The organism is Brevundimonas pishanensis (assembly GCF_022750635.1).
GTDB lineage: Bacteria > Pseudomonadota > Alphaproteobacteria > Caulobacterales > Caulobacteraceae > Brevundimonas > Brevundimonas pishanensis.
Genome location: NZ_JAJKBG010000001.1, coordinates 57,420 through 113,659 on the forward strand (window position 1 = coordinate 57,420; position 56,240 = coordinate 113,659).

A 56,240-nucleotide genomic window follows, 5' to 3' on the forward strand; every position below is an offset into this window, starting at 1 on the left:
CACCCTGCGCGACCACGGCGCGACGCTATCGGCGTGGGTGGACCAGTATTACTGGCTGGTGCTTATCGGGCTGATGGCGCTGTTTGCCGTCCTGACCGCCAGTGTCGTGCCGGGCGTGGTCTTTATCACCGTCACCGCAGGCTATCTGTTCGGCCCATGGGTAGGCGGCATAGCCACCGCCTTTGCCGCCACAGTCGGGGCGCTGGCCGTCTATTATGTAGGCCGCACCGCGCTGGGGGATTCGCTCAAGCGCAAGGCTGCCTCGGATACGGGCCTCCTCAAGCGCATCTGTGATGGCGTGGACCGCAACACCTTCAGCTATGTGCTCACGGCGCGCCTGATCGTGTCAGTGCCGTTTCATATGATCAACGTGGCGGCCGGGATCATGTCGGCCCCCTTGCGTCCCTATATGTTGGCGACCTTCATCGGGCTGTTGCCGGCGCATATTATCTATTGCTGGATCGGCAGCGGGCTTCACGCCGTACTGGTGAAAGACCCCGATCCTGATATCCAATCGTTATTCCAACAGTTTATGTGGCCGCTGATCGGTGTAGGCTTCCTGTCTATGATACTGCCAATGGGTCTAAAGCTGATCAAATCGCGTTATGGACGCTCGCACGCGGGCGACCAATGACTGAACCCGCGCCTGAAACCGGAACCCCAGTGCCCCAAAGCCTTGCCTCTCACCGATCAAAGTTGAGCGACGCCCTCAAGGCGCGCTTGAATTCGGGCGAGCGCATCCGGCCGCACGGGCCAGACGGTTTGACGGCGCGCCTTATGCTGCTGACGGTGGCGTTCACGCTACTGGTTGCAGGCATGATTTTGATCCCCAGTGCCTCCTCCTTCCAGGAAAGGTGGCTCAGTGACCGTCTGCAGGCCGCAGAGCTGGCATCTGTGGGGGTCGAGGCCCTGCCCTACTCCGCGGTCGAAGACAGCACTGCAGAGCAGCTCCTGACCATCGGCGGGGTACAGTCGGTGGTCGTCGGCGAACAGGGCGTGCGCCGTCTCTTGCTCCAGGCCCCCAATCTGCCGCGCGCGCCGGAGCTGATCGACCTCAGAAACCGCAGCATCGGCTCCAAACTGCTGGACCCTTGGCGCACCTTGTTTGCACACCCGGACCGTTCGCTGCGGGTGCAGGCGACACCGCGCTATCGCTCGGGCGAGTTGATCGAAATCCTCGCCCCCGCCCAGCCGCTGAAGTTGGAGCTTAGGGCCTTTATCCTGTCGAACCTGATTGTGTCTGTGGTGATCGCACTGGTGGCGGGCGGACTGCTCTGGCTGGGCCTGTCCTTCCTCGTCCTGCAACCTCTGCAGCGCGTGACGCGGTCCATCGAACGCTTTGCTGCGGATCCGGAGAGCGTGGCCGAGGTCCCGTCCGATCGTCACGACGAGATCGGCCGCGTCGAGCGCGAACTGGCACGTATGCAGGAGGAAGTGCGCCACTCCCTGCGTGCGCGCGCCCGTCTGGTGGCGCTGGGTGCGGCGGTCGCAAAGATCAATCACGATCTGCGCAATATGCTGACATCCGCCCAGATCGCCTCCGAGCGCCTGTCGTCGTCGTCGGACCCTTTGGTGGCCAAGGCCTTGCCCCGCCTAGAGCGAGCGCTGGGGCGTGCCGCAGGGCTGGCCCGCAACGTTCTGGAGTACGGCAAGTCCGAAGAGCCCGAGCCCGAGCGCCGCCGCCTGCTGCTGGCACGTGTTGTCGCAGCCGCTGCAGAGGATGCAGGCTTGTCCGATCAGGGCGTGCGCTTGGTAACCGACCTGCCGTCCCGATTTGTCGTGACCGCCGATCCCGATCAGCTTCACCGCATCTTCGTCAACCTGATGCGCAACGCGCGTCAGGCCATCGAGAGTCTGAATGACGACAGACATGGCCAGATTGCCGTAAAGGCCCGCGAGGAAGACGGCTTTGCCGTCATTCAGGTGCGCGACAATGGCCCGGGTATCCCAGAACGCCTTGCAGGGCGGCTTTTCGAGGCCTTTGTCAGCGGTTCGAAATCCGACGGCACCGGTCTTGGTCTGACGATTTCGCAGGAACTGGCCGCCAACCATGGCGGTCAGGTGCAACTTGTCGAAACCGGCCCCGAGGGCGCGACGTTTGAACTGCGCTTGCCCCAATTAGCTCCGAAGGCCAATCCAGAGCTCCTAGATTTAACCGCCGCCGCAGAAGCGGCCGAAACGACCGAAGGTGAAAAGCCATGATGATGAAATCACTCACTGCCGTAGCGGCTGCCGCAATGGTCGCGCTGTCTGCGCCTATTGCCGTTGCGCAGGATGCCACGGCATCCGACCCTGTTGCCGAGGCCCTGCGCGCACGTGGCGAAGCCTATCGCCGCGGTGCCGATGAAAAGCAGGACCCGCAAGAACTGCGCACGACCTCGGCGCTGAACGCCGAGATCATGGAGCAGAACGATCTGGCCGAACTGCAGGACCGTGCCAACCAACGCGCGTTCGCCAAGGCTCAGGCAGACTATCAAGAAGAACTGGACCTGATGGAGATGGAGACGCGCCGTATCGAGGCCGAGACCGCTGCGAAACAGGCTGCCTATCAGGCCGAACTGGCGGCCTATGAGCGCGCTCAGGCCGACTGGCGGGCGTGTGTCGCCGGCGACAAGACGCGCTGTGCCCAGCAGCCTCAATAAGCCTCACAGAGGCAGACAAGACAAAGGGCGCGCGGCCACCGGCCCCGCGCCCTTTTCATTTTCGTCCGGTTCGGGAGGTTAGCCCTCGACCGGGGCCTGCTCCTGACGCTTCTTGAGCAGGGCATCGAAGCTGTCCCACACGCCGTCGGCACCGTGCCACGAGCCTTGGGTTGCGGCTTTCGAATATTCCGTTGCGCGGGCTTCGAAGAAGTTGGCGTGCTCGACACCCGACAGCAGGGACTGCAGCCACGGCAGCGGGTTTTCCTTCACGCCGTAAACTTCCGGCAGTTGCAGCTGGCGCAGACGCCAGTCGGCGATGAAGCGGATGTATTGCTTGATGTCGTCCGGCGTCATGCCGTTGACCGGACCCATTTCAAAGGCCAGGTCGATGAACTTGTCTTCCATATCGATAACGGTCTTGCAGTTATCGACGATGTCGTCCGCCACGGCTTTGGTGACCGCACCGGTTTCCTTGTTGAAGGCGTGGTACAGCTTGATGATGCCTTCGCAGTGCAGGCTCTCGTCGCGCACCGACCACGAGACGATCTGGCCCATGCCCTTCATCTTGTTCTGGCGCGGGAAGTTCATCAGCATGGCGAAGGAAGCGAACAGCTGAAGGCCTTCCGAGAAGCCACCGAACATCGCCAGCGTGCGGCAAATGTCGGCATCGGTCTCTACGCCGAACTTGCCCATGTAATCGTGCTTGTCCTTCATGGCCTCGTATTCCATGAAGGCACCGAACTCGCTCTCGGGCATACCGATGGTTTCGAGCAGAAGCGCATAGGCCGCGATATGGATGGTCTCCATGTTCGCAAAGGCCGCCAGCATCATCTTCACTTCAGTCGGTTTGAACACGCGACCATAGCGTTCCATGTAGTTGTCCTGAACCTCGATGTCCGCCTGGGTGAAGAAGCGGAAGATCTGGGTCAGAAGATTGCGCTCGTTGTCATCCAGCTTGGCCGCCCAATCCTTGACGTCCTCGCCGAGCGGCACTTCCTCCGGCATCCAGTGGACCTGCTGCTGCTTCTTCCACATGTCGAACGCCCACGGATAGCGGAACGGCTTATAGGCGGTCGACGGGGTCAGCAGACCGGGCGTGCCGGGCTGGATGATCGAGGATTGGGCGTTCATCACACGGGGTCCTGACGAGGTAGAAACTGGATGGAGATTCGTAGGCCCAACCATGCGCCACCACCGCGGCGCGGGCAAGCCGCCATCGGGCCTATATTGCGATGAAAATTCTTATAGCCACTAGATGTGGGGTCATTAGACCACGCAACTGTGGGGTGTGCTGGGGACAAAAAAGCCCGCCGCTGCACTAGGCAGGGCGGGCTTTCGTAATTCGCGGCCTGCGTCCTTACAGGATCATGCCCAGTCGGCGGGCATCGGCTTCCAGGCTTTCGCGGAACTGCGGGGCAGCCAGCTGGATCAGGGCGCGGGCGCGCTCCTCGACCGACAGGCCGCGCAGATTGACCGCGCCGTGCTCGGTCACGATCCACTGCACGTCGTTGCGCGGCGTGGTCACCGGACCATCCAGCTGCGCCACAATGCGCGAGACCGTGCCCTTGGCTGCGGTCGAGTGGCAGGCGATGATCGACTTGCCGCCCTTGGATGCCGCGGCACCGCGCACAAAGTCCAGCTGCCCGCCCGAGGCCGTGAACTGGCGCCCGTTCAGGTACTCCGAGCAGCAGGCACCGAACAGGTCGACCTGCAGGGTCGCATTGACCGAGACCACCTTGTCGTTTTGCGAGATGACGCGCGGGTCATTCACATAATCGACGCCATAGGCTTCGAAGTCCGGATTATTATCGATGAAGTCGTATTCGGCCTTTGTGCCCATGGCGAAGGCAAAGATCGCCTTGCCCTTATGGATGTTCTTGCGGCTGTTGTTGATCACACCGGCCTGCATCAAGGCGATCAGGCCGGGCGTCATCAGTTCGGTATGAACGCCCAGATCCTTGCGATCGAACAAGGCGGCACAAACCGCATCCGGCAGGGCCCCGATGCCCATCTGAAGCGTCGAGCCATCCTCGATCATATCGGCGATGATTGCGCCGATGGCCTCGTCCGCAGGTGCCATCGCAGCCTTGCCCGACTCGATCAGCGGGACATTGTTTTCCACGATGGCCGTCACTTCGGAGATGTGGACGCGGGTATCGCCGCCCACACGCGGGAACTGGTCGTTGACCTCCAGTATCAGGCGCGCGCCGGAACGCGCGACCGGCGTGGCATAATCAGCGTTCACACCGAACGAGAAATAGCCCTCGTCATCCATCGGCGAGACGGTGGTCACCAGAGTATCCACCTTGACCTGATTGACCATCACATCGGGGGCCTGCTGGAAACTGGACGGGATGAACCACACGCCGTTACGGCCGGCATCGCGGCTCTGCTGCTCCAGTTTGCGCTCGATACCGCCGTGGAAGAGGCTGTACGGCCGTAGGCGGTCCGTCAGTTCGTAGCGCAGGACGGTCTCACCGGCCTGCTTCATCGACAGCAGATAGTAGATGTTGACGTCGGACACCTGCCCGGCCTCGGCGCGGTCCGCGAGTGCCTTAAGAAGCGCCGGCGGTTGGGATATACCGAGACCCATGGCCATTCTTGTACCGTTACCGATGAGCGCGGCGGCTTGGTCGGCGGTGGTCAGGCGCTTGGCATATTCAGCCGCAAAGTCAGTCATGGTCTGCCTCGGTAATCCACTGGCCGCCTAAACGGCCCAAGGTCGGTGATGACCAAATTCGTAGCCGCTGGCACCGGCAGACGCCTTTTAGACCTTGGTCTATGGGGCATCCTGAAGGCGGGACATATGTACGCGCTGGCGGCGCTCGACCGCATAGGCGAACAGCCACAAAAGCACTGCCCAGAAGGCACCGATGCCCCACCCCGCCAAAACATCCGTGGCCCAATGGGCTGCCAGATAGATGCGGGTGATGCCGATCAAAAGCACAACCACCACGGCCCAGCCCACGGCATAGGCTTTAACGCGCGCTCGCGGGAACGCTCGCGTCAGCATAACGCCGATGGTCAGGTAGAAAACCGTAGCCAACAGGGCATGACCGGACGGGAAGCTGGCATTGAGGGTTTCAACTACCTGATATTCCGCCGGCGGCCTCGCCCGATCAAACACAGCCTTCAGGCCCTCGGACCACGCAACTCCGCCCGCAAGCCCGAAGACCAACAATAGCGCCGACAGCTTCTTGCCGTGGACGAGCAGGAAGAAGCCAAAGATCAGGGCGAACACCATCAGCACGGAAATGCCGCCGAGCGACGTGACGTCTATGGCGGCCTCTCGGAGCCACCACGGCCCGCGCACCCGTTGAGGATCGTCTGCATAAGGGTGCAGCCACGTCAGGACCGACCAGTCGAAGCCTTGCTTGTCGCCACTGGCTACGCCGTCGGCGATGCTTGCGAAAAGTGCCAGCCCGCCAGCCCCTAACAACAGAGGAGCGACAATGCCGATTTCATTACGGGCCACACGGAGGACACGGGCGGTGAAGGCAACGGGGTGTGCGGTCATAGGGCGACAACGGCTCCATTACGCTTTGTGTTCCGTCCCGTATCGGGACGATTCCCAAGATAATTGCGACAAAACCGTGGCATAGGTTTCGCGAGGTTTGAAGCCTTTTCCTTCCCCGTTCAACCGCAGCCTATGGCAAGCGAAAAATTAGCAAAAAACTGAATTAAAGAATTTGAAGTCGGGCCAGTCTTAACCCAAGATTTAGATGTAGCTGGTGTTGTCCACACAACATCTGGCGTTATCCACAAGTTGACGGGTTGTAGCGATGGCAGGCGGCGAAGCTCTACAGACAACGGATTTTTCGGCAGTTTCTTCGGGACTGAAGGCTTTCAAGCCTCGCCTCGAAGTGGTCCCCGGTGGCCTTAAACTGGACCGCAGCCGTGACGATCTGTTGACGGATTTCGGTAAAAAGACGCTCGAAGACCGATATCTTCTTCCGGGCGAGTCCTATCAGGACATGTTCGCCCGCGTGGCCACGGCCTTCGCAGACGATGCCGAACACGCCCAGCGCGTTTACGACTATATGTCGAAGTTATGGTTCATGCCTGCAACGCCGGTTCTGTCGAACGGCGGTGCCGATCGTGGTCTGCCGATCTCCTGCTTCCTGAACGCGGTCAACGACAGCCTCGACGGTATCCAGAACGTCTGGAACGAGAACGTCCAGCTGGCCTCGAACGGTGGCGGCATCGGCACCTATTGGGGCGGCGTCCGCTCCATCGGTGAACAGGTTAAGGGCGCTGGCCAAACCTCGGGCATCATCCCCTTCATCCGTGTGATGGACTCGCTGACGCTGGCCATTTCCCAAGGCTCGCTGCGTCGCGGTTCGGCGGCTGTCTATCTCGACATCCACCATCCCGAAATCGAAGAATTCCTCGAAATCCGTAAGCCGTCGGGCGACTTCAATCGCAAGTCCCTGAACCTGCACCATGGCATTTCGATCACCGACGAGTTCATGGAAGCGGTCCGTGACGGCAAGCCGTTCGATCTGCGCTCGCCCAAGAACAACGAAGTTCGCAAGACCGTCGACGCCCGCTCGCTGTGGACCAAGATCCTCGAAATCCGCATGCAGACGGGCGAGCCCTATCTGATCTTCTCGGATACGGTGAACCGCCAGTTGGCACAGCACCAGCGCGAGCTGGGTCTGTCGGTCAAACAATCCAATCTGTGCGCCGAGATCATGCTGGCCACCGGTAAGGACCACCTCGGCAACGAGCGCACCGCTGTGTGCTGCCTGTCGTCGGTCAACGCCGAGACCTTCCTTGAGTGGCGCGAAGAACCCCAGTTCATCGAGGACGTGATGCGCTTCCTCGACAACGTGCTGCAGGACTTCATCGACCGCGCCCCGTCGGCGATGTCGCAAGCCGTCTATTCGGCCATGCGCGAGCGTTCGGTGGGGCTGGGCCTGATGGGCTTCCACTCCTTCCTGCAATCGCAAGGCGTGGCGTTTGAATCCGCCATGGCCAAGTCGTGGAACATGCGCCTGTTCAAACACCTGCGCCGCGAGGCCGATAAGGCTTCCAAGCTGCTGGCCGAGGAAAAGGGCCCCTGCCCCGACGCGGCCGACCGTGGTGTGATGGAGCGTTTCTCGCACAAGATGGCGATTGCCCCGACTGCATCGATCTCGATCATCTGCGGCGGTACGTCGGCAGGTATCGAGCCGATCCCGGCCAACATCTATACCCACAAGACCCTGTCCGGCTCGTTCGCGGTCAAGAACCCCTACCTTGAGCGTCTGCTCGAAGAGAAGGGTCAGAATACCGACGCGATCTGGAACTCGATCCTCGAACACGAGGGCTCGATCCAGCACCTCGACTTCCTCTCGGAAGACGAAAAGGGTGTCTACAAGACCGCCTTTGAACTGGATCAACGCTGGCTGATCGAACTGGCCGCCGACCGCGCGCCGGAAATCTGCCAGGCCCAGTCGCTGAACCTGTTCGTTCCGGGTGACGTGAACAAGTGGGACCTGCACATGTTGCACTGGTCGGCGTGGGAACGTGGCGTGAAGTCGCTCTACTATCTGCGCTCCAAGTCGGTTCAGCGCGCCGCTTTCGCCGGTGCCGACACCAAGGAAGAAGCCGAGTTCGATCCGAACCAACCGGACCTCTTCTCGGCCGCTCCCACCGACTACGACGAGTGCCTGGCCTGCCAATAAGGTTTGGGTCCACATTGTGTACAACTGGCGCCGCTCGGGAACTTGCTCTCGGGCGGCGTCGTTCGTTTGTCAGGAGGCTGCTATCGGGATACTGATGGTATGCGTAAGGACTGGGAGGCGAACATGCGTCGGCTGGTGCTGGGCAAAATCCGTACCGGACAGGTTCCGCAAGCGATTGCTGGGTGCCTCTGCATCGCATCCGTCTCGCTGGGCGGGACAGAAGCGATGGCCCAATCTCTCGCGTCTTCCCAAGACTGGTCTGTGACGCTGGATCGTCGCTCTCTTGGCGACCTTCCCTCCTCGCAAGCCTGGCGTGAAGAGCGTGTGGCGCTTAGCACCGCTTCGGGTGACCGCTGGACGGTTCGCCATGCCAACTCCGTCGATACGCCGCTTGCTTTCAGCCGACCGGACACGCGCGACCGCGAAGTCGCCGTGGAATGGCGTCACGACTGGACGGCGCTGCACGAAACGTCGCCTTCAGGTCTGGAACTGTCGGTCTCGCCCCATGCCGGATTTGACTGGAACCCCCGGGGTTCATCGCCTGTCGCAGGGGCGACGGTGCGCGTGGGTCGCGGCCTTGACCGATTGGCTCCCGACGGTGACGAAGCTTTTGGTCAAAAGGCGCGCTGGTATGTTTTCGCCTCGGGCTCCAAGCGCGCTGTCGGCTATAATTTCACCAGGCAGCGTGATGGCGGGTTTGCCAATGAAGGGCTGAGCCACGATCTGGGATCCAGCGCCATGGGCGATGCCGCTATTGGTGTCGCCTGGCGCAAGGGCCCGATCCAAAGCTCGGTGGGCCTGTCCTATCGCGAAGTCGAGATTGACGGCCTGCGCGGCTATGGCGGGCTCAAGACAGACGTTGGCGAAGGCGTCCTCGCCTTCCAGCTTTCGATCCGGCCGCAATAAAAAGGGCCGGATAATCGATCCGGCCCTCCTCCAATCTTACTGCGTGAGTGCAACGCCCTCACGGCGGGGATCGGCCCCACCGTCCCAGCGTCCGTCGCGCCAGATCGCCCCGTGGAGGCCCGAGGTCTCGGTCGCATTGGGGCGCAACTCCATGCCCGCAGCCTTCAGCGCATCACGGATTTCCGGCGAAATCTGATCGGTATCAGCCCCCACCATCGCGCCGCGCACCACCAGGTTAGGCAAGGCAACGGCGTCCTGCATGGTCATGTCCCACTCGACCACACCGACCAGCGCCTTTGCCACATAGGCTAGAATCGAAGAACCACCGGGCGATCCGATAGCGCCGACAAGATTACCCTCGCGATCCAGAATGATCGTCGGGATCATGGACGAGCGCGGACGCTTGCCCGCTGCGACAGCGTTCGGTGCAGGATGCCCGTCCTCCAGCGGAGTGAACGAGAAATCGGTAAGCTGGTTGTTGAGGAAGAAGCCGCCCGCCATGCGCCCCGAGCCGAAGTATGATTCCACCGTGGTGGTCATACTGACGGCATTACCCTCGGCGTCGACCACCACGAAGTGGGTCGTGCCCGCAGGCTCTAGTGTCGCATCCGACAGTTGCGGGGCGGAACCGGTCGGGCGACCTGCCGCAACCGGACCGTTCACCTGCGGAGCCAACGCTGCGCGTTCGGCAATATAGTCATCGGCGAGCAGCCCTGCCACAGGCACGCCCACAAAGTCGGCATCGCCCACGTAGCGGTCGCGGTCGGCGTACATGAGCCGCTGCAGACGACCTAGCGCGACCCAGGCCTCGGGGCTGTCCTTGCCCTTGGCCAGATCGGGAGTCTTTTCGGCCATACCGAGGAACTGCAGCATGGCCACGCCGCTGGACGGCGGAGCGGGCACACAGACCACATAGATGCGATAGGGACGGCAAAGCGGATCGCGGCGCAGCGGACGATAGTTCGCGAAGTCCTGCATCGACAGCCCACCCGGGCGCGGTTGGGCGTGCGTGGCGGCGATCATCTGCTGGGGCAACTCGCCCTCATAGAAGACACTCGGCCCCTCAATGGCCAGACGGCGCAGGGTCTGGGCATATTCCGGATTTCGAAGGGTATCACCTGCCTGATAGCGGGTGCCGTCGGCCTTGGTGAAAAAGCGGGTGGCCCATTCGCTGACGGCCTGATTGCGGCCCGCATTGATAAAGCTTGCCAGACGCGGTGAAACGGTGAACCCGCCGTCCGCCAGTTGTTCAGCCTCGGCGAACAACTGGTTCCAGCCTAGTTTGCCGTGCTCTTTCTGGGCCATGCCCAGCATAGCCACCACACCCGGTACGCCCGTCGAGCGGCCCGACAACACAGCATCGGTGAAATCCAGCGGTTTGCCGTCTTCATAAAACAGTTCGGGCGTCGCGGCGGCAGGGGCCATCTCGCGACCGTCATAGGAATGGAGCTCCGCGGTCTTGGCGTCGTAGACCATCATAAAGGCCCCGCCGCCCAGGCCCGACGACTGGGGCTCGACGAGGCTCAGGGTCGCCTGAATGGCAACGGCCGCATCCACCGCCGAACCACCGGCGCGCAGAACCTTCATCCCCGCCTCGGCGGCCAGCGGGTTTGCCGCCGCGACAAACGGGCCGCGCGCGGGTTGCGCTGCAGGTGCTTCAACAGGGCGGACGGCTTGATCGGCCGCTAGCGCGAAAGATGGGGTCGAAATCGCCGCCAGCGCCAAAATCGTCGCGGAAAGAGCAGTCTTGCGCGTGCTCCCGCGTGTCCGGTCAAAAAATGCCGTCATAATCCATACTCCTACCGCGCGATGACAGACTTATGCCTAAGGCTTGATGCGAGTTCCGCCAACCCAAGATTTTCTTTCGCTTTTTTCGATTTTCCTATTGCCATTCAAAATCTCAAAAGCTAGATAGCCCTCCTCGCCGCGGGGCACTGACCCACGGCGGAGACGAAAGTCTAAAACGCACCCGTAGCTCAGCTGGATAGAGCATCAGACTACGAATCTGAGGGTCAGGAGTTCGAATCTCTTCGGGTGCGCCATCTTTCTCTTCGCAAGAAGAGCGGCAGCGGTAAAACGCTCCCAAACAAAAACCCCGCTCCTGATATCGTCAGGGCGGGGTTTTTGTTTGTTCGGCTATCCCGTCACCCAAGTCTGGGCGAAGTCGGTCGCGTCGTCCATCTGCCGCGTCAATACGCCGAGCCACCCGCCACTCCAAGTGCCATAGGCCGCAGTGCCGTCGGGGCGTTCCAGTTTTTCCGGCAAGGTCCGCATGAGATAGACCGTATTCTCACCGAGCCCATACGCACGTCCCATATCGCGGAACTCGTCCCCGTCCATTTTGAAGACGGCCTTGCCGTCTCGCGCCAAGGTCACTTCGGTGATGTTGTGCTCGGATAGAGCGTCCGCGGATTGGAACATGACCCTAAACAAATCCACGGGCGCGGCATTACCGACGTCGCGCAGGTCGAGCGTGACCCTGGAAGGATGCAGCAGTCCGGTGCGGTAGGCATATAGGGTGGCGACCTCGTTGCGATGATCATCGTCCAGTTTGCGGTCCACCGGCAAGAAAACCGTGAGATTATAGATCACCACCGCCGCCACAGCCGCGATCGCAATCCCCAGCGCGACCAGCCAGGGTTTTGCGCGTGATGACTTATCGTGTGAGCCTACCATTTACTCCTCCTAGTTGGCCCAGACGACATATTGGTCGCTAGGTTCCAGCCTTTGGCGTGAGGACTTATCCAGCGGCACAGGTGCATCGACCATGGACGGCCACAGAGCGGCGGCCTGTTGCTGGTCGTGGATTTGCAGGAGGGTCGTCAGATAGTCGACGACGTCGCGCCGTGTACTGGCCAGATTGCGGGTCTCGCCCGGATCGTCTTCCAGATTATGCAGCCAAATCCGCCTCGGCGACTGCTGGGTCTGAAGCTTCCATTTGCCGGATCGAACAGCACGGTATCCGCCGTTTCGCCAGTACAGCGCCTCGTGAGCCGACTTGGCGCTTTGCCCCTTGAGGAAGGGCGTCAGGTCCACACCGTCAATGATCCGGTCTGTCGGAGTGCTGGCACCCGCCACTGCCGCCACTGTTGCGAAGAGATCAAGATGCGAGACCGGCTGCGCGACCTGCCCTCGCCCATAGCCGGACGGCCAGCGCACGAACATGGGAACGCGGATACCCCCGTCAAAGAAGGTCATCTTCCATCCGCGATAAGGTGCGTTCAGCCCCTCGATCCCGACGTGCGCTGTGCCGCCATTGTCGCTGGTGAAAACCACCAGCGTATTGTCATCCAGCCCCTGATCCTTGAGCGCCTGCATAATACGCCCGACCCCGCGATCCAGAGCCACAATCATCGCGGCGTAGACCCTCTCGTTATGGTCCTTGATGTGGTCCAGAGCCTGATAGTCGGCAGCCAGCGCCTGCAGCGGCGTGTGCGGGGCGTTGTAGGCCACATATAAAAACAGCGGGCGGTTGCGGTTGGCGTCGATCACCTTGACGGCCTGATCCGTCAGATAGTCGGTCATATAGCCGTGCGGACGAAACGGCGCGGAGCCGTTGTACTGAACACTGAACGGCATGTTGGCCCATAGGAATTTGTCCGTGGGATCATAGTTCAGGCGCGCGTTCACCACGCCGTCCGTGTCCGGCAGGGCATATTTCTGGGCCGCCGCCATGAAACCGAGGCTTTCGTTAAAGCCCTGATCCTCTGGACGCATCCCCTTGGCCGCCCCCAAAGCCCACTTGCCGAGGTGAACTGTGTGATAGCCGCGTCCCGCCAGAACTTCGGCCATGGTGACCTCGTCAGCGGGCATTCCCATGTCTTTCAGACGCGGCGCACCACGCGCCCGATCCGAATGATAGGTCCACTTCGAGGATTGATCGCGCTGGCCGCGTACCACCATGCGGGACATCAGGGCCGGCACGGGCGTCGATTCAAATCCAAACCTTTGCGGGTATCGTCCCGTCATCAATCCTGCGCGTGACGGACCGCTGCTGGCGTGGGTGGCATAGGCGGATTGCAGGATCACACCCTCATGGGCGATGACGTCGATATTGGGCGTTTTGACGGTACCGCTTCCCCGACCGCCGCCGTTCAGACTTATATCGTTGAACCCCAGATCATCGGCGACAATCAGCACGATATTGGGCGGCCGCTCAGCAGGGGCGGCCAAAGCAACCTGCGGACCGCGTTCCCATTCCACCGAACGCGGTGGCCCAACCTTGGGTGCACGCCAACCCGCCCAGTGCAGCAGGACCGTATCGCGCGCCAGCCAGCCACCAAGCAACAACGCCGCGAGGATACCGAGGGCAGCCCATCCGATAATGCTCAGTCTCACCCGTTCCCCGCCGATCAAGTGAAATACCTGCGTTCTGTTTAATAAGGAACTGTAGCGCCAGAATCCGCAAGCTAAGAGCGTGCGTTTGGTGTGTACTGCCCTCGAAAAAACGGGGCCAAACCGGGGAGACGGATGTCCAACGACGCCTATGACTATGTAATCGTTGGGGCCGGGTCGGCAGGATGTGTGCTGGCCGAGCGTTTAAGCCGCGATCCGTCGATCAGCGTGGTCTTGTTGGAAGCCGGCGGCGACGACCGGAGCTTTCTGGTGCAGGCCCCGCTGTTGATGGGTCAGGCCATGGCCTCCAAGACCCTCGACTGGCATCATTACACGGCCCCGCAGAAGGAACTGAACGACCGCCGCCTGTTTTGGCCCCGCGGGAAAGTTCTGGGGGGCTCCAGCTCCATTAACGCCATGCATTATGTCAGGGGCGCGGCGCAGAACTATGATGAATGGCGCGACGCCTATGGGGCCGAAGGCTGGGGCTGGGATCAGGTGCTGCCCGCATTCAAGCAGGTGCAGGGACGTGTCGGCCCGATCAGCGACCTGCACGGCTGCGACGGGCCCCTGTCGGTTCAGGATATCAAGCCTCTTAACCCCTTGACCGAAGCCTTCTTCGAGGCCTGTGCCGACATGGATGTCCCTCGTATTGAGGACATGAATGGTCCGGAACAATATGGATGCAGTCCCTATCAGGTAACGCAAAAAGGGACCCGCCGGTGCAGCGCCGCCGTGGCCTATCTGCACCCTGCATTGGCGCGGCCCAATCTTCGCGTGATTACCCATGCCCTTGCCAGCAAGGTTCTGCTGGAGGGCAACCGCGCAACCGGCGTCGAATACCGCCAAGGCAAAGAGGCACAGTGCGTCTTTGCAAGGCGCGAAGTCATCCTCAGCGGCGGCGCGATCAATACTCCCCAGCTGTTGCAACTGTCGGGCATCGGCGACGCCAACTGGCTTCGGGAAGCAGGCGTTGCTCCGGCAATCGACCTGCCAGGTGTGGGACGCAACCTGCAAGACCATCTGGACATATTGGGTAAGATCGAGACGCGTAGCACGACCTCGCTGGGCATCTCGCCGGCCACGGCGTTCTCGTGGGCACGCAGCGTGCTCGACTTTATTGCCGACAAACCGGGCTTGCTGAGCACCAATCCGGTTCAGGGTGGCGCATTCCTGAAATCGTCACGCGCTGGCGACCTGCCTGATCTGCAATTCGCCTTTATCCCCGCCAAGGTCGCCCCGCATGGAGCACGCTTGCCGTTCGGTCACGGGGCCTCGCTGCACGTGTGCCACCTTTACCCCAAGAGCCGCGGCGAGATACGCATCACCTCTGCCGATCCAGCCCAACATCCCCATATCGACCCTAACTATCTGTCCGATCCTGAAGACATGGAGGTCATGATCGACGGGATGCAGGCGGCGCGTGACGTCCTGATGCACACGGCCTTTGATTTCGACCGAAAGCACGAAATCTGGCCAGATCCAGCCTACCGGACCCGCAGCCAACTGGCCGACGACCTGCGCGCACGCGCCGAGACGCTATATCATCCTGTGGGAACATGCCGCATGGGGACAGGCGAGCTGTCGGTCGTCGACCCGCAGCTAAAGGTTTACGGTGTCCCTAATCTTCGGGTGGTCGATGCGTCCGTGATGCCGCGCCTGATCGGCGGCAACACCAACGCCCCGACGATGATGATCGCCACACGGGCCGCTGATATGATTTTGGACAGCAGGGACTGATAGCCATGACCGACCTGAACGCCCTTCTGGAAAGCCAGCGCAGCGCCTTCTTGCAACAGCCCAACCGTTCCGTGGCGGATCGTCGAGACGATCTTAAAAAGATCGAACGGCTCATGCTTGACCAGCAGGCGTGGGTGGACGCCATAAGCGCCGACTTCGGCCAGCGTTCCCCCATCGAGACGCGCCTTCTAGAGCTGTCTCTCGTACTACGCGGCACCCGTGACATGCGCCGCAAGGTGGCGCGCTGGATGAAGCCCGAGTGCGTGCCTACGCCCCTGCTGGCCCAGCCCGGACGCTCTTATGTAAGGCGTGATCCCAAGGGCGTCGTCGGGATTGTTTCGCCCTGGAACTACCCTGTGCAACTGGCGCTGCTGCCGCTGGCAACGGCGTTGGCAGCGGGCAATCGCGCCATCATCAAACCCTCGGAACTGACGCCCAATACTAACGATCTGATGACCCGCCTTTTGGCCCAGGTCTTTCCTGCCGATCAGGTTAGCGTCGTCCAGGGGGGCCCCGATTTGGCAGAAGCTTTCTGCGCCCTGCCCTTCGATCATCTGTTCTACACCGGCTCCACCCGCGTGGGACGAAGCGTGGCCGCCGCTGCGGGCCAGAACCTTGTGCCCGTCACCCTGGAGCTAGGCGGCAAGTCTCCGGCCATCGTCAGCGCCACCTATCCGGTTGCCGACGCAGCGCACTCTATTGCCTGGGGCCGCTTCCTGAACGCAGGACAGACCTGCGTGGCCGTAGATACCGCTATCGCCATCGGAAGCCCTGAGCGAGCCCGTGCCCTGGGGCAGGCGGTCGCCCAAAAGGTCCAGACCTTCTACCCCGACTTTGCGAACAATCCGGACTATTCGACGGTGATTGCCGGACAGCACTATGCCCGTCTTGAATCCATGGTCGATGAAGCCCGCGCCGCTGGTGTCGAGGTCCTTCAGCCTGAGCACAACTCCGATGACGTGCGCCAGTCGCGCAAATTCCCTCCGACGATCGTCATCAATCCTCCGGAACATCTACGCCTGATGCGCGAGGAGATCTTCGGGCCGGTTCTGCCGGTCATCGCCAAGCCGGACATCCAGTCCAGCGTGGATTATGTGAACGCTCATGACCGCCCGCTGGCTCTTTATGTGTTCTCGGATCATTCATCCGAGATCGAGCACGTGCTGGATCACACCCACTCGGGCGGGGTCACCATCAATGGTGCGATGCTGCATCTGGCCAACGACCATCTGCCCTTTGGCGGCAACGGGCCGAGCGGTCAGGGGGCCTATCACGGCAAATACGGTTTTGACGAACTGACCCACCCGCGCGCCGTTTTCCGGTCGGGTCGGTGGCATTCCACACGGCTGGTGGCCCCGCCTTATGGCAAGCGGGCCGAACAGATTACGGGAATGGCTTTCAAGCTCTAAGGCTCGAGCGCTGGCCCTCAGGTCTTGGAGGATTGCGTGAGCGCTACCGCCAGCACGCCTCGCATCATGGTGCGCACCACTTCGCGCGCCACCTCGACCGGCACGCTTTGCTCACGGCGCAAACCTTGCCACGTCGCCCAGCTGGTGGCGGAGACCATGGCCGAGACGAACAGACCTGATCTGTCGTCGGGCATGTCCTTGAAATACTCGGCGAACAGGTTCTCGACGATCATGCGGTGCACCGCATCGTCCCCCTGCATCAGTTCGTACAGAACCGGATAATCGCGGGCCAGATGCATGGCCGCGCTGCGCACCGGCATGACATATTCGTAGAGGTCGGTAGCACGCTCGGAAAAAGCCACGACGCGCTCTTCCATGCTCCACTGTGAGGGATCACGGCGGGGGAAGCGGCGGAACGCCTCTTCGCGCTGGATCTGGTAGGCCGCCGTCAGCAGCTCGCTCACATCCGAATAGTGACGGAAAACTGAGCGGCGCGACACGCCTGCACGATCGGCGACGGCATCCGTCGTCGGCATAGCCCCGGTTTCACGCACCAGTTCCAGCATCGCCATCGCAATCACGGCGCGGCTGCGCTCGCTGCGAAGATGGCGGCCGTCCGGCATTTGCTTGGCCTGCGTTTCGTGCTGCATTTTCAAACCAGTACTAAGTTACCGAAGCCAAAGTCGTCCCACTGAGCATCCTCGCGCGAACGCACAGGCTGCCGATAAAAACCCCTCGCAGATGATGGACAGGACCATCTTCGGACGAGGGGATCGATACGCGCCGGGAAATGACAGGCTCACTGCTGATTTACTGCGCAATTGAGTCAGCCATTTCCAGCGATATTGCTACCTCTACGGGTTATTACGTAAACCTATAAGGGCATATCAAGAGTCACATTGGGCCAGCCGCCGGATATTTACGATTAAAAAAGCGTCAAATTCCCGAGTTTGCGCCCGATTGTCGCAAGTATTTGAGCTTTACGTTACGTAAGAGGAAGGCGTTGTTTTTATATTCAGAAATCTTAGTCACTAATAACATCTTCGAAAACTAATCGGAGTTCATGACAGTAATGAAACCTATAGCTGTTATGGCCGCGCTTATAGTTGCAACTTGTCCCGCGACCTCAGCCGTTTCACAGTCGAGCCTCGGCTGGGGCTCGGGCGAGCAACTGCTTGATGAATACGTCGCCTATATCGGGCGCAACGATGTGCGATCGTCCGAAGGCGTCCGCCTGACCGAGGCCTGGCAAGTGATCCGCCAGGACCGCGCCAACTACCACCGCTTCAACATTCGTGATCGCGGAGATCAGGGCGACGGCTTCTTCGCCAACGCCAACAATCGCGCCGCTATGGAGCGCATGGTCCGCGACGGACGCATGTCCCACAGCGCCGCCCGCGCCGTCGTTCAGGGCGATGTCTGGATCAAAGTGCGCATCTACGGTCGAAACGGTCGCGGTCAAAGCGTCGAAGTCACCGTCAACTGACGGCGGCTTGGGCGTACCGACACCACGACAAACTCATTTGCGAAGAAATGGCGCACCCGACAGGATTCGAACCTGTGGCCTTTGCCTTCGGAGGGCAACGCTCTATCCAGCTGAGCTACGGGTGCGGCTTCGGCGCGAGGCCGGAATGGCGGGTGTTACAGCAAGGCGGGGGCGGCCTCAACCCTGAACGTGAAGCCTGCCATTCGCCCTGTGCATCAACCGCTTACTGGGCGGTCATACCGCCGTCGATTTTGAATTCAGAACCGGTGACAAAACGGCTCTCGTCCGAGGCGAGATAGAGCACGCAATAGGCCACATCGTCAGGATCGCCGATCCGCTTGAGCGGGATACCGCGCGCCAGCCTGTCGTGCGCCACCTCGGCCGAGCCGCCTGCCATTGCGATGAACGGATCAAGGATGGGCGTATTGATGAACACCGGGTGCACCGAGTTAGCGCGCACGGTTCCACCGGCCTTGGCGCATTCCAGCGCGACCGTCTTGGTATAGAGCCAGACGGCAGCCTTGGTCGCGTTGTAAGCGCCCATGCCCGGCGCTGCGGCCAACCCTGCGATGGACGAGATATTGATGATGCTCGCCGACGGCGCAGCCTTCAGGTGAGGCAAGGCATGCTTACAGCCCAGCATGACGGACTCGATATTGACGGCCTGGACCTTGCGCCAGTTTTCAAGCGTGTCCTGTTCGGCGAAAACAAGCTGACCGCCAATTCCGGCGTTGTTCACCAGCACCGACAGCCCGCCCATATCGGCAGCAGCAGCGGCAACAACAGTTTGCCAGTCCGCCTCGCTGGTCACGTCGTGCTTGTAGGCAAAAGCACTGCCGGGGAAGCGGGCATTCAACTCATCGGCCAGTGCGCGGACACCCTCGAGGTCCAGGTCGCTGAGGGCCACCTTTGCTCCTTCCTCCACCAACCGGCGAGCCATGGCTTGACCCAGCCCGCCTGCGGCTCCGGTGATGAGGGCTGCCTTGCCCTCGACGCGGCCCCGACGGCTCATTTCGCCAGCCCCTTGGCCGCAGCGTCGATAAAGTTCGCCAGTTCGATATCACGCTGGGTGACCCCGCCCGCATCATGCGTGGTCAGCACAATATCCACGCGATTCCAGACGTTGGACCATTCCGGATGGTGCTGGACAGCTTCGGCCTGAATAGCGACGCGGGTCATGAACCCAAATGCAGCGTTGAAATCAGCAAACTCCAATACACGGCGAATAGACGGACGGGCGTCATCGGCCTTGTGCCAGTGTGGCAGTCCTGCCAGCGCCGCCTCGACTTCGATTTGCTGCGGAATATTCGCCATGGAACCGTCTCTCCCCTCGAGGTTTTGCCTAGGCGTAACCCGCCCTACCCACAGCCGACAAGCCACTCCCGTATGCAAACACGCGCATAGGCGGATGACGCGACGCAATACAGGCGCTAAACCCTAGACCATGACCTCCTCAGACGCGGCATCGCCCCGGTTAGAAGCTACCCCCTCGGGTAAGACATCCTCCTTTGGTTTCCGCGACGTTGACGCGCGCGAAAAGGTAAAGATGGTGCGCGGCGTGTTCGACTCCGTCGCGTCCAACTATGACTTGATGAACGACCTGATGAGTGCTGGCGTGCACCGCATCTGGAAAGATGCCGCGGCGTCCAAGCTCAATGCCCGTCCGGGTGAAGTCATTCTCGACGTGGCCGGTGGCACCGGCGACATGGCCCGCCGCTATTCAAAAATGGCCCGCGCGGCACAGGAGCGTCGCGGCGGTGACGACGCCAAGGTCATCGTGCTGGACTACAACGCCGAGATGATCCTCGCGGGCGTGCACAAGGGCGGCGAGCCGGAAATGGTCTGGAGCGTCGGTGACGCCATGAGCCTGCCGCTGCCGGACGCCTCGGTAGATGCCTATTCGATCAGCTTTGGCATTCGTAACGTAGCCGACATTCCTGTCGCCCTGAAGGAAGCCCGCCGTGTGCTGAAGCCCGGTGGCCGCTTCATGTGCCTGGAGTTCTCGCGCCCGACCACGGCAGTGATGCGCAAGGCCTATGATGCATGGTCGTTCAACGCCATTCCGCGGATCGGCGAACTGGTCGCCAAGGACCGCGACAGCTATCAGTATCTGGTGGAATCGATCCGTCGCTTCCCTGACCAGAACACCTTCAAGGCCATGATCGAGGACGCCGGTTTCAGCCGCGTGACCGTCACCAATCTGACCGGTGGCGTGGCCGCTATTCACCACGGGTGGGCGATCTGAGCCGGTTGCGTTTCAAGACCCCGCCGCCCTCTCCTGAACTGGTGCGGATCAAATCTCCGGTGCGTTCGGCGTTTCGCCTGATCCACTGGGGTTGGGTTCTGGCACGTCACGATGCCCTGATCCCGCGCGAGGCGACCCCGCTCCTGCCCGCATGGAGCCGGCCGTTTGCAGGTCTGGTTCAGGCGTTCGCAAGCCGCAAGCTGCGCGCCGGCCGCCCCGGCCAGCGCGTCGGTGCCGCGTGCGAGCAGCTAGGTCCGGTCGCGATCAAACTGGGGCAGGTACTGGCGACGCGCGCCGATATTTTCGGCCTGCAGTTCGCGCAAGACCTCGGCCACCTGAAGGACAAACTGCCGCCCTTCCCCGTCGAGCAGGCCCGCCGCGAGATCGAGCGATCCATCGGCCGTCCGGTCGACAGCCTTTATACTGAACTTGGGCCTGCAGTCGGGGCCGCTTCGCTGGCTCAGGCGCATCCGGCCTATCTGGCCGATGGCCGCAAGGTCGCCGTCAAGGTTCTGCGCCCGGGCATTGAGCGCAAGGTGGCACAAGGGCTGGATGCCATGCGTCTGGGCGCAGGCGTGGTCAACCGTCTGGTAGAGCCCGCCCGCCGTCTGGAACCGCGCGCCTTTGTCGAGATCATCGCCCGTTCGCTGCAACTCGAATTGGATATGCGTCTCGAGGCCGCTGCGGCGTCCGAGCTGGCCGAGGTGATGGCCAAGGACGGCTATATGGCCGCGCCGGGTGTCATATGGGATGGCGTGGGCAAGCGCGTGCTGACGCTGGAATGGGCCGAAGGTCTGCCCATGACCGACCCGTCCATGGCGACCCTGCCCGAAGCCGACCGCAACATTCTGGCGGACAAGGTGGTGCGGGCGTTTCTGGTTCAGGCTTTGGACCACGGCGTGTTCCATGCCGACCTGCACGAGGGCAATCTGTTCGCCGACCGCTCGGACAAGGTCACGGCCATTGATTTCGGCATTGTGGGCCGCCTTGGTCCTGCAGAGCGTCGCTACCTCGCGGAAATCCTCTGGGGCTTTATCAGCCGCGACTACGACCGCATCTCACGTATCCACTTTGCTGCAGGCTATGTACCGCCGCACCATTCTGTGGAAACGTTCGCGCAGGCCCTGCGTGCCGTCGGCGAGCCGGTGATCGGCCGTGCCGCCTCGCAGGTGTCGATGGGACGCTTGCTGGGTCAGCTGTTCGAGATCACCGCCCTGTTCGACATGCACTTGCGCCCCGAACTGGTGCTGCTGCAAAAGACCATGGTGTCGGTCGAGGGCGTCGCGCGCCGTCTGAACCCCGATCACGACCTGTGGGAAGCCGCCAAACCCGTGGTCGAACGCTGGATCCGTCGTGAACTGGGTGTGCAGGCACAAGCCAAGGAAATCGTGGAAGAAGCCCGCGACACGCTGAAAGCTTTGTCTGATTTTGCGCAGAACCCTCCGCAGTCCCAGACGTTGATTGTCGAGCGTTCGCAGACGCCTGCTTGGGTTATTGTGGCGGCAACCGTTTCGGTGTGCGCCTCCGCGACCGCCTTGATCTTGACGCTTTGGCCCAATCTTCTGGGCTGATCACTGGGCCCCTTAGGGGGCTGTGAAGGAGCCTCCCATGAAGACCATCGCCATTTCTCTGGGCCTGACGGCCACCCTTCTCGCCTCGTCGGCACTGGCACAAAATGCTCAGCCGACAGCACCTGTGGCGACCGATCGCCCGGCGGCAGCCGCGACCTTGCCCAACGCCTTCTCGGGTCAGGAAACGGGTCAGGCCGCGCCTGCAGCCCAAGCCGCGCCGGCTACGGCTCCGACAGGCGCGCCCGCAGCGGCACCCGATATCGCCCGAGCCGAGAACGCCCTTCGCCAGATCATCGCCGGTCTGAAGTCGGGCAGCGTCGACTACTCGATGTTCAGTGACAACGTGGCTGAAAAAGTGCGCCCGCAGGCCAGCCAAATCGGTAGCCTGCTGACCCAGTTCGGCGATCTGAAATCCATCACCCATAAGGGGCAGCCTGATGGTGTCGATCTGTTCCGGGTGGAGTTCGCCAATCAGGCCACCGAATGGGTGATCGGCTTTGATAACGACGATCAGGTCGCGGCCCTGCTGTTCCGCCCCGCGCAGGATTAACCCTAGTCGAAACTGACCTTGCCCCGCCCGCTCTTGATCACAGAGCGGGTGGACTTAGCCTTTAGGCGGCGTTCCTTTGAACTGCGGGTCGGCTTGGTTGGCACGCGATAGGCCTGACGCACCGCCGCCTCCGCCACCATCTGCTCCAGACGTTCGATGGCGTCCTCGCGATTGCGCTCTTGCGTGCGAAAGCGGGTGGCGGTGATCACGATCACTCCATCCAGCGTCAGGCGACTACCCGCCTTCTTCATCAATCGCTCACGGGTATAGTCGTTCAGGCTCGGCGAGTTTTTGGCGTCGAACCGCATCTGTACCGCCGTCGAGACCTTGTTGACGTTTTGTCCCCCCGGACCACCGGCGCGATAAAAGCGGAACTCCAGTTCCTCATCGGGAATGCGTCGTTTTATCTCGGCCATCAGGCCTTCCTCGCCGCGCGGTTGGCCGCTGCGTCCAGCGTCTGGAGGAATTTCGAGCGATCGGCATTGGAGAACGGAGGCGGTCCGGACGTCTCCACGCCCATGGAGCGCAGGTGCTCGCCGACCATCCGGCCCGCAAGCGCCGAGCCGATTGTGTTCTCGTCCAGCACCGTACCATTTGGCCGGATGCATTCGGCACGCGACTTCAGACACCGGTCAGCCAGGGGATAGTCGTTGGTGATGACCACATCGCCGGCCCCTGCCCGCTCCGCGATCCAGTCATCCGCCACATCCGGGCCTGCATCCACCACGATCTGGGTGATCAGCGCCTCTTGCGGGATGCGGATCCAGCTATTGGACACTACAAATACCGGCCAGTTCAGTCGCCGCGCCACGCGGTAGACCTCTTCCTTTACGGGACAGGCGTCGGCATCGATGTAGAAGGTCTTGGCCATGCCCTCTTCTAGCGCAGACCGGCACAAACGAAAGGTCATCCGGCCAAAGACCGGATGCCCCTGCGCATTAGACCCCGTGACGGCTCTTAGTAACTATAGGCGTGCGGACGGCTGCCTGCCGCATTGGGCAGATAGCGGTCTCGCAGCATCAGGTTGCGCGCCTCCATCGGCTGCTCCACGCCGTCGATGACCACGGCTTGAGGCTGCGACAGCGGCTCCAGCGGATCACCAGACCAAACCACCACGTCACCGGCGGCACCGGACTTCAACTCGCCGAACTGGCCTTCGAAGCCAAAGATCCGCGCAGGGTTCACCGTGATGGCCGCGATGGCGGCATCAAACGGCAGGCCATGCGAGACGGCGTTGCCGGCGTTGTAGCGGATGTCACGGGCGCGGTGGGTGGATCCCTCGTTGCCCTTGAGCGCGATGACAACACCTGCTGCGTGCAAGGCGGCGGCGTTCTGCATACGCGCCCCGCGCATTTCGAAATTGCCCGGAAGATTGGTGGTCGGGTGGACCAATACCGGCACATTCGCTGCGGCGATCTCGTTGGCCACCAACCAGCCCTCGGCGGCTCCGTCGAGGATGATCTTGAGGCCTTCCTCGCGGGCCAGTCGCAAGACTTGCTGGATGTCCGAGGCGCGGTCCGCTGTGACGATCAAGGGCATGCGGCCTTCGACGACAGGGATCAGGGCTTCAAGGTCGGCTCGCGACAGCGACAGGTCGCGCAAGGATGAGCGCTCATAGGCCGACTTGTTGCGGGCATAAAGGCGCACTTCGTTCAGGGTTTCCTTGAACAGCACGAACTGGGCACCGCGCGCACCGCCGGCGATACGGGCACCGGCTTCCCCGAACGGGGCGGTCATGGCCACCTTGGACTTGACCAGAATATTGGACCCGTCCTTGAGGTTGATGACAGCCGCCTGACCGGCAAACAGACCCGGAGACTGGAAGCCGCCGTGACCCGCACCGGCGGTCATGTCGTCGATGCGGGAATCGTCGTGGCTATGACCACCGCCCGAGCCGCCATGCTGCGGAGTAACAACGGCGCGGGTTACCCCGCCCAGACGCGCGGTCGGAATGGTGAAGGACCACGGATCAATGCCGTACGACACGTCGAAGGCCGCTGTCAGGGTGTTGGCGTTGTTGCGCAGGTCGTTCGAGCCCGACACGGAGCCGACCTCGCTGGCACCGATGCCGGAATCGACAGCGACGATGCCCGGCGTCACCACCTTGCCGGTCGCATCGATGGTGCGCATGCCCGCAGGAGCCGTACCGGCACCCACCGACACCACGCGCCCGCCACGGATGACCACCGTACCGTTTTCAATAACCGACGTGCCGGTCAGAACCTTGCCGCCCGTAATGGCGATATCCTGAGCCACAGCCGGTGCGGCAGACAGAAGAGCGGCCGCCGCTGCGGCGATAAGAATGTTCATACGCATGAATCAGCGGGCTCCCTGAGCAGTGCCAGCAGCCGGACGGTTAAAGCCCGGTTGGCCCAGTTCGAAATCGGATACCGGCTGATAGGCCGGATTTGTACGGTCAAAGGTCAGTGCACCGTCGATGAAGACCTGATCGGCGCGGGCATAGATCGACAGCGGATTGGCACTCCAGATCACCACATCCGCGCGCTTTCCGACTTCGAGCGAGCCGGTCTGGTTATCGATGCCGATAGCCTTGGCTGCGTTCAGCGTGATCCAGCCGATGGCGCGTTCCTCGGGAATATTCAGACCCGCACGGCGACCTGCCGAAAGCGATGCGGCGGCCTCTTGATTGAGGCGCTGGATCAGTTCCTGGTCGTCCGAGTGGATAACGGCACACGAGTTCGGCGCGGCATCAACGATGGCCGCATTCTCTTCGATGCCGTCCAGGGCTTCCATCTTGAAGCCCCACCAGCCGGTCCACATCGCGGCGCAGATGCCGTTCTGAGCCAACTGCGGAGCCAGCTTATAGGCCTCGATAGCGTGGTGGAAGACGCGAATCTTGAAGCCGAACTCCTTGGCCAAATCCATCATCAACGCCATTTCATCGGCGCGGTAACAGTGGTTCTGAACGAGGATCGAGCCGTCCAGAACACCAGTGATGGTTTCCAGCTGGAGATTGCGGGTCGGCGGGGTGCCCTGACCGGTTTCGCGGTACTTCTCCCACTTCTCGCGATAGTCCTGCGCGGCGATGAAGGCTGCGCGATAGCCGGCCATATTGCCCATGCCCGTGGCGGGCGACTGGTTACGGCTGCCATAGACGCGCGACGGGTTCTCGCCACAGGCCATCTTCAGACCATAAGGCGCGTCCGGCAACTTCATGGCCTGCATGGTGGTAGCCGGCACATTGCGCAGCGTCACGCCACGACCACCGAACAGGTTGGCCGAGCCCGGAAGAACTTGGAGGGTCGTCACGCCGCCAGCGCGGGCGGCATTGAAGCCCGGATCCTGAGGCCAGACCGAGTGCTCGGCCCACACCTGAGCCGTGTTCGGATTGGTGGCTTCGTTGCCGTCGCTCATGCCCGTCACGCCCGGCGACGGATAGACGCCGAGGTGGCTGTGAATGTCGATGATGCCCGGCGAGACAAAACGGCCGCGCGCGTCTACGACCTGATGGCCCTGCGGAACCGGAGTGGAAGCATCGCCGACAGCGGCAATCCGACCGTCGGTCACAACCACGACGCCGTTCTCAATCTTGCGGCCCGCGCCGTCAAAGACCGTGGCTCCGACGATAGCCATGTTCTGCTGCTGCAGGGGTCGGTAGGTCGAAGGATAGGGATTAAGGTCCGAAGCGCTGGCCAGTCCTGCGGCCATAGGCTTTGCCGGACGGGCCGTGTCGGCGCTGGCCGATGTTCCCGACGACGAAGCCTGCCCCGTCGAGGCACAGGCTGTCAGCATCAGCGCGCCCATGGCGCATGAAAGGATAGCGAGGCTGGGGCCCCGCAAACGATTTACACACATGGGCGAACCCCCTCGCACCCGCAGTCTGCGGGCAGACAACGGCGGTCATAGAGGATCGTTACGGCGAGGCTGTAAAGGCCGAATTCAGCCCTTAAGCAATCTTTCGCGCACTTCTTCGTCGTTGAGGTCTTTAACCTCAATCATCTTCAATCTGGACTGGCCACCCCGTGCCAGATTCACGTTACGGCGCGGCACACCCAGCATCTTGGCCAACAGGCGTACCAGCGCCTCGTTCGCCTCGCCTTCAACGGGTTGAGCCCTCACCCGCACCTTCAGCACCGGACGCCCTTCCGGATCGACGTCCCAACCTTCGATCTGGTCCTTAGCGGAGCGGGGGGTGAGTTTGACGGGGATACGGGCGGTCATGGTGCCTGTTTGCCTTGTCCCCGACGCGGTGCCAAGGTCCGCCCCAGTTCGGCGTACTGGAGCATCCCCCCCCCGTGCCTACACCGCCTTTTTCGTCCGTTGTCCTGATTGTCCTGAACCTCGCTCTTCTGGCTCTATTGCTGTGGTGGATCGTCAGAAGGCTCCGAGCAAAGTGGCGCAGACCGGCCATTCCGCCACCCGCCACCCCGCACGGATCGACTGACGTAACGGTGCTGGCAACGTTTACCGGCATCAAAGGGATATCCCCGTGGCTGGCGGTCGCTTCGAACAGTCTCAATCCGGTTTTGGTGATCGGGCCGGATTATCTGGAATACCGCGTTTTGAAACGTCGTCGGGTGCCGTTGGCGCAAATCCAGTCGGTCCGAACATTGGCCGCCTTCAGGACGGTCAATCTGCACTTCACCTTCAAGAGCGGGCCATTCACCTTCACGGCCAACGTCGGCAATCAGGATAGCGCACGCGACATCCTGAGCCGCCTCGATCCGGCATTGGTTGAGCAACAATAAAAAACGCCCCGACCGTTTCCGGCCGGGGCGCTTTTGAAACATGGAGGGGTTCGGGCTTAGCCCAGAGCCGCCATCAGTTCCGGAACGACCGTCTTGTAGTCGCCTACGATGCCGTAGTCGGCCACCTGGAAGATCGGCGCGTCGGCATCCTTGTTGATGGCGACGATGATCTTGGAGTCCTTCATACCGGCGAGGTGCTGGATAGCGCCCGAGATGCCCACAGCGATGTACAGCTGCGGAGCCACGACCTTGCCGGTCTGACCGACTTGGTAGTCGTTCGGAGCATAGCCGGCGTCGACCGCAGCGCGCGAGGCACCGACAGCAGCGCCCAGCTTGTCGGCCAGCGGCTCGATGACAGCAGCGAACTCTTCGGCCGAACCCAGAGCGCGACCGCCCGAGACGACGATCTTGGCAGCGCCCAGTTCCGGACGGTCCGACTTGACCATTTCTTCGGAGACGAAGGTGGTCTTCGGAGCTTCGGCAGCGGCGACGGTTTCAACCGAAGCCGAGCCACCTTCGCCAGCAGCGGCGAATGCGGTCGGACGAACGGTGATGACCTTCTTGGCGTCAGCGGTCTGGATGGTCTCCAGAGCGTTACCGGCGTAGATCGGGCGAACAAAGGTGTCAGCCGAAACGACTTCCACGATGTCCGAGATCGGAGCCACGTCCAACTTGGCCGCGATACGCGGAGCGTAGTTCTTGCCGTCGGTGTTGGCCGGAACGAGGATGGCGTCGTAGCCAGCAGCCAGCGGCACAACGGTCGCTTCTACAGCTTCGGCCAGACCTTGAGCCACGCCAGCGCCTTCGGCCAGCAGGACCTTACGCACGCCGTCAATCTTGGCAGCAGCGTCGGCAATCGCCGATGCGCCTTGACCCAGAACCAGTACGTCCACGTCGCCCGAGATAGCCTTGGCAGCGGTTACGGTCTTGTGGGTGGTGTCACGAACGATCGAACCGTCGTGGTCAGCAATAACGAGAACAGCCATTACAGAGCACCTGCGTCTTTGAGCTTGGCCACCAGTTCGGCAGCGTCAGCGACCTTGATACCAGCCGAACGCTTGGCCGGTTCGGTGACCTTGAGGACCTTCAGACGATCGGCCACGTCCACGCCGTAGTCGGCGACGGACTTGGTGACGATCTCTTTCTTCTTGGCCTTCATGATGTTCGGCAGCGAAGCGTAGCGCGGGGTGTTCAGGCGCAGGTCAACGGTGACCACAGCCGGAAGCTCGGCAGCTACGGTTTGCAGACCGCCATCGACTTCACGGGTCACGGTAGCCTTGCCACCGTCGATGACCAGCTTGCCGGCGAACGTGGCTTGCGGCCAGTCCAGCAGAGCGGCCAGCATCTGGCCAACAGCGTTGTTGTCGCCGTCGATCGATTGCTTGCCCATCAGGATCAGGTCCGGCTGCTCTTCGGCAACCACAGCCTTCAGCAGCTTGGCAACGGCCAGCGGCTCGAGGTCGGCGTCCGACTGAACCAGAATGCCGCGGTCCGCACCCATGGCCAGAGCCGTACGGATGGTTTCCTGAGCCTGGGTCACGCCGATGGAGACGACCACGATCTCGGTGGCAGTGCCAGCAGCGTGGTGTTCCTTGCCTTCCTTCAGACGAACTGCCTCTTCGACGGCGATTTCGTCGAAGGGATTCATGCTCATCTTAACATTGGCCAGATCAACGCCGGTCTGGTCCGCCTTGACGCGGGCCTTCACGTTGGAGTCGATCACCCGTTTCACCGGGACGAGTATCTTCATGAGACTATCCACTTGATCGTCGAAAGTTTGGGGAGGGATTGGACTGTACGCCCGCGCCTGTCAACGTAACCTAGGGTGAAGTTCGGCCATTCCAATAGCTGATTTTTGATCTATAGGTCCCGATATGAAGCGCTTTTTGACCTTTCGCCGGTTGTCGATCATTTTTGCAGGCGTGTTCACCCTCGCTCTGCTCGGCGTCTTTGTGCTGCAACGTGTCTGGGTCGATCCGGGTGACCGGTGCGCAGACAAGGGTTGGTGGTACGATCTGGAAACGCGCACCTGCGCCCAGCCGATCTATATCCCGGACATCACCGGACGCGCCGAAGGCGTAACCCGTGCCGAAGCCTCGGCGGCCATGAACAAGGATCTGGTCGACAAGGAAGCCCAACTGGCCGCCTATAATCGCGCCAAGAAGGCCGCGACCGACGCCGAGCGCGCCCGCGTCGAAGCGCTGACCAAAGACTGATCTGTACGGAAACGAAAAAAGGGCTGCGACACATCGCGCGTCGCAGCCCTTTTTTGTGTTCGTCGCCGATCAGCGGGTCGCGCCGGGCACCCATTTGATGTCGTCGGCCCCGTTGGAATTGGCCCGACGGGCCGCCACGAACAGGTGATCCGAAAGGCGGTTCAAGTATTTCATCGCTTCGGTGTTGATCTGTTCACCCGCCTCGATCATCGCCACTGTGTCACGCTCAGCGCGGCGGCAGACGGTGCGCGCGACATGCAGATAGGTCGAAAGCGGCGAACCACCGGGCAAGATAAAACTGTCCAGAGGTTTGAGGCTTTCGTTCATCCAGTCGATTTCCTGCTCAAGTCGCTCGACCTGCGAGGCGATGATGCGCAGGGCCTCCCATTTGGGCGCAGGCTCCAGCGGGGTGGCCAGGTCGGCTCCCAGATCAAACAGTTCGTTCTGGATGCGCCCCAACATGGCATCGATACGGTCGTTCTGCCCGCTGTGCAGACGGGCCACGCCAATGACAGCGTTGAGTTCGTCAACAGTGCCATAGGCCGAGACACGGGGGCCGGTCTTTGAGACCTCCTCGCCGGTGGCCAGTCGGGTCGTACCCTTGTCGCCGGTGCGGGTGTAGATCTTGTTGAGCGTGACCATCGGCCCCTCCTCGCTCGCGTTGACTGTATTCAGCCCGAATGGGCCGATTTGATCGCCATACCGATGATCAGCAGGATGATTGCCGCGGCTTGAAGCACCACACGCAGGCGCATCAGCTTGTTGGAGCGGTTCCGCGAGGCATCGGTGTTGCGATACAGGCCGAAAATGCCAAAGCCCAGCGTGATGGCCACGCCGCCGATGGCAACAAGGATCAGGATATCGATCAAGGTCATAGCTACCCTTGTATGGCTTTGCCTTGCGCCGCACCAGAGGGCGCGTTGACACCGACGTCGTCCCGATTGCTGTGGCAGGTTGTCGCATCGCCCCTGACGTTATTGCAAATCGTTTGCAAAACTAGTTGAGAGGCATTCTCAAAAGTTGATTGGGACATCCATGACCGTCCAGAAGTTCTCGCGCCGTACCCGCCTACTCGCTGCCAGTGCCCTCGCGGCAAGCGCGATGGGTATCAGCCCAACGGCTGTGGCGGAGTCGCTGGACCAGCAGGAGCCAACCCGCGTCAGCGACATCGTCGTGACCGCCGCAGGCTATGAGCAGAAGATCGTGGATGCCCCTGCCAGCATCAGCGTCATTAGCGCCGAGGAACTGTCCCAGCGCCCTTACATCACTCTTTTGGACGCCGTACGCGATCTTGAGGGTGTCGATATCGGCGAGACACGCGACAAGACCGGTCAGGGCACTATTTCCATGCGCGGCATGGGCTCGGACTATACTCTGGTCCTCATCAATGGCCGTCGCCAGAACAACCACGGCGACATCTATCCCAATAATTTCGGCGGCAACCAGTTCAACCACATCCCGCCGCTTGCCGCAGTCGAACGCGTCGAAGTCATCCGCGGTCCGGCCTCGACCCTGTATGGCGCGGACGCCATGGGCGGCGTGATCAACATCATCACCAAGCGATCGCCCGACCGCTGGTCCGGCTCCCTGACGGTCGGCCAGACCTTCCAGATGGACGACCAGTACGGCGACGACGCGACCTATGACCTGTATGCCAACGGCCCTCTGGTCAAAGGCCTGCTGAACCTCAGTGTGCGCGGCAGCTACTACGAACGCGATGCCTCAAACCCGATCTACGGGACGGTTCAGGACCCCAACGGCAACACTATCGACCGCGCCCTTGGCTTTGGCGGCGGGGGCAAGACTGTCGACAATGAAAACATCGCCGGCGGCCTGACCCTGACCTTTACCCCGACGGCCAGCCAAACCATCACCCTCGACTACGACGCTTCCAAACAGTCCTACGACAACGCCATCCGCCTGAACGACGAGGGTGTCGAGGAATATCCGGTCGGCACCGTCGATAACTATGGCGCTATGCTGCGTATAGGCAGTAACGGCCGCGTTGAACCGCGCGCCGGCTATGCCCCGTCGCAGGAGTTCACCCGTAACGCCATTGCCCTCACCCACGAAGGCCAGTGGTCGTTCGGCTCGACACGCGTGTCGCTGTCGCATGTCTCGACCCATAACGAGGGCCGCACCCTGCCCTTCTCGGTGGCCGAGCGTCAGCAAGTTCAAGGTCTGTGGAACGCCGCCTGCGTAAACATGGGCGGCACTCTTGCGGCCACCGGCTACTGCGCTCCCGGCCGCGCTATGGGCTACAACAACGCCAACGCGTGGAACAACCTGTCCGAAGCCACCAAGCTGGCGGTCATGCAGGCCAACCTCAGCCCGGCGCAACTCCAGCAGCTCAAGTCCTTCCTGCCCCGCCCGCAACGCACGCTGGAAAGCGAGCAACTGACGCTGGATGCGCAGATGAACCTGATCCGCAATTGGCACGGCGAGCACCGCGTCGTCGTGGGCGCACAGGTCATTCGCGGCGAGTTGAAGGACGGCGTCTTCGGTCTGGAATCCGGTCAGGGCGGCAAGGCCCAGGACCACAACATGTATTCGCTGTTTGCCGAAGATACCTGGCAAGCGACCGAAGCCTTTGCCCTGACCGGTGGGATCCGCTTTGACGACCACGAAGTCTTTGGCAACCACTTCAGCCCGCGTCTGTACGGCGTCTATACGCTGAATGACGCCTGGACCATCAAGGGCGGTGTCTCGACCGGCTTCAAGACACCCAAGACGACCCAGCTCTATGACGGCGTCGTCGGTTTCGGGGGTCAGGGCACCTCGCCCCAGTTCGGTAATCCGGACCTGCAGCCCGAGACCAGCGCCAGCACCGAACTGGCCGTTTATTGGCAGCATCCTGGCGGTCACAACTTCAATGCCACCGTCTTCAACAACACCTTCGAAGACAAGATCGCCAGCCAGCCGTGCGGTGCCGGTCTGGCATTGGCCTGCGCGGCCACCGGCGACTATGGCGATATCGGTTATGCGCCTTCGAGCACCCGCATCACCAATATCGACGAGGTCGTCATCCGCGGTGCCGAACTGGCCGGCCGCTGGCAGATCGTGGACAAGGTGTCGCTGCGCGCCAACTACACCTATACCGATAGCGAGCAGAAGAGCGGTGCGGCCAAGGGTCAGCCGCTGGGCGAAAGCGCCAATCACATGGCCAACGCCTCGATCAACTGGCAACCGACCGACCGCATCTCGCTGATGCTGGCAGGCGAAGCACGCGCCGATCGCTATGCCGGCCAGCACGTGGTGACCAACCAGGCGCTTTATTACAAAGACTACGCCGTTCTGAACCTCAGCGGCTCGTACGAGGTGAACGACTGGCTGACCGTGAATGCGCGCATCAATAACCTGCTGGACCGCGATTTCACCGGCTATGACGCCGAGTTCCGCGATCTGGACAACAATGGTGATTTCGACGGCACCAATGAGACCCTGTTCTTTGATCACTACAACAACAAGGACAAGGGTCGCAGCCTCTGGATCAGCCTGAACGCCCGCTTCTGATCCGGAAGCGATGCTTACAAAGGGTCATCGGCGACGATGGCCCTTTTTGCTGTCCAAGCTAAGCCGTTGGTCATAAATCACGGTCATAAGAAGGCGCATGTCCGATCGCGCCATTCGAAATCTCGAACACCTTCGCCGCTCCGCGTCGACCGCACGCGTTCTGAACCTGCTGAAGGTTTCGGATGATCACGGCCACACCGACGAGTGGTCGGAAAAACCGATGTTCCAGACGCCGTCGTTGAACACATCGCTGATCATCAAACACCGTCTGCGCCGCAACGAGACCGACTCCTTCCCCGGGCGCCGGCAGGTGGCGACCAAGCTGGTCCTGCCTATCGATACAGCCGATCTGAAGACCGGTGGACGCTTCGTCTTCGTCAACCAGATCGGCTTTGAAAGGGTCATGCTGGAAGCATTCGGCCTACCCGCTGAACACCATGACATCCGCACCCTGCGTTTGATGGATCAACTTCCGTCGCTGGACCCCTTCCTGCTGCGCGAGCAGCTTCGCCGCGGCGGTGTGGATGCAGCCCCCTGCTATTTCGCCATTTCCGAGGCCGATCTGGCCAAGATGTCGGCCTTTGTGGAGCGCGAGATCGAACCGCTGGTAACGCTCAGCATCGGCAAGGGCGTGGACGCGACCCAGTCCTCGGCGCGTATGGCCAGCAAAATCCTGTCCAACACGCCGGGCGACCGTTTGGAAGCCTTACGCATGACACTGCGGCTGGAACCGGAACAGTATCAAGAGGGCGTCTTCTGCTGGAAGGGCTTCCTCTATTACAAGTGGTCCCTCAACAGCATGATGCAGGACATCGTCAAGGTCGCCGACGAAGTGGCCTCGGTGTCACCTTGGGGCCCTGTCGATGCGTCGTCGCGTGAATATATCAAGCGCGGTCGCGGCGTTCTGCGCAGCAACATCATGCAGACCTGCGAAAAGGTCAGCCAGACGCTGAAATACTACGATCAGGCCTATGCGGGCCTGACCCAGCGCGGCGATCCGCTGGCCTTCCGCGACTTCCTGCTGGAAGCCCCAACCCTGTTCACACGTCTGGGCGACCAGTTGGGTGCCATCCAGCACATCGTCAGCTTCTGGCGCTTCCGCTTCAACGCCAACAGCCCGCCCGTTCAGGTCGACGAACTGATCGACATCTTCATGGATTTCGAGACGGGATTGATGGGTCGAAACTTCGACGATCTGGCCGCCGAGTTTCCGGTCTGAGGCAAGAAAAAAGGGTCGGTGTTTCCACCGACCCTTTTCCATTTTCGGACTTCCGCAGTTCTTAGTAGCGGTAGTGTTCCGGCTTGAACGGGCCTTCGACCGGCACGTTGATGTATTTGGCTTGCTCGTCGTTGAGGACGGTCAGCTTGGCACCCAGCTTGGCCAGGTGCAGGAAGGCGACCTTCTCGTCGAGGTGTTTCGGCAGGGTGTAGACCTTGTTCTCGTACTTCGAGGCGTTGGTCCACAGTTCGATCTGGGCCAGCGTCTGGTTGGTGAACGAAGCCGACATCACGAACGACGGGTGACCGGTGGCGTTACCCAGGTTCACCAGACGACCTTCCGACAGAAGGATGATCTTCTTGCCGTCCGGGAACTCGATGTGGTGCACCTGCGGCTTGATCTCGTCCCACTTCAGGTTCTTCAGGCCAGCGACCTGAATTTCCGAGTCGAAGTGACCGATGTTGCAGACGATGGCGTTGTTGCGCATGGCGCGCATGTGCTCAACGCGGATGACGTCCTTATTGCCGGTGGTGGTGACGAAGATGTCAGCTTTGTCAGCGACGTCTTCCAGCGTCTGGACTTCGTAACCTTCCATCGCGGCCTGCAGGGCGCAGATCGGGTCGATTTCGGTGACGATCACGCGAGCGCCGCCGTTGCGCAGCGAGGCAGCCGAGCCCTTACCCACGTCGCCGTAGCCGCAGACCACAGCAACCTTGCCCGACAGCATGACGTCGGTGCCGCGACGGATCGCGTCGACCAGCGATTCACGGCACCCGTACAGGTTGTCGAACTTGGACTTGGTGACGCTGTCGTTGACGTTGATGGCCGGGAACGGAAGCTCGCCGCGCTCTGCCATCTGGTACAGACGGTGCACGCCGGTGGTGGTTTCTTCCGAAACGCCGCCGATGGCGTCACGGATAGCCGAGTAGAAGCCCGGCTTTTCAGCCAGATAGCGCTTCATGACCTTGTAGAGGGCTTCTTCTTCCTCGTTGGTCGGGTTGTCGAGGACCGACGGGTCCTTCTCGGCCTTCGGGCCAAGCACGCAAAGCAGGGTTGCGTCGCCGCCGTCGTCGAGGATCAGGTTCGGATAGCCGCCATCGGCCCATTCGAAGATCTTGTGGGCGTAGTCCCAGTACTCTTCGAGGGTTTCACCCTTCAGAGCGAAGACCGGGGTGCCAGCAGCGGCGATAGCGGCAGCGGCGTGGTCTTGGGTCGAGAAGATGTTGCACGACGCCCAGCGCACTTCTGCACCCAGAGCTTCCAGCGTCTGGATCAGAACAGCCGTCTGGATGGTCATGTGCAGGCTGCCTGCGATGCGGGCACCCTTCAGCGGCTGCGAGGCACCGTATTCCGCACGCAGCGCCATCAGGCCCGGCATTTCGGTTTCGGCGATGGCGATTTCCTTGTTGCCAAAGTCGGCAAGCGAGATGTCGCGAACGATGTAATCGGTCATGCGGAGGGGTCTCTTATGTCATGCGCCCGCAGGCGAAGTGGCATGGAACGGCAGTTTTGTTGACCAGCCCTATACCGCGCCCGAGCGCACAGAGCAATGATCGTATAAAGAAGTCTTTATATGATTGTCGTCTAGACGGGTAAATCTTTGATCTAGATTAATGTTCCGTTGGGGAACGCTGGCTATGCAAAAGCTTGGCCGCAAATAAGTACGGGTGCTCAGGCCGCACCGGGTGAGGGTTAGTCTGCGTATGTCGATTCAGTCGCTTCAGCATCGCATCCAGTTCATGGGACTGGGTGAACCCAGCGCCGCGTACCGCGCGATGGATTATATTATCAGCCAAAGCCTGCCGACCGCACTGGACCTGTTCTATGACAGGGTCCGCGCCGAGCCGATGACAGCACGTTTCTTCAAAGACGAAGCCCACATCTCGAGCGCCCACGCCGCCCAACAGAGCCACTGGCGCGCCATTGTCGAGGGCCGCGCCGATGCTCAGTATGCCGAGTCCGTGCGTACCATCGGTCGTGTCCATGCCCGCATCGGGCTGGAACCGCGCTGGTATATTGGCGGCTATAGCGTCGTCCTCGCGCACCTGACCCGCGCCATTGCCGAGCGCCCACGCAAGCTCTTCGCCAACCGCAAAGAGCATGACCGCATCACGTCCGAAGCGATCGCCGAACTGAACCAGCGCGTTATGCTGGATATGGACATGGCGATCAGCGTCTATCTGGAAACGTTGGCCGAGGCGCGAAACCGCGCACAGGCCGCCCAGGCAGAGGCCGAAGCCCGCCAGACCGAAGTGGTCCGCGCCTTGGGCACAGCCCTGCATGCGCTCGCCGACAATGATCTGACCACCACGATTACTGCCAGCTTCCCTGACGAGTACCGCTCGCTCCAGCACGACTTCCACGCCGCCACGCGCGCCTTGCGCACCGCTGTGCGTGCCGTAGCCGACAGCGTCGAGAGCCTGAGCGCAGGCTCCAGCCAACTGGCCGTTGCGTCCGAAGATTTGGCCACCCGCACAGAGCGTCAGGCCGCCAACCTCGAGCGGACTGTCCACGAAGCCGACGCGATCGCCCAACAGGTCGCTACCTCCGCCGATGGCGCTCGCCAAACGGCACAGGCTGTGGCCGAAGCCCGCGCCGACGTTCAGGAAACGACCGGCATCGTCTCAAATGCGGTGCAAGCCATCCACGCCATCGCCGACTCGTCTCAAGAGATCGCTCGCTTCACCAGCCTGATCGACGAGATCGCGTTCCAGACCAACCTTCTGGCCCTGAACGCCAGCGTCGAGGCTGCACGCGCAGGCGACGCAGGCCGTGGTTTCTCGGTCGTTGCGCAAGAAGTCCGCGCATTGGCCCAGCGCTCGGCGGCAGCATCGGGCGAAATCCGCGGCTTGATCTCTACGTCGTCGGCACACGTATCGCGCGGCGTTGATCTGGTTGAAAAGACCGGCGAGGCTCTGGAGCGCATCGGTGCCAAAGTCGTCGCCGTCGACGGTCTGGCAGGCAGCATTGCCCAGTCGGCGCAGGAACAGGCCGAAGCGCTCAACCGCGTCCGTCGCGCCATGAGCGAAATGGACGACATCACCCAGCAAAACGCGGCCATGACTGAAGAAGCCACGGCTGCGGCCCGCCAATTGGCTCAGGAAGCCCACGTCCTGACACAGCAGGTCAGCCGCTTCAAACTGGACGGTGGAGCAGTTCCGGTGCGCCTCGCGGTCCACAATAACGCGGCATAACCGCACTCAAAGAACAGGGCTTGGGTTTCGCGCATAGCGCGGGTACCAACCTCCCCTACAATCGTAGGAGAGTGATTTGGCCGACGACCGTTTTACCCCCGCAACGGCAACCCAGCCCGTTCCGACCCAGCCACGACACGACTGGACGCTGGACGAGGTAGAGGCCCTGTTTGCCCTGCCGTTCATGGATCTGGTCTATCGGGCCGCCAGCGTGCACCGACACTGGTTCGATCCCAGCGAGGTTCAAAAGAGCCAGCTATTGTCCATCAAGACCGGCGGCTGCGCTGAAAACTGTGGCTATTGCTCGCAATCGGCCAGCTTCAAGACCGGCCTCAAAGCCGAGAAGCTGATGGACGCAACCACTGTCATCGCCGAGGCCATGGCCGCCAAGGCAGGCGGTGCGAGCCGGTTCTGCATGGGCGCGGCCTGGCGTGAACTAAAGGACCGCGACACCCCGAAACTGGCCGCCATGATTTCGGGCGTGAAAGCACTGGGGCTGGAAACCTGCGCGACCTTGGGGATGCTGAGTGCAGATCAGGCACGCCAGCTCAAAGAAGCGGGTCTGGACTACTACAACCACAATCTCGATACTGGGCCTGACTATTACGATCAGGTCGTCACCACCCGCACCTATCAAGACCGGCTGCAGACTTTGGAGCACGTCCGCGAGGCGGGCATGAGCACCTGCTGCGGCGGCATTGTCGGTATGGGCGAAAGCCGCCGAGATCGCGCGGGACTGTTGCACGCTCTGGCCACCTTGCCGGTTCACCCCGACAGTCTTCCCGTAAATGCTCTGGTTCCGGTCAGCGGCACGCCACTGGGCGAAGAGGTGCTCAAGAACGGCGAAATCCACCCGATTGAGTTTGTGCGGACGGTAGCTGTGGCCCGACTGGTTTGCCCCAAATCCATGGTTCGTCTGTCCGCAGGACGCGAAGGCATGAGCGCGGAGATGCAGGCGCTGTGCTTCCTCGCCGGGGCGAACTCTATCTTCGTGGGGGGCAAGTTGCTGACGACGCCCAATCCCGAAGAGGATCAGGACGCCGCCTTGTTCCGCATGCTGGACCTGAGGCCGATGCCTCTGTCGGCCGAGCGTTAGACGGCGATCAGGCCGCGCGCCCGCGTCGCGTCATGGCCGACGCGGGTGCCAGCTGGATGCCACGCTGGTCCAGACCCGCCACCCAGCGGGCGGCGGTCTCGACCGTAACCGGATAGCTGAAGGCGCTACCGAAGGCCGAGCCATCGGTCTTGGCCTGCACTTCCAGTGCGTGAAGCTGGCGCAAGATGGCAGCCGGCGACTGGTCTTCATCCACGATACGATCCGCTGTCGCCCGAGCGAATGCTCCCGGCTTGCGCTCCAGTGTACCATCATCCAGCAGGGCCAGGCCCCGCTGACGCAGTTGGACCATCAAGGCGTTCGTGGCACCGTCGGAAGTCACAAAGCGATCGCCGAGATAGTTGCCGACACCGAAATAGCCCACTGCGCGAGACAGCAGCCAATCCAGCTTCACCGACACATCATCGGCCGAACTGCTGGCCAGAAGGGTATAGGGACCGGGATCGTTGTCGGGATAACCGGTCGGCTCCATCGGCAGCTCGAGAATGACCTCATGGCCGTAGGATCGGGCCAGATCGATCCAACGCTGAAGGCCGTCCGCATAGGGAACGAAGCTGAGGGTCACTTCCGGTGGAAGGCGCTCGATAGCCGCACGGGTCGTGACAGCGTTGAGGCCCAGCCCCCCCACCACCAACGCCACTGTTGGCTTGCCATTGGCACGGAATGGTCGGGCATAGACCTGCGCAGGGACGCGTCCATCCGCCGCGATGCGCGGCAGCGGCCCTTCAGGGCCCGGCTGGTGCAGACCTGCAATAGGCGCAGCGGGCAAGGGATTGGGTTGCCGCACGGGAGCGGTAAAGGTGCCCGTCGAGGACACACTTGCACCATCCGGCAGGGTGATGACCGCATCACCGAAGCCCGCAGCCCCTTCGGCGTCGAGGCCTTCGAGCGTGGCGTCCTGATAGAGATCCATACCCGCCAGACCGAAAACTTCCTGGCCGCTGGCTACCTCGATCGGTGATTTGTCGGCAGTCAGGCGCGCACGGGCGGACGGCATACCGGCCTTGGGGTCACCCGTCAGGGCGACGACCAGCGCCACAGCACCGACCACACACAGGCCCGCGGCCCCGGCAATCACTTGCGGGCGGGCCAAAAGGGCTTGGCCGATGCGTTCCATACGCGACTGCGAGGGGTTTCCCGCCGCAGCGGCAAGCGCAGATTGTCGCTTTGCGAACATGGTCACGGCAATGCTCGATCAATCGTGGGGGAGCTACCGCACAGGCGGTAACCTTCACTCTGGATCAAGCCACGTCGGGGTTAAGAAACCCTAACGTTTGTTCACCACGATTGCCAAAAGATCGACCTGTGTTCGTTAGTCTTCAGGCGTGGCGGTCGCTGCAGGCTCTTCACCCGTATGCACAACAATGCCCGCAGGCGGCGCTTTAAGCTTGGAGAGGTCGCCGCCAGCTTTCAGGACATCCTTGGCGCGCTCGAGCTGATAGTCGACGTTCTTGTCGAACTCTGCGCCCGGTGCCTCGTGCGGGGTGTGCGGGCCGCGACGCTCTGCGCCAATGGAGGAATCCAGCGCCGTCGCATAGGCCGCTTCAGAATAAATGAAGCTGGAGCGCGAGATCGCCTTGGCCTCACCCTCGGTGCGGGCGACTTCGAGATCAGGTTCAATGCCGATCTTCTGGATCGAGCGACCCGAAGGCGTGAAGTAGCGCGCCGTCGTGATCGACACAGCGCCATCCTGACCGCCACGCAGCGGAATCACGGTCTGGACCGAACCCTTGCCGAAGGACGTCAGGCCCACAATCGTTGCCCGCTCGTGATCCTTCAGAGCACCGGCCACGATTTCAGATGCCGAGGCCGAGCCGTAGTTGATCAGAACGGCCAGCGGAAGACCGCCAGTCAGATCACCGGCCTTGGCCCACCAGCGCTCAATATTTTCTGGCTTGCGGCCACGCTGGCTGACAATCTCGCCGCGCTCTAGGAAGGCGTCGGACACGGCAACTGCCGCCGTCAGCAAGCCACCACCATTATTGCGCAGATCAAGGATGAAGCCCTTGAGGTTCGGCTTTTCGGCTTTGAGCTTGTTGATGTTCTCGATCAGCTCGCGCTCGGTATTTTCGTTGAAGGTCGAGATACGCAGATAGCCATATTCGCCCTCGAGGCGACCGGTGACCGAGTTCACCTTGATGACTTCACGCGTCAGTTCGACTTCACGGGCATCCTCGCCATCTCGCAGGAAGGTGACCTTGATCGAAGTCCCCGCCGCACCGCGCAGTTTGTCGGAGACGTCGCTGACCGTCAGGCCCGCCGTGCTCTGACCATTGATCGCGCTGATAACGTCGCCGGCCTGCACACCGGCACGCGCGGCAGGGCTCTCGTCCATCGGGGAGATGACCTTGATCAGGGCACCGTCCGCCGAAATGGTCAGACCCACGCCCGAATACTGGCCCTCGGTGCGTTCGCGCAGATCGCCATAGGCCTTGGGAGGCAGATAGTTGGAGTGCGGATCCAGCGCCGTCATCATACCCGACAGCGCCGCCTCGATCAGCTTCTTGTTATCGACCGGAACGACATACACCTGCTCCACGATGCCCAGAACATCGCCGAACAGCTCCAGCATGCGGAATGTCTCGTTGCGCGGGGTCTGGCTGGCCACAGCCGCCGCAGATCCACCCAGAACAAGGGCAGCGCAGCCCACGAGAAGCAGTTTACGCATTCGTCTTCTTTCCTGCGGCCGTCACTGGGGCGGCCGAAAACCATTCAACTTGATCCTGACGCGCATTCCGCCCGCTTACAATCGGTAGTCACCGGAATTTTTCCAGGTTTCGGTTCTTACGAGAACGCAACTCGTCCGGATCAGTCCAGCCAAGGCGCTGGATCGATGGGACGCTCGCCACGACGAAGCTCGAAATAGGCTTCACCATCTTCACCGGTGCGCCCCAGGGTCTGGCCCTCGGCGACCCGCTGGCCCACCTCGACCTCGACCCGGTCCATGCCCGCCACGACGGCGCGCCACCCCGGCCCGAGGTCCAGAATGACGATCTCGCCCCACTCTTTCATCGGTCCGGCGAACAGCACGCGACCGGCCGCAGGAGCCGACACCGCGCTGTTGCTGGCATGCCAGCGCCAGCCCGCAGAGCCCGAGCCATAGGTCTGGGCTGGAACCGCCTGTACTGGACGCACCAACCGGTCGCGTCCGCCCGGATTGCGCGCCACGACTTCGTTGGTGGTTTCTCCCACCGTCGGGACTGCCCCGCCCACTTCGCGTATACGGGCCTCCAGCGCGGAGGTCGCACGTTCGGCGCGCGCGGCCTCGGCGCGCAAGACCGATCGCAGGGCCGTCTTGCGGTTGGTCAAATTTTCGATCTCGGCGCGGCGCTGGTTCTGGGCGCTTTCCACCGTGAACAGGCGCTCGCTCGACAGGGCTGCCAGTCGGCGGATGCGGTTGATCTCTTCCTGACGATCCACCAGCACCTTGGTCCGCTTCTGGATTTCAGGCGTCATAGCGCGGATCATGATGTTGGCCCGCACCGTATCGCGCGCACGCTCGGCCGGTATCAGCAGCGGCGGCGGAGGATTGCGCGACATCATCTGCAAGGCTGACAGCAGCCTGCCTTGCGCTGCGCCTTCACGCGACATCTGGCCCAACAGCACAGCTTCGCGCCCGCCGAGTTCTTTCAGTCGCGCCCGCTGGGCTTCCAATTGGATATCGTCGGCGGCTTCTTCACCGCGCAGTTCATCCAGCTGCGCATCCAGCTCCACCAGATCCTCGGCCGCCTGAGCCGCCTCGGCCCGCAGGCGCCGCGCGCGGGCCAGTTCGTCACGGTATTCGGCAGTAAGACGTGCCAACTCCTCGCTCTGTGGCTGGCGCTGACTATAGGCCACGCCCGCACTGGTCAAAACCAGCGCGCCTACCGTCAGAAAGATGAGCGAGGTTCGGGTCATTAATCCCGATGATAAGGTGATCCGGCCAGGATCGTCACGGCCCTATAAACCTGCTCGGCCAACATGGCGCGTGCGAGAGCATGCGGCCAGGTCTGCGGACCGAACGCCAGCGTCGAGCGGGCCACATTGCGCACCCGTGCGTCGAGGCCGTCTGCACCGCCAATAACGAACACCAGCTTGCGTTCGCCCTGATCGCGCAGAGTGGCAATATGGTCGGCGAAAGCGCGGCTGGAATAGGCCTTGCCACGTTCGTCACACGCAATCAGATGCGCGCCCTCGGCGGCAGCCAACAAAAGGTCGGCTTCCGGTCCCTTGCCCGCTTTACGTGGCTCGAGGTCGATGAGTTCAAGGGGACCTAGTCCCAGCGGGCGCCCTGTAAGGGTCGCCCGCCGGGCATAGCCGTCAGCCAGAGTGGCCTCGGGCCCACGGCCCGGTTTGCCGATGGCGGCAATTGCCAGCTTCATGGCTTATCTTCTCGGTTAGATCAGTTACGGCCAGCGCCGCGGTGGGCGCTGTCGACAGCCCAGATCTTTTCGATGTTGTAGAAGGTGCGAACTTCCGGACGGAACAGGTGAACGATGACGTCACCGGCATCCAGCAGCACCCAGTCACAGTGCGGCAGACCTTCGACCTTTACCTTGCCAAGGCCCATGTCCTTGAACAGGCGCAGCAGGTGGTCGGCCAAGGCACCGACGTGACGGTGCGAGCGGCCCGAAGCCACGATCATGGCGTCGGACATTGGGCTCTTGCCACGCAGGTCGATCAAGACAATGTCCTGCGCCTTGTCGAAATCTAGTTTGGCCAGGATGGCATTTTCCAACTCGGTCGCACCGGTCGGAAGCGGCTGGTTGTCGCCAGCGTCATCCTGAATGGACTCGTCGTCAAACTCGCCCGCGTCCGAATGGAGGGGATCGAGGGCGTCTTCACGCTCTGCCGACTGGGCAGTGACGTCGTGCGCTTCGTGCGCGGGATGGGGGCTCAGCGGAGGGCTCCAATAGGGTTTACCAAACCCTGACTATAGCACACCCCGCGATTGACGTCACCCGTCCTGCGCAGACCGCTTGCGTGAAGCGCGTATCGCGGTCGAGGAACGCGGGTTCAGAGGGGCCACAATATAGGTCCACGCAGGCGCCTGCAGACTAGGCAGCAGACCCGCCTCATTTGACGGGATGCGGTTGCGCCCGAAACGTACCGCTGCGGGCGCAGAACGGCTGTCCAGCAGGCTTCCGGGGCGGGCGATGACTGCCATCGGCATCAGCCGCATGATGTCGGTCCAGCCTCTCCAGCGATGGAAGTCGGCGAGATTGTCGGACCCCATCAACCAGACAAACTTCACCCCTGGGTGACGGGCGACCAAAGTTCTAAGCGTATCGATTGTCCATTGGGTGCCGATACGGGTCTCGACATCCGAAACAATCATGTTCGGGCCGACGGTACGGGCCACCTCACGCGCGGACTGCATCCGTTCGGCGAGAGGGGCCATCTCGTGGCTGGATTTCAGCGGGTTCTGCGGCGAGACCATCCACACCACGCGATCCAGACCCAGGCGGCGCATCGCTGTTTCGGCAACGTGGGCATGTCCGTCGTGGGCTGGATTGAACGACCCGCCAAACAGACCGACCTTCATCCCCGGCGTTAGATGCAGGCCATCGCGCAGCGCGCCCCCTCGGGGACCGCTGCCTTTAGGTGCAGGACCGGCATGGAAAAACGACAAGGGCAGCTCGGCTAAGGGATCGACAGCGGCTTATGCTCAACCGTGCCCTAACATGCAGCATCGGCTATGTCGCGAGATAAAAGCGCGAAAGTTTACCCGAGGGCAGTTAGAATTCGCGCCAGCTTGAGCCCGGATCACGCTCGCCCGGCTGGGCCAGTTGCTGGCCCCACGTGACCATCATCAGCGCCTTGTGGCTGCGGATCTTGTACTGGCCGATCATCGGGGTCACAGCCCCCAGCGGCAAGCCCGTGCGGGTGTCGTAGATAAAGCCCGAGAACTCGGCCACGCCCATACGGTCGCGGTTCGAATAGATCGACACTTCGGGGATGGAGACGACGTTCAGCGCGTCGTTGATCGGCACGCGCATATCCGGAATGCCGAAAACGCGACGCATCTGTTCCAGCGACAGCGCCGTTGCGCGGACCTCAAAGACCGCATCGGACTCGCCGCGCTCGCGCACCAGCGCATAGCCCGCTTCGGACAGGGCCGCGCGGATAGCACTGATGGCGTATTTGGAGTTTTCGGCGACGAAATAGGTTTCATCGACATAGACACGCGCGCCTTGCGGGATCGGCAGGGTCAGGCCCTCGACGGCTCGCTCGGCGGCGCGGTTCACCAACAGCATGTCGGTGGCAGTTCGTGCAGGGTTAGTCTCGGTGACCGAGGCACATGCGGAAAGGCTGGCCACAGCGGCGGCCAGTGCGGACACCACCAGAGCTTTGCGGGCAATCCCATGTGCCATTGTCATTACCAGCTGCCCGTGTTCGGCATAGAGGCCCAAGGCTCGGCCGGAGCGAGGCGTTCGCCCTTTTGCAGCAGTTCAACCGAAATACCGTCAGGCGAACGGATGAAAGCCATCCAGCCATCGCGCGGCGGACGGTTGATGGTCACGCCACCAGCCGCCAGCTTTTCGCAAGCAGCGTAGATGTCGTCGACCTCGAAGGCGAGGTGACCGAAGTTTCGGCCACCGGCGTAATCTTCGGTGTCCCAGTTATAGGTCAGTTCCACTTCCGGCTGCTTTTCGGCGCGGGCGCGGGCCTCGTCTTCCGGCGCGGCCAGATAGATCAGCGAAAAGCGACCTTCTTCGCTGTCCATGCGGCGGGTCTGAACCAGACCCAGCAAGTCGCAGTAGAAACGGAGCGAGGCATCGAGGTCCTTCACGCGGACCATGGTGTGGAGATAACGCATGTTAGGCCTATCGTGAGACGGGGGAGAAATCGAACGACAGCGCTTTAGTGCGCTTCGGGCGGACGGGCCGCCGGATCGAGATACTCGCTCTCGTCGTGATGATGGGCCGACAGCACAAAGCGACGGTCGCAATAGGTGCACTCGACAGAGGTGTCCTCGCCCATTTCCAGATAGACCAGCGGGTGGCCCAGCGCACCGCCGCCGCCATCACAGGCAACGCGCTTTTGCGTGACCAGAATTTCTTCAGCTTGCGGGACGATGGCGTCAGAGTGGCGCGGCGGCATGATGTATCCTCGGGAAGGCGTTTGGGCCTTCCTAAGCTCACACCGCCACAAGGTCAAACCATCGGCAATGGCTCGGCTTTTGACCCCGTGAACCGCAAAGCCCTATCGACCCGAGCGGTTGAATGCCGACTTTGCGCGGCCAAACCAACGCGCAAGCTTTTCTCGACGGCGGGTGTAAAGGCCAAGCCCCAGACAGGCCGCGCCAATCCAGAGCCCCGCCTCGCCGATCACCCCGAAGATGCCCGCCAGCGTGAGGCCGAAGGCGGTTGAGATATATCCGGCTTTGATGGCGAAGAAGGCCCCGACAAAGCCGGCGTAGCCCAGCACGCAAAATCCAAATGCGACCAATCCGATAGTCTTAAGTTTGCGCGAGCGTTGCGGGGTGGCGGTGCCGAGGGCTTGGGTCGAGTGGGTCATGGATATGTCCAGATCGCTTGTCCTAATGTCAATGAACCTTTACACACCGTGTCGCACGCATGTCAAGCAAGCTTGTCAGAGGTTTTTATGGTGTTCCGGCTTGGCGAGCGGCCCGTTCATCCCTACCTATCGGACCGACCATCATTCTTTTCAGTCAAAGCCGACCGCATGACCGCATCCTCTGCCCTGCCCGATAACGCCATCGAAGTTCGCGGTCTGAAAAAGACCTACAAGGGCAATGGCAAGGCTCCGGCCAAGGTCGCCCTGCGGGGCGTGGATCTGACCGTCAAGCGTGGTTCGATGTTCGGCCTTCTGGGCCCGAATGGCGCGGGCAAGTCCACGCTTATCAACATCATTGCCGGTGTGGTCAACAAATCCGAAGGCTCGGTCAAAATCTGGGATCGGGACATCGATACCGAAGCGCGCGATGCCCGCTCGGCTTTGGGCGTGGTGCCTCAGGAAATCGTCGCAGACGTTTTCTTCACCCCGCGCGAAAGCCTCGAGGTACAGGCCGGTTTCTATGGCGTGCCAGCGAACGAGCGCCGCTCTGACGAACTGCTGGCGGCGCTGGGCCTTTCGGACAAGGCAAATGCCTATGTGCGCCAACTCTCCGGTGGTATGAAGCGTCGCCTGATGGTGGCCAAGGCGCTGGTACATAATCCGCCTGTCCTGATCCTCGACGAGCCGACCGCGGGCGTGGACGTCGAACTGCGCCGCCAGCTTTGGGATTATGTGCGCAAGATCAACGAGGAAGGCGTCACCGTCATCCTGACGACCCACTACCTCGAAGAAGCGCAAGAGCTTTGCGACACGATCGCCATCGTCAATCGCGGCGAAGTCATCACCTGTGAGCCCACCCAGCAACTGCTGCGCCGTTTGGATACCCGCAACGTTGTTGTCGTGCCCGAGAATCCGATCGATGCCCTGCCCGAGCTGACCGGCTTTACGGTCATGCCTCGCCCCAACGGCGCATTCGCTGTGACTTATCGTACGGGCGAGTCCAGCGTCGAGAATGTTCTGGCTGCGGTACGTGCTGCCGGTATCTCGATCCGCGATATCACGACCGAGGACCCCGATCTGGAGGACGTCTTCCTCGCTCTGACCTATGGCGACAACAGCCGTCCGGATCCCACCAAGGACTGATCCGTCAGATCACCATAACGGTGCCCAGCAGCACCCTTGCCCCTGCCCTTCCCAGAACGCGATCCGCAGCCTGCTGAAGGGCGCGGGTCAGGGCGTTCAGGTCAGGCACCGCGTCTGGCAGCATCCGGCTGGCCTCAACACGCACGGCGTCGGCGAAGGCTGCATTCAGGCGCGGCCGTGACAGCTTGGCTCGCTCCAGCAATGCGCCATCTGCAATCACCAAGGTGCTCTCGACCGAGATGATCGCTCTGCGTCCCTGAGGGCGCAGAACCGTGGCGGTCGACAGCGGCATGTCCAACTCCCCTCCCGCAGGTGCGGAGGATTGCCCCTTGGGACTGGCCGCTGCAGGAACAGCCTGAGCCGACAAGCCCAGAGCCGAAAAGCCAAGAGCAGCGAGAATAAAAGCGCGACGTTGCATCGTCCCAGGATGCCGCATTCTGTTTAAGGTCCGGTTACACAGGCACTGGCACTCGCACCGTCAGCGGTTTAGCGTTGTCCTATGACGAGAGATATCAACGCCTACCGCCCCAATGTCGGGGTCGTCCTGTTCAACGCCGAGGGCAAGGTCTGGTTGGGACGCAGAGCCCATACACCGGCCCCCTACAACTGGCAGTTTCCTCAAGGCGGGGTGGATGACGGCGAAGATCTAGAAGCGGCCGCACGCCGCGAACTTCGCGAAGAGACCGGCGTCACTTCTGCCGAGCTTCTGGCCCGCACCGACACTTGGGTTTTTTACGACTTCCCCGACCATATGCAGGGACCCAAAGCGTGGCGCGGCTTCAAGGGGCAGCGCCAGATGTGGTTCGCCTTTCGCCTGACCGGACCCGACAGCGAAATCGATCTGTTCGCCGATGACGAGGTCGAGTTCGAGGAATGGCGCTGGGGCGATCTGGGCGAAGCGCTGGACCTTATCGTGCCCTTCAAGCGCGAAGCCTATGAAGGCGTCGTCGAGGCCTTCAAACACCTCGCGTCCTGAACGCTCCCTAGCCAACAAAAAGGCCCCCGCCATCAATGACGGGGGCCTTTTCTATTTTAGTCCGGATCGAGCCTTAGGCGACGATTTCCGAAGCCTCTTCAGCGAGGATCGTCAGACCCTCACCGTTGACGTCGGCGAAACCGCCTTTGACGTCGAAGCGACGGCGGGCGTTGCCTTCGTAGATCGTGATCACGCCTTCACGCAGCGTGGTCATGAACGGGGCGTGGCCCGGAAGGACGCCGAAGTCGCCCTCGACACCCGGTGCGTCGACCTGATCGACCTGGCCCGCGAAGATTTCGCGTTCCGGAGCGACGAGGGAGAAGTTCAGCTTGCCGGTCATGGATTAGGCCTCAGCAGCCATCTTCTCGGCCTTAGCGACGACTTCGTCGATCGCGCCAACCATGTAGAAAGCAGCTTCCGGCAGGTGGTCGTATTCACCAGCCACGATGCCCTTGAACGAGCGGATGGTGTCAGCCAGTTCAACGAATGCACCCGGGGTGTTCGTGAACTGCTCAGCCACGTGGAACGGCTGCGACAGGAAGCGCTGGATCTTACGAGCGCGGGCAACGACCAGTTTGTCGTCTTCCGACAGTTCGTCCATGCCCAGGATGGCGATGATGTCCTTCAGCGCCTTGTACTGTTGCAGGGTTTCCTGAACCTGACGGGCAACGGTGTAGTGTTCTTCACCGATGACCAGCGGGTCCATGATACGCGAGGTCGAGTCCAGCGGGTCCACGGCCGGGAAGATAGCTTGAGCCGCGATGTCGCGGTTCAGAACGGTCGTCGCGTCCAAGTGGGCGAAGGTACCAGCAGGTGCCGGGTCGGTAAGGTCATCGGCCGGGACGTAGATGGCTTGAACCGAGGTGATCGAGCCCTTCTTGGTCGAGGTGATGCGCTCTTGCAGGTTACCCATTTCGGTCGCCAGCGTCGGCTGATAGCCCACTGCCGAAGGAATACGGCCCAGCAGTGCCGACACTTCCGAACCCGCTTGGGTGAAGCGGAAGATGTTGTCGACGAACAGCAGCACGTCCTTGCCTTCTTCGTCGCGGAAGTATTCAGCGATCGACAGGCCGGTCAGAGCCACACGAGCGCGGGCGCCCGGCGGTTCGTTCATTTGGCCGTAAACGAGGGCGCACTTCGAGCCAACGGTCGAACCGTTGTTTTCCTTCGGGTCGACGTTCACGTTCGACTCGATCATCTCGTGGTACAGGTCGTTACCTTCGCGGGTACGTTCACCCACGCCGGCCAGAACCGAGTAACCGCCGTATGCCTTAGCGATGTTGTTGATCAGCTCTTGCATGGTGACGGTCTTGCCGACGCCAGCGCCGCCGAACAGGCCGATCTTACCACCCTTGGTGTACGGGCAGATCAGGTCGATGACCTTAATGCCGGTGACCAGGATTTCAGCCGAGGTCGACTGTTGGTCGAAGGTCGGAGCGTCCTTGTGGATCGGACGGTATTCGGTGGTTTGCAGCGGGCCGGCTTCGTCGATCGGCTGACCGACGACGTTCATGATGCGGCCGAGCGTGCCCGGACCAACCGGAGCCATGATCGACTTGCCGGTGTCAACGACGGCTTGACCACGGGTCAGGCCTTCGGTGGTGTCCATCGAGATGGCGCGAACCATGTTCTCGCCGAGGTGCTGGGCAACCTCGAGGACGAGGGTGAACGGCTCGCCGGTCTTCTGGTCGACGTTCTGGGTTTCCAGAGCGTTCAGGATCGCCGGCAGTTGGCCTTCGAACTGAACGTCGACAACGGCGCCGATGACCTGGGCGATCTTGCCCTGGCCAGCAACGGCGGCGGTAGCAGCGACGGTCTTCTTGGCGGCCGGCTTCTTGGCGGCGGGTTTCTTCGGTGCGGTGGCGTCGGTCATGGGTGTGTCCGGTTCGGAATGGGGTCGTTCGGGATCAGATGGCTTCGGCGCCAGCGATGATCTCGATCAGCTCGGTAGTGATCTGGGCCTGACGTTTACGGTTGTACTGCAGGGTCAAGGCATTGATGAGGTCGCCCGCGTTACGCGTTGCGTTGTCCATCGCTGCCATCTGCGAACCGAAGAAGCCTGCTTGGTTTTCCAGCAGAGCCGCCAGGATCTGGGTGGTCAGGTTGCGCGGCAGCAGCGTCTCGAGGATTTCCTCCTCCGAGGGCTCGTACTCGTACAGAGCCGTGCTGTTGTCCGCCGAAGCCGTTTGGACTTCAGCCGGAACCAGCTGTGCGCCGGTCGGAACCTGTTGGATCACCGACTTGAACTGGCTGTAGAACAGCTGGACCACATCGGCCTCACCGTTCTCGAACATTTCGGCGATCAGTTCGGCAATCGGCTGGGCCGAGTGCAGACCGACGGTCTTGTGTTCCGACAGTTCGAAGGTGCGAACCAGCTTCTCGCCATAGAGGCGCTGCAGCTGGTCGCGGGATTTGCGGCCAACGGCGATGATCTTAACGTCTTTACCCTGGGCGATCAGGCTGTTGATGCGCTCGCGCGCGGCCTTGATCACGTTCGAGGAGAAGCCGCCTGCCAGACCCTTGTCGGCAGTGGCCACCACGATGAGGTGACGTTGATCTTCACCGGTCCCGGCGAGAAGGCGCGGAGCATCCGCACCTTGCACACCGGCGGCCAGGTTAGCGATCACCGAAGCCATACGCTGGGCGTAAGGACGGGCATTTTCAGCCTGTTCCTGTGAACGCTTCAGCTTGGCCGCGGCGACCATGTTCAGGGCTTTCGTGATCTTCTGCGTCGACTTGACGCTTCCGATCCGATTGCGCATTTCCTTGAGGCTGGCCATCCGGCGTTACTCTCGCTTCGGTTGGTGCTCTTAGGCGAAGGTCTTGAGGAAGGCTTCCAGAACGCCCTTAAGCTCGGTTTCGAGCTCGGCGGTCAGGTCCTTCTTGGTACGGATGCCTTCCAGCAGCGACGCGTTGTTAGCGTGCACGCGGGCCAGCAGTTCCTTCTCGAAGCGACCAACGTCAGCCACTGCGATACCGTCCAGGTAGCCGCGGGTACCGGCGTAAACCGACACAACCTGCTCTTCCATGGTCAGCGGAGCGTACTGCGGCTGCTTCAGCAGCTCGGTCAGACGGGCACCACGGGCCAGCAGCTTCTGGGTCGAGACGTCGAGGTCCGAACCGAACTTAGCGAAGGCAGCCATTTCGCGATATTGAGCCAGCTCGCCCTTAATCGGGCCAGCAACCTTCTTCATCGCCTTGGTTTGAGCCGACGAACCCACGCGCGAAACCGAGATACCAACGTTAACAGCCGGACGAATGCCTTGGTAGAACAGGTCCGATTCCAGGAATATCTGGCCGTCGGTGATCGAGATCACGTTGGTCGGGATGTAGGCCGACACGTCGTTAGCCTGGGTTTCGATGATCGGCAGAGCGGTCAGCGAGCCCGAACCGTAGTCGCCGTTCAGCTTGGCCGAACGTTCCAGCAGACGCGAGTGCAGGTAGAAAACGTCGCCCGGATAGGCTTCGCGGCCCGGCGGACGGCGCAGCAGCAGCGACATTTGACGGTAAGCCACAGCTTGCTTCGACAGATCGTCGTAAACGATCAGGCCGTGCATGCCGTTGTCGCGGAAGAACTCGCCCATGGCGGTACCAGCGAACGGAGCCAGGAACTGCAGCGGAGCCGGTTCCGAGGCGGTTGCAGCAACCACGATGGTGTATTCCAGAGCGCCCGACTCTTCGAGGGTCTTAACGATCTGGGCAACGGTCGAACGCTTTTGGCCGATGGCGACGTAGATGCAGTACAGCTTCTGCGACTCGTCGTCCGACTTGTTCAACGGCTTTTGGTTCAGGATGGTGTCGACGGCGACGGCGGTCTTGCCGACCTGACGGTCACCAATGATCAGCTCGCGCTGGCCACGGCCGATCGGGATCAGGGTGTCGATCGACTTCAGGCCGGTTTGCATCGGCTCGTGAACCGACTTACGCGGGATGATGCCCGGAGCCTTAACGTCAACGCGGCGACGCTCGGTGAACTCGATCGGGCCCTTGCCGTCGATCGGCTCGCCCAGCGGGTTCACAACGCGACCCAGCAGACCCTTGCCAACCGGCACGTCCACGATTTCGCCCAGACGGCGTACATCGTCGCCTTCCGAGATTTCGGCATCGGTGCCGAAGATCACGACGCCGACGTTGTCGCGTTCCAGGTTCAGGGCCATGCCCTTAACGCCAGCCTTGGTGAATTCCACCATTTCGCCGGCTTGGACATTGTCCAGACCGTGAACGCGGGCAATGCCGTCGCCGACCGACAGCACTTGGCCGACGTCGGAGACGTCAGCTTCAACGCCGAAATTGGCGATCTGCGACTTGAGAATGGCCGAAATTTCGGCGGCGCGGATGTCCATGTTGAGCTCTCTGGCTTTCGTACTTCGGTGCGGGCCTTGCGGCCCGGCAAATGTCTTCGGTTTCGGGCTTAGGCGCGCTTCAGCGCAAAGGTCATTTGGTCGAGCTTGGTCTTCAGCGAGGCATCGAACAGCTTCGAACCCACTTTGACCTTAAGCCCACCCAGGATCGACGGATCGACACGGGTAGTCAGTTCCGGATCACGGCCAAGTGCGGCGCGCAGCTCCGATTGAATCTTTTTAGACTGTGCAGCAGTCAGTTCGACCGCCGAAACGATCTCTGCGGCTACGATGCCGGTCTTCTGGGCATACAGAGCCGCGAAGCCAGCAATCACGCCCGGCAGGTCCGCCGCACGGCCATTCTTTGCCAACAGACCCAGCAAATTGCGGGTCACAGCATTGAACTGCGCCTTTTCAGCTACGGCGACCAGGCCCTTGGCTTGATCTTCCGAGCCGATCACCGGCGAGGTTGCGAGACGGCGCAGATCCGCGCTTTCAAGCCAAGCGGCCTTCAGCGACGCCAAATCAGCGCGTACGGCGTCGATGACACCGTTGTCTTCTGCGAGGTCGAACAGTGCCTGAGCATACCGTCCGCCGACTTCCGTCGTCCTGAAATCGTCCGCCACTAAGTTTGATCCGCATATTGAGCGTTTGCATCAAAACCGGCCGCAGTTTCCCACGCCGATCAAGGGCTTGATATGCTTGTAGAAAGCACATTCAGGACGCATCTCGCGATACGCCCTTCTTCAAAGCCGCGCGGCCAATACCACGCAAGGCCGAAAGTCGCAACCAACGGAGTCGGAACGTTCGGTGCAGATACGCACTCTAATCGCTGAATCTTCGCTAAAACCGACAAAAGTCGGGGGCTATGTCTATGACAGCTATGGGTGGGGGTGCGACGTTGCGGCATACTGCCGCCTCTTGATGCACACTCACAGGCCGATTAGGCGTCTCGCCGTATAATTAACCGCAGGACCTGCAATGCTCGAAAGCATAACTCCCCTTTTGACCGATCCGGCCGCCTGGGCGGCCCTTGTGACCCTTGTGGTCATGGAAGTGGTCCTCGGCATCGACAATCTGATCTTTATCTCGATCCTGTCGAACAAACTACCGCCCGAGCACCGTCAGCGCACCCGTCGCATCGGTATCGGCCTTGCACTGATCATGCGTCTGGCACTTCTGGCGACCATCGGCTGGATCGTCGGTCTGACCCAACCTGTGTTCGACCTCGGTTGGTCGGGTGCCGGCTTCGAGACCTCGTTCTCGTGGCGTGACCTGATCCTGATCGCGGGTGGCCTGTTCCTGATCTGGAAGGCGACCAAGGAAATCCACCACTCGGTGGACACCACGCCTTCAGACACCGGCCTGCTTGAGAAAGAAAAGAAGGACGCCGTGATCAACAACGTTGGCTCGGCCATCGTTCAGATCATCCTGCTGGACCTCGTGTTCTCGGTCGACTCGATCCTGACCGCCGTGGGTATGACCGAGCACGTGCCGATCATGATGGTTGCCGTGATTATTGCGGTTCTCACCATGCTGCTGGCCTCGGACCCCCTTGCCAACTTCATCGACAAGAACCCGACCGTCGTCATGCTGGCTCTGGGTTTCCTGCTGATGATCGGTGTGGTTCTGATCGCCGACGGCTTCGGCGCTCACGTGCCGAAGGGCTATATCTATACGGCTATGGCCTTCTCGGCTCTGGTCGAGGGCCTGAACATGTGGTCTCGTAACGCCAAGATTAGAAAAGAGGCGGCCGAGGCTGCTTTGAAGGCGAAACAGACCCCACAGGTCTAAAGCCTGTAAATATGTCAAAGGGCCCCGTCATCCGGCGGGGCCCTTTTCTATGTCCTAGAGGAAGCTGTAGGGATCGACATCGACCGTCAGCCGAACAGAGGCGGGAACCTTCACCCGTGATAGCCAAGCCCGCAGGAAAGCCTGAAGGTTTACGTCACGATCAGCACGAACCAGCAGGCGTTTTCGTCGACGCCCCCGCACCAGTGCCAGCGGCGCATCAGCTGGACCGTAAACTTCCAACCGCTCGGCGTTCGGGATGGCGGCTGCCAACTCACGCGCGGTCTTTTCCAGAGCATGGGCGTTTTCGCTAGACAGGATCAGAGCCGTCAGCCTGCCAAACGGCGGCATAGTGCCCAGTTCCCGCTCGCCCATCTCGGCCTCGACAAAGGCATCGCGGTCATTAGCGGCTAAGGCTTCGAGCACCGGATGTTCAGGCGTCCACGTCTGCAACAACGCACGCCCAGGTTTGTCTGCACGGCCGGCGCGGCCCGTGGCCTGCGCCAGCAGTTGATAGGTCCGCTCAGCCGCCCGCAGGTCACCGCCGCGCAAGCCCAGATCGGCATCCACAACGCCTACAAGGGTGAGAAGCGGGAAGTTGTGGCCCTTTGCGGCCGCCTGCGTAGCGACGAGAATATCGATCTCGCCATCGGCCATCGACTGGATCAGCGCCCGCGCCGCCTCGCCGTCCGGCACCGTGTCCGATGAGAACACGGCTGTGCGCGCCTCGGGGAACAATTGGCGCACTTCTTCTTCCACACGCTCGACCCCCGGTCCGACAGACACCAGCGTGTCTTCGGCTCCGCAAGACGGACAGGCCTTGGGCTTGGGCATGGAAAAGCCCGTCAGGTGGCAAACCAGTCGACCTGTGTATCTATGCTCGACCAGCCAGCTATCCGTATCGGGGGCTGTCAGGCGATGTCCGCAAGCACGGCACAGTACCACCGGCGCATAGCCACGACGGTTAAGGAACAGCAGCGTCTGCTCCCCCCGCGCCAAATTGGTGCCGATCTCTTCGCGCAGGGTCTGGGACAGCCACGTCTGGGGATCGGGCGGATTTTGGCGCAGGTCCACCAGCGAAATATCCGGCAGCACCGCCACCCCGTGACGTGACTTCAGCTGAAGCCAGCGATAACGCCCCTGACGGGCATTCCACAGCGTCTCCAGCGACGGGGTCGCCGAAGCCAATACCACCGTCGCACCCTCGATACGCGCCCGTGCCACAGCTAAATCGCGGCCATGATAGACAAGGCCCTCTTCCTGTTTGTAGGACCCGTCGTGCTCTTCATCGACCACGATCATGGCCAGATCGGTGTAGGGCAGGAACAGCGCCGAGCGGGCACCGACGACGATATTACAGCGCCCTGCCCGCACCCCTTCCCACACCTGACGACGGCGCGCAGCTGAAACGCCGGAATGCCATTCCGCCGGAGCAGCGCCGAACCGGCGGGTGATTCGCTCGATCAATGCCTGCGTCAGCGCGATTTCCGGCAGCAGGATCAGAACCTGCGCATCGGGCTTTGCCGCCAACAAATCCGCGGCGGCTTCCAGATAGGTTTCGGTCTTGCCCGAGCCGGTGATGCCATCCAGCAGGAAGGGCGAGAACCCACCCCCGATGGCCGCCGCCGACATGGCCTTGGCCGAGGCCGCCTGATCGGGATTTAGGGTGGCGGGCGCATGCGCAGGGCGTGGCCGGTCAAAGGCTGCCATGGCTTCGACCTCGAAGACCTCCAGCACCCCTTCATCCACCAGCCCTTTGATCACACCGGACGAGACACCTGCCGCGCGCGCCAGATCGGCTGGCGTCATGGCGCGATCGCCCAATGCCTCGATGACCGATGTACGAGCCGTGGTGGTACGCAGCGGCTGGCGCATCTCGACCCGTCGCACCCGTCGCTCAGGACGGGGGCGCGGCGCACGAAGGCCCCGAAGTGCGCGCGATGCCATCTCTCCGGGCGGGTTCAGCGTCCAC

General features: G+C 61.7%; 56 protein-coding genes and 2 tRNA genes (2 of these 58 cut by a window edge). 21 read left to right on the forward strand and 37 right to left on the reverse strand.

The window, feature by feature from the left end:
- From LOX95_RS00270 to LOX95_RS00280, 3 genes are all read left to right on the forward strand, one after another.
- Window positions 1–634: the 3' portion of a TVP38/TMEM64 family protein gene (locus LOX95_RS00270; RefSeq protein WP_242912290.1), read on the forward strand. 95 nt of this gene lie to the left of the window's left edge; 634 of the gene's 729 nt are visible here — the last part of the coding sequence; the start codon falls outside the window, past its left edge; the stop codon is at window positions 632–634.
- A 62-nt stretch (window positions 635–696) separates the two neighbouring features.
- A complete protein-coding gene (locus LOX95_RS00275) occupies window positions 697–2,202 on the forward strand; it encodes a sensor histidine kinase (protein ID WP_242912291.1) in 1,506 nt (501 codons plus the stop codon).
- Window positions 2,199–2,642, forward strand: coding sequence for a cell wall hydrolase (locus LOX95_RS00280; RefSeq protein WP_242912292.1), 444 nt, complete (start codon window positions 2,199–2,201; stop codon window positions 2,640–2,642). Before LOX95_RS00275 ends, LOX95_RS00280 begins: the two co-directional genes overlap by 4 nt.
- Before the next feature lie 78 nt (window positions 2,643–2,720).
- On the opposite strand, the gene LOX95_RS00285 is transcribed toward LOX95_RS00280, so the two are convergent.
- From LOX95_RS00285 to LOX95_RS00295, 3 genes are all read right to left on the reverse strand, one after another.
- The gene (locus LOX95_RS00285; RefSeq protein ID WP_242912293.1) at window positions 2,721–3,773 is read right to left on the reverse strand and encodes a ribonucleotide-diphosphate reductase subunit beta; all 1,053 of its coding nucleotides are present in this window, start codon (window positions 3,771–3,773) and stop codon (window positions 2,721–2,723) included.
- A gap of 226 nt (window positions 3,774–3,999) precedes the next feature.
- On the reverse strand, window positions 4,000–5,322 hold the full coding sequence (locus tag LOX95_RS00290; RefSeq protein WP_242912294.1) for an acetyl-CoA hydrolase/transferase family protein: 1,323 nt from the start codon (window positions 5,320–5,322) through the stop codon (window positions 4,000–4,002).
- A gap of 99 nt (window positions 5,323–5,421) precedes the next feature.
- On the reverse strand, window positions 5,422–6,159 hold the full coding sequence (locus LOX95_RS00295; RefSeq protein ID WP_242912295.1) for a phosphatase PAP2 family protein: 738 nt from the start codon (window positions 6,157–6,159) through the stop codon (window positions 5,422–5,424).
- Window positions 6,160–6,424: 265 nt separating this feature from the next.
- Between LOX95_RS00295 and LOX95_RS00300 the strand changes: the two genes are divergently transcribed.
- The gene (locus LOX95_RS00300; protein ID WP_242912296.1) at window positions 6,425–8,311 is read left to right on the forward strand and encodes a ribonucleoside-diphosphate reductase subunit alpha; all 1,887 of its coding nucleotides are present in this window, start codon (window positions 6,425–6,427) and stop codon (window positions 8,309–8,311) included.
- A gap of 99 nt (window positions 8,312–8,410) precedes the next feature.
- Entirely contained in the window at window positions 8,411–9,217 is an 807-nt protein-coding gene (locus LOX95_RS00305; RefSeq protein WP_242912297.1) for a lipid A-modifier LpxR family protein, read from the forward strand.
- Window positions 9,218–9,253: 36 nt separating this feature from the next.
- Here LOX95_RS00305 and LOX95_RS00310 read toward each other — a convergent pair whose 3' ends face one another.
- Window positions 9,254–11,005, reverse strand: a complete 1,752-nt coding sequence (locus LOX95_RS00310) for a gamma-glutamyltransferase family protein (protein ID WP_242912298.1) — start codon at window positions 11,003–11,005, stop codon at window positions 9,254–9,256.
- A 177-nt stretch (window positions 11,006–11,182) separates the two neighbouring features.
- Here LOX95_RS00310 and LOX95_RS00315 point away from each other — a divergent pair.
- Window positions 11,183–11,259, forward strand: a tRNA-Arg gene (locus LOX95_RS00315).
- A 94-nt stretch (window positions 11,260–11,353) separates the two neighbouring features.
- On the opposite strand, the gene LOX95_RS00320 is transcribed toward LOX95_RS00315, so the two are convergent.
- Window positions 11,354–11,893 (reverse strand): hypothetical protein, encoded by a 540-nt coding sequence (locus LOX95_RS00320; RefSeq protein ID WP_242912299.1) that lies wholly within the window; start codon window positions 11,891–11,893, stop codon window positions 11,354–11,356.
- 9 nt (window positions 11,894–11,902) lie between these two features.
- Window positions 11,903–13,555, reverse strand: coding sequence for a sulfatase-like hydrolase/transferase (locus tag LOX95_RS00325; protein WP_242912300.1), 1,653 nt, complete (start codon window positions 13,553–13,555; stop codon window positions 11,903–11,905).
- 132 nt (window positions 13,556–13,687) lie between these two features.
- Between LOX95_RS00325 and LOX95_RS00330 the strand changes: the two genes are divergently transcribed.
- Window positions 13,688–15,292 (forward strand): GMC family oxidoreductase, encoded by a 1,605-nt coding sequence (locus LOX95_RS00330; RefSeq protein ID WP_242912301.1) that lies wholly within the window; start codon window positions 13,688–13,690, stop codon window positions 15,290–15,292.
- 5 nt (window positions 15,293–15,297) lie between these two features.
- The gene (locus tag LOX95_RS00335) at window positions 15,298–16,701 is read left to right on the forward strand and encodes a coniferyl aldehyde dehydrogenase (RefSeq protein WP_242912302.1); all 1,404 of its coding nucleotides are present in this window, start codon (window positions 15,298–15,300) and stop codon (window positions 16,699–16,701) included.
- Between the two features lie 17 nt (window positions 16,702–16,718).
- On the opposite strand, the gene LOX95_RS00340 is transcribed toward LOX95_RS00335, so the two are convergent.
- The gene (locus tag LOX95_RS00340) at window positions 16,719–17,351 is read right to left on the reverse strand and encodes a TetR/AcrR family transcriptional regulator (RefSeq protein ID WP_242912303.1); all 633 of its coding nucleotides are present in this window, start codon (window positions 17,349–17,351) and stop codon (window positions 16,719–16,721) included.
- 440 nt (window positions 17,352–17,791) lie between these two features.
- Here LOX95_RS00340 and LOX95_RS00345 point away from each other — a divergent pair, with 440 nt between their 5' ends.
- On the forward strand, window positions 17,792–18,187 hold the full coding sequence (locus tag LOX95_RS00345) for a hypothetical protein (RefSeq protein ID WP_242912304.1): 396 nt from the start codon (window positions 17,792–17,794) through the stop codon (window positions 18,185–18,187).
- A gap of 48 nt (window positions 18,188–18,235) precedes the next feature.
- Here the strand turns inward: LOX95_RS00345 and LOX95_RS00350 are convergent.
- The 3 genes from LOX95_RS00350 to LOX95_RS00360 all read right to left on the reverse strand — a co-directional run bounded on the left by LOX95_RS00350 (window position 18,236) and on the right by LOX95_RS00360 (window position 19,567).
- Window positions 18,236–18,312: transfer RNA gene (locus LOX95_RS00350), tRNA-Arg, on the reverse strand.
- Between the two features lie 98 nt (window positions 18,313–18,410).
- A complete protein-coding gene (locus LOX95_RS00355; RefSeq protein WP_242912305.1) occupies window positions 18,411–19,199 on the reverse strand; it encodes an SDR family oxidoreductase in 789 nt (262 codons plus the stop codon).
- Window positions 19,196–19,567 (reverse strand): 4a-hydroxytetrahydrobiopterin dehydratase, encoded by a 372-nt coding sequence (locus LOX95_RS00360; RefSeq protein ID WP_427846557.1) that lies wholly within the window; start codon window positions 19,565–19,567, stop codon window positions 19,196–19,198. Before LOX95_RS00360 ends, LOX95_RS00355 begins: the two co-directional genes overlap by 4 nt.
- Before the next feature lie 64 nt (window positions 19,568–19,631).
- Between LOX95_RS00360 and LOX95_RS00365 the strand changes: the two genes are divergently transcribed.
- From LOX95_RS00365 to LOX95_RS00375, 3 genes are read left to right on the forward strand one after another with little or no spacing between them, the layout of a single operon-like run.
- Complete coding sequence (locus LOX95_RS00365) at window positions 19,632–20,432, forward strand: class I SAM-dependent methyltransferase (protein ID WP_242912307.1); 801 nt, start codon at window positions 19,632–19,634, stop codon at window positions 20,430–20,432.
- Window positions 20,420–22,003 carry a 2-polyprenylphenol 6-hydroxylase gene (gene ubiB, locus LOX95_RS00370; RefSeq protein WP_242912308.1) on the forward strand — a complete coding sequence of 528 codons (1,584 nt, stop codon included), beginning with the start codon at window positions 20,420–20,422 and terminating at the stop codon, window positions 22,001–22,003. The genes LOX95_RS00365 and ubiB overlap by 13 nt, the downstream gene beginning before the upstream one ends.
- 37 nt (window positions 22,004–22,040) lie before the next feature.
- Entirely contained in the window at window positions 22,041–22,553 is a 513-nt protein-coding gene (locus LOX95_RS00375; protein ID WP_242912309.1) for a DUF3887 domain-containing protein, read from the forward strand.
- 2 nt (window positions 22,554–22,555) lie between these two features.
- Here LOX95_RS00375 and arfB read toward each other — a convergent pair whose 3' ends face one another.
- The 5 genes from arfB to LOX95_RS00400 form a co-directional block, all read right to left on the reverse strand.
- Entirely contained in the window at window positions 22,556–22,969 is a 414-nt protein-coding gene (gene arfB, locus LOX95_RS00380; RefSeq protein WP_242912310.1) for an alternative ribosome rescue aminoacyl-tRNA hydrolase ArfB, read from the reverse strand.
- Window positions 22,969–23,424, reverse strand: coding sequence for a YaiI/YqxD family protein (locus LOX95_RS00385; RefSeq protein WP_242913080.1), 456 nt, complete (start codon window positions 23,422–23,424; stop codon window positions 22,969–22,971). Before LOX95_RS00385 ends, arfB begins: the two co-directional genes overlap by 1 nt.
- An 86-nt stretch (window positions 23,425–23,510) precedes the next feature.
- Window positions 23,511–24,869, reverse strand: coding sequence for an amidohydrolase family protein (locus LOX95_RS00390; protein ID WP_242912311.1), 1,359 nt, complete (start codon window positions 24,867–24,869; stop codon window positions 23,511–23,513).
- Window positions 24,870–24,872: 3 nt separating this feature from the next.
- Window positions 24,873–26,369, reverse strand: a complete 1,497-nt coding sequence (locus LOX95_RS00395) for an amidohydrolase (RefSeq protein ID WP_242912312.1) — start codon at window positions 26,367–26,369, stop codon at window positions 24,873–24,875.
- Window positions 26,370–26,453: 84 nt separating this feature from the next.
- Window positions 26,454–26,735, reverse strand: coding sequence for a DUF167 family protein (locus tag LOX95_RS00400; protein ID WP_242912313.1), 282 nt, complete (start codon window positions 26,733–26,735; stop codon window positions 26,454–26,456).
- A gap of 74 nt (window positions 26,736–26,809) precedes the next feature.
- Here LOX95_RS00400 and LOX95_RS00405 point away from each other — a divergent pair, with 74 nt between their 5' ends.
- Window positions 26,810–27,262, forward strand: a complete 453-nt coding sequence (locus tag LOX95_RS00405; RefSeq protein WP_242912314.1) for a hypothetical protein — start codon at window positions 26,810–26,812, stop codon at window positions 27,260–27,262.
- 56 nt (window positions 27,263–27,318) lie between these two features.
- Here LOX95_RS00405 and LOX95_RS00410 read toward each other — a convergent pair whose 3' ends face one another.
- Window positions 27,319–28,248, reverse strand: coding sequence for an electron transfer flavoprotein subunit alpha/FixB family protein (locus LOX95_RS00410; protein WP_242912315.1), 930 nt, complete (start codon window positions 28,246–28,248; stop codon window positions 27,319–27,321).
- Window positions 28,248–29,012, reverse strand: coding sequence for an electron transfer flavoprotein subunit beta/FixA family protein (locus LOX95_RS00415; RefSeq protein WP_242912316.1), 765 nt, complete (start codon window positions 29,010–29,012; stop codon window positions 28,248–28,250). Before LOX95_RS00415 ends, LOX95_RS00410 begins: the two co-directional genes overlap by 1 nt.
- 124 nt (window positions 29,013–29,136) lie before the next feature.
- Between LOX95_RS00415 and LOX95_RS00420 the strand changes: the two genes are divergently transcribed.
- Window positions 29,137–29,478: a hypothetical protein gene (locus LOX95_RS00420; protein ID WP_242912317.1), complete on the forward strand. Its 342-nt coding sequence runs from the start codon at window positions 29,137–29,139 to the stop codon at window positions 29,476–29,478.
- A 69-nt stretch (window positions 29,479–29,547) separates the two neighbouring features.
- On the opposite strand, the gene LOX95_RS00425 is transcribed toward LOX95_RS00420, so the two are convergent.
- Both LOX95_RS00425 and LOX95_RS00430 read right to left on the reverse strand, forming a co-directional pair.
- A complete protein-coding gene (locus LOX95_RS00425) occupies window positions 29,548–30,120 on the reverse strand; it encodes a cob(I)yrinic acid a,c-diamide adenosyltransferase (RefSeq protein WP_242912318.1) in 573 nt (190 codons plus the stop codon).
- A 29-nt stretch (window positions 30,121–30,149) separates the two neighbouring features.
- On the reverse strand, window positions 30,150–30,353 hold the full coding sequence (locus LOX95_RS00430) for a twin transmembrane helix small protein (RefSeq protein ID WP_242912319.1): 204 nt from the start codon (window positions 30,351–30,353) through the stop codon (window positions 30,150–30,152).
- A gap of 160 nt (window positions 30,354–30,513) precedes the next feature.
- On the opposite strand from LOX95_RS00430, the gene LOX95_RS00435 reads away from it, so the two are divergent.
- Both LOX95_RS00435 and LOX95_RS00440 read left to right on the forward strand, forming a co-directional pair.
- Window positions 30,514–32,991, forward strand: coding sequence for a TonB-dependent receptor domain-containing protein (locus LOX95_RS00435; RefSeq protein ID WP_242912320.1), 2,478 nt, complete (start codon window positions 30,514–30,516; stop codon window positions 32,989–32,991).
- A 97-nt stretch (window positions 32,992–33,088) separates the two neighbouring features.
- A complete protein-coding gene (locus LOX95_RS00440; RefSeq protein ID WP_242912321.1) occupies window positions 33,089–34,210 on the forward strand; it encodes a hypothetical protein in 1,122 nt (373 codons plus the stop codon).
- Between the two features lie 61 nt (window positions 34,211–34,271).
- Here LOX95_RS00440 and ahcY read toward each other — a convergent pair whose 3' ends face one another.
- Window positions 34,272–35,663, reverse strand: coding sequence for an adenosylhomocysteinase (gene ahcY, locus LOX95_RS00445; RefSeq protein ID WP_242912322.1), 1,392 nt, complete (start codon window positions 35,661–35,663; stop codon window positions 34,272–34,274).
- Between the two features lie 250 nt (window positions 35,664–35,913).
- Here ahcY and LOX95_RS00450 point away from each other — a divergent pair, with 250 nt between their 5' ends.
- A complete protein-coding gene (locus LOX95_RS00450; protein ID WP_242912323.1) occupies window positions 35,914–37,404 on the forward strand; it encodes a globin-coupled sensor protein in 1,491 nt (496 codons plus the stop codon).
- A 76-nt stretch (window positions 37,405–37,480) separates the two neighbouring features.
- Complete coding sequence (gene bioB, locus LOX95_RS00455) at window positions 37,481–38,500, forward strand: biotin synthase BioB (RefSeq protein WP_242912324.1); 1,020 nt, start codon at window positions 37,481–37,483, stop codon at window positions 38,498–38,500.
- A gap of 7 nt (window positions 38,501–38,507) precedes the next feature.
- On the opposite strand, the gene LOX95_RS00460 is transcribed toward bioB, so the two are convergent.
- From LOX95_RS00460 to LOX95_RS00505, 10 genes are all read right to left on the reverse strand, one after another.
- The gene (locus LOX95_RS00460) at window positions 38,508–39,695 is read right to left on the reverse strand and encodes a divergent polysaccharide deacetylase family protein (protein ID WP_242913081.1); all 1,188 of its coding nucleotides are present in this window, start codon (window positions 39,693–39,695) and stop codon (window positions 38,508–38,510) included.
- A 135-nt stretch (window positions 39,696–39,830) separates the two neighbouring features.
- Window positions 39,831–41,186, reverse strand: coding sequence for a S41 family peptidase (locus LOX95_RS00465; protein WP_242912325.1), 1,356 nt, complete (start codon window positions 41,184–41,186; stop codon window positions 39,831–39,833).
- Between the two features lie 140 nt (window positions 41,187–41,326).
- Window positions 41,327–42,415: a murein hydrolase activator EnvC family protein gene (locus LOX95_RS00470; RefSeq protein WP_242912326.1), complete on the reverse strand. Its 1,089-nt coding sequence runs from the start codon at window positions 42,413–42,415 to the stop codon at window positions 41,327–41,329.
- Window positions 42,415–42,879: a 23S rRNA (pseudouridine(1915)-N(3))-methyltransferase RlmH gene (gene rlmH / locus LOX95_RS00475; RefSeq protein WP_242912327.1), complete on the reverse strand. Its 465-nt coding sequence runs from the start codon at window positions 42,877–42,879 to the stop codon at window positions 42,415–42,417. The genes LOX95_RS00470 and rlmH overlap by 1 nt, the downstream gene beginning before the upstream one ends.
- A gap of 20 nt (window positions 42,880–42,899) precedes the next feature.
- A complete protein-coding gene (gene rsfS, locus LOX95_RS00480; protein WP_242913082.1) occupies window positions 42,900–43,286 on the reverse strand; it encodes a ribosome silencing factor in 387 nt (128 codons plus the stop codon).
- Between the two features lie 168 nt (window positions 43,287–43,454).
- Entirely contained in the window at window positions 43,455–44,129 is a 675-nt protein-coding gene (locus LOX95_RS00485) for a nicotinate-nucleotide adenylyltransferase (RefSeq protein WP_282452561.1), read from the reverse strand.
- 106 nt (window positions 44,130–44,235) lie between these two features.
- Entirely contained in the window at window positions 44,236–44,877 is a 642-nt protein-coding gene (locus LOX95_RS00490; RefSeq protein WP_242912328.1) for a DUF6655 family protein, read from the reverse strand.
- Entirely contained in the window at window positions 44,877–45,317 is a 441-nt protein-coding gene (gene gloA / locus LOX95_RS00495) for a lactoylglutathione lyase (RefSeq protein WP_242912329.1), read from the reverse strand. Before gloA ends, LOX95_RS00490 begins: the two co-directional genes overlap by 1 nt.
- Before the next feature lie 44 nt (window positions 45,318–45,361).
- Window positions 45,362–45,601: a zinc-finger domain-containing protein gene (locus LOX95_RS00500; protein ID WP_242912330.1), complete on the reverse strand. Its 240-nt coding sequence runs from the start codon at window positions 45,599–45,601 to the stop codon at window positions 45,362–45,364.
- A gap of 102 nt (window positions 45,602–45,703) precedes the next feature.
- Window positions 45,704–46,018: a hypothetical protein gene (locus LOX95_RS00505; protein ID WP_242912331.1), complete on the reverse strand. Its 315-nt coding sequence runs from the start codon at window positions 46,016–46,018 to the stop codon at window positions 45,704–45,706.
- Window positions 46,019–46,186: 168 nt separating this feature from the next.
- Between LOX95_RS00505 and LOX95_RS00510 the strand changes: the two genes are divergently transcribed.
- Entirely contained in the window at window positions 46,187–47,161 is a 975-nt protein-coding gene (locus LOX95_RS00510) for an ABC transporter ATP-binding protein (RefSeq protein ID WP_242912332.1), read from the forward strand.
- A 4-nt stretch (window positions 47,162–47,165) separates the two neighbouring features.
- Here LOX95_RS00510 and LOX95_RS00515 read toward each other — a convergent pair whose 3' ends face one another.
- Window positions 47,166–47,579: a Tat pathway signal protein gene (locus LOX95_RS00515; protein ID WP_242912333.1), complete on the reverse strand. Its 414-nt coding sequence runs from the start codon at window positions 47,577–47,579 to the stop codon at window positions 47,166–47,168.
- 81 nt (window positions 47,580–47,660) lie between these two features.
- On the opposite strand from LOX95_RS00515, the gene LOX95_RS00520 reads away from it, so the two are divergent.
- Window positions 47,661–48,137 carry an RNA pyrophosphohydrolase gene (locus LOX95_RS00520; RefSeq protein WP_242912334.1) on the forward strand — a complete coding sequence of 159 codons (477 nt, stop codon included), beginning with the start codon at window positions 47,661–47,663 and terminating at the stop codon, window positions 48,135–48,137.
- Between the two features lie 73 nt (window positions 48,138–48,210).
- Here LOX95_RS00520 and LOX95_RS00525 read toward each other — a convergent pair whose 3' ends face one another.
- From LOX95_RS00525 to LOX95_RS00545, 5 genes are all read right to left on the reverse strand, one after another.
- Window positions 48,211–48,477 (reverse strand): ATP synthase F1 subunit epsilon, encoded by a 267-nt coding sequence (locus tag LOX95_RS00525; RefSeq protein ID WP_242912335.1) that lies wholly within the window; start codon window positions 48,475–48,477, stop codon window positions 48,211–48,213.
- Between the two features lie 3 nt (window positions 48,478–48,480).
- Window positions 48,481–50,010 (reverse strand): F0F1 ATP synthase subunit beta, encoded by a 1,530-nt coding sequence (atpD, locus tag LOX95_RS00530; protein ID WP_242912336.1) that lies wholly within the window; start codon window positions 50,008–50,010, stop codon window positions 48,481–48,483.
- Window positions 50,011–50,044: 34 nt separating this feature from the next.
- Window positions 50,045–50,917 (reverse strand): F0F1 ATP synthase subunit gamma, encoded by an 873-nt coding sequence (locus tag LOX95_RS00535; protein ID WP_242912337.1) that lies wholly within the window; start codon window positions 50,915–50,917, stop codon window positions 50,045–50,047.
- Between the two features lie 30 nt (window positions 50,918–50,947).
- A complete protein-coding gene (atpA, locus tag LOX95_RS00540; RefSeq protein ID WP_242912338.1) occupies window positions 50,948–52,480 on the reverse strand; it encodes a F0F1 ATP synthase subunit alpha in 1,533 nt (510 codons plus the stop codon).
- 68 nt (window positions 52,481–52,548) lie between these two features.
- Window positions 52,549–53,103, reverse strand: a complete 555-nt coding sequence (locus LOX95_RS00545) for a F0F1 ATP synthase subunit delta (protein WP_242912339.1) — start codon at window positions 53,101–53,103, stop codon at window positions 52,549–52,551.
- 355 nt (window positions 53,104–53,458) lie between these two features.
- Here LOX95_RS00545 and LOX95_RS00550 point away from each other — a divergent pair, with 355 nt between their 5' ends.
- Window positions 53,459–54,271 carry a TerC family protein gene (locus tag LOX95_RS00550; protein WP_242912340.1) on the forward strand — a complete coding sequence of 271 codons (813 nt, stop codon included), beginning with the start codon at window positions 53,459–53,461 and terminating at the stop codon, window positions 54,269–54,271.
- A 54-nt stretch (window positions 54,272–54,325) separates the two neighbouring features.
- Here LOX95_RS00550 and LOX95_RS00555 read toward each other — a convergent pair whose 3' ends face one another.
- A protein-coding gene (locus LOX95_RS00555) for a primosomal protein N' (RefSeq protein ID WP_242912341.1) crosses the window boundary here: on the reverse strand, window positions 54,326–56,240 show its 3' portion. The gene runs 248 nt beyond the window's last position; only the last 1,915 of its 2,163 coding nucleotides appear in the window; its start codon lies beyond the right edge, outside the window; it ends in the stop codon at window positions 54,326–54,328.

Bases quoted from the DNA above. Each gene is read 5' to 3' on its own strand.
- LOX95_RS00280 (WP_242912292.1), top strand. From the start codon at position 2,199: ATGATGATGAAATCACTCACTGCCGTAGCGGCTGCCGCAATGGTCGCG.
- LOX95_RS00285 (WP_242912293.1), bottom strand. From the start codon at position 3,773: ATGAACGCCCAATCCTCGATCATCCAGCCCGGCACGCCCGGTCTGCTG.
- LOX95_RS00290 (WP_242912294.1), bottom strand. From the start codon at position 5,322: ATGACTGACTTTGCGGCTGAATATGCCAAGCGCCTGACCACCGCCGAC.
- LOX95_RS00295 (WP_242912295.1), bottom strand. From the start codon at position 6,159: ATGACCGCACACCCCGTTGCCTTCACCGCCCGTGTCCTCCGTGTGGCC.
- LOX95_RS00300 (WP_242912296.1), top strand. From the start codon at position 6,425: ATGGCAGGCGGCGAAGCTCTACAGACAACGGATTTTTCGGCAGTTTCT.
- LOX95_RS00305 (WP_242912297.1), top strand. From the start codon at position 8,411: ATGCGTAAGGACTGGGAGGCGAACATGCGTCGGCTGGTGCTGGGCAAA.
- LOX95_RS00310 (WP_242912298.1), bottom strand. From the start codon at position 11,005: ATGACGGCATTTTTTGACCGGACACGCGGGAGCACGCGCAAGACTGCT.
- LOX95_RS00320 (WP_242912299.1), bottom strand. From the start codon at position 11,893: ATGGTAGGCTCACACGATAAGTCATCACGCGCAAAACCCTGGCTGGTC.
- LOX95_RS00330 (WP_242912301.1), top strand. From the start codon at position 13,688: ATGTCCAACGACGCCTATGACTATGTAATCGTTGGGGCCGGGTCGGCA.
- LOX95_RS00335 (WP_242912302.1), top strand. From the start codon at position 15,298: ATGACCGACCTGAACGCCCTTCTGGAAAGCCAGCGCAGCGCCTTCTTG.
- LOX95_RS00340 (WP_242912303.1), bottom strand. From the start codon at position 17,351: ATGCAGCACGAAACGCAGGCCAAGCAAATGCCGGACGGCCGCCATCTT.
- LOX95_RS00345 (WP_242912304.1), top strand. From the start codon at position 17,792: ATGGCCGCGCTTATAGTTGCAACTTGTCCCGCGACCTCAGCCGTTTCA.
- LOX95_RS00355 (WP_242912305.1), bottom strand. From the start codon at position 19,199: ATGAGCCGTCGGGGCCGCGTCGAGGGCAAGGCAGCCCTCATCACCGGA.
- LOX95_RS00365 (WP_242912307.1), top strand. From the start codon at position 19,632: ATGACCTCCTCAGACGCGGCATCGCCCCGGTTAGAAGCTACCCCCTCG.
- LOX95_RS00375 (WP_242912309.1), top strand. From the start codon at position 22,041: ATGAAGACCATCGCCATTTCTCTGGGCCTGACGGCCACCCTTCTCGCC.
- arfB (WP_242912310.1), bottom strand. From the start codon at position 22,969: ATGGCCGAGATAAAACGACGCATTCCCGATGAGGAACTGGAGTTCCGC.
- LOX95_RS00385 (WP_242913080.1), bottom strand. From the start codon at position 23,424: ATGGCCAAGACCTTCTACATCGATGCCGACGCCTGTCCCGTAAAGGAA.
- LOX95_RS00390 (WP_242912311.1), bottom strand. From the start codon at position 24,869: ATGCGTATGAACATTCTTATCGCCGCAGCGGCGGCCGCTCTTCTGTCT.
- LOX95_RS00395 (WP_242912312.1), bottom strand. From the start codon at position 26,369: ATGTGTGTAAATCGTTTGCGGGGCCCCAGCCTCGCTATCCTTTCATGC.
- LOX95_RS00400 (WP_242912313.1), bottom strand. From the start codon at position 26,735: ATGACCGCCCGTATCCCCGTCAAACTCACCCCCCGCTCCGCTAAGGAC.
- LOX95_RS00410 (WP_242912315.1), bottom strand. From the start codon at position 28,248: ATGGCTGTTCTCGTTATTGCTGACCACGACGGTTCGATCGTTCGTGAC.
- LOX95_RS00415 (WP_242912316.1), bottom strand. From the start codon at position 29,012: ATGAAGATACTCGTCCCGGTGAAACGGGTGATCGACTCCAACGTGAAG.
- LOX95_RS00420 (WP_242912317.1), top strand. From the start codon at position 29,137: ATGAAGCGCTTTTTGACCTTTCGCCGGTTGTCGATCATTTTTGCAGGC.
- LOX95_RS00425 (WP_242912318.1), bottom strand. From the start codon at position 30,120: ATGGTCACGCTCAACAAGATCTACACCCGCACCGGCGACAAGGGTACG.
- LOX95_RS00430 (WP_242912319.1), bottom strand. From the start codon at position 30,353: ATGACCTTGATCGATATCCTGATCCTTGTTGCCATCGGCGGCGTGGCC.
- LOX95_RS00435 (WP_242912320.1), top strand. From the start codon at position 30,514: ATGACCGTCCAGAAGTTCTCGCGCCGTACCCGCCTACTCGCTGCCAGT.
- LOX95_RS00440 (WP_242912321.1), top strand. From the start codon at position 33,089: ATGTCCGATCGCGCCATTCGAAATCTCGAACACCTTCGCCGCTCCGCG.
- ahcY (WP_242912322.1), bottom strand. From the start codon at position 35,663: ATGACCGATTACATCGTTCGCGACATCTCGCTTGCCGACTTTGGCAAC.
- LOX95_RS00450 (WP_242912323.1), top strand. From the start codon at position 35,914: ATGTCGATTCAGTCGCTTCAGCATCGCATCCAGTTCATGGGACTGGGT.
- LOX95_RS00460 (WP_242913081.1), bottom strand. From the start codon at position 39,695: ATGTTCGCAAAGCGACAATCTGCGCTTGCCGCTGCGGCGGGAAACCCC.
- LOX95_RS00465 (WP_242912325.1), bottom strand. From the start codon at position 41,186: ATGCGTAAACTGCTTCTCGTGGGCTGCGCTGCCCTTGTTCTGGGTGGA.
- LOX95_RS00470 (WP_242912326.1), bottom strand. From the start codon at position 42,415: ATGACCCGAACCTCGCTCATCTTTCTGACGGTAGGCGCGCTGGTTTTG.
- rlmH (WP_242912327.1), bottom strand. From the start codon at position 42,879: ATGAAGCTGGCAATTGCCGCCATCGGCAAACCGGGCCGTGGGCCCGAG.
- LOX95_RS00490 (WP_242912328.1), bottom strand. From the start codon at position 44,877: ATGACAATGGCACATGGGATTGCCCGCAAAGCTCTGGTGGTGTCCGCA.
- gloA (WP_242912329.1), bottom strand. From the start codon at position 45,317: ATGCGTTATCTCCACACCATGGTCCGCGTGAAGGACCTCGATGCCTCG.
- LOX95_RS00500 (WP_242912330.1), bottom strand. From the start codon at position 45,601: ATGCCGCCGCGCCACTCTGACGCCATCGTCCCGCAAGCTGAAGAAATT.
- LOX95_RS00505 (WP_242912331.1), bottom strand. From the start codon at position 46,018: ATGACCCACTCGACCCAAGCCCTCGGCACCGCCACCCCGCAACGCTCG.
- LOX95_RS00510 (WP_242912332.1), top strand. From the start codon at position 46,187: ATGACCGCATCCTCTGCCCTGCCCGATAACGCCATCGAAGTTCGCGGT.
- LOX95_RS00515 (WP_242912333.1), bottom strand. From the start codon at position 47,579: ATGCAACGTCGCGCTTTTATTCTCGCTGCTCTTGGCTTTTCGGCTCTG.
- LOX95_RS00520 (WP_242912334.1), top strand. From the start codon at position 47,661: ATGACGAGAGATATCAACGCCTACCGCCCCAATGTCGGGGTCGTCCTG.
- LOX95_RS00525 (WP_242912335.1), bottom strand. From the start codon at position 48,477: ATGACCGGCAAGCTGAACTTCTCCCTCGTCGCTCCGGAACGCGAAATC.
- atpD (WP_242912336.1), bottom strand. From the start codon at position 50,010: ATGACCGACGCCACCGCACCGAAGAAACCCGCCGCCAAGAAGCCGGCC.
- LOX95_RS00535 (WP_242912337.1), bottom strand. From the start codon at position 50,917: ATGGCCAGCCTCAAGGAAATGCGCAATCGGATCGGAAGCGTCAAGTCG.
- atpA (WP_242912338.1), bottom strand. From the start codon at position 52,480: ATGGACATCCGCGCCGCCGAAATTTCGGCCATTCTCAAGTCGCAGATC.
- LOX95_RS00550 (WP_242912340.1), top strand. From the start codon at position 53,459: ATGCTCGAAAGCATAACTCCCCTTTTGACCGATCCGGCCGCCTGGGCG.